The organism is Pelagicoccus sp. SDUM812005 (genome assembly GCF_031127875.1).
Lineage (GTDB): Bacteria > Verrucomicrobiota > Verrucomicrobiia > Opitutales > Opitutaceae > Pelagicoccus.
Map to the genome: position 1 here is coordinate 112,805 of NZ_JARXIA010000011.1, position 57,341 is coordinate 170,145.

The 57,341-nt window shown below is 58.3% G+C and carries 51 protein-coding genes (1 of these 51 cut by a window edge); 37 read left to right on the plus strand and 14 right to left on the minus strand.

The window, feature by feature from the left end:
- Positions 1–251 precede the first annotated feature (251 nt).
- The 24 genes from gspG (at position 252) to QEH57_RS14235 (ending at position 26,711) form a co-directional block, all read left to right on the plus strand.
- The gene (gspG, locus tag QEH57_RS14120; protein ID WP_309007395.1) at positions 252–686 is read left to right on the plus strand and encodes a type II secretion system major pseudopilin GspG; all 435 of its coding nucleotides are present in this window, start codon (positions 252–254) and stop codon (positions 684–686) included.
- Between the two features lie 39 nt (positions 687–725).
- The gene (locus tag QEH57_RS14125) at positions 726–1,256 is read left to right on the plus strand and encodes a prepilin-type N-terminal cleavage/methylation domain-containing protein (RefSeq protein WP_309007396.1); all 531 of its coding nucleotides are present in this window, start codon (positions 726–728) and stop codon (positions 1,254–1,256) included.
- Positions 1,240–1,734: a prepilin-type N-terminal cleavage/methylation domain-containing protein gene (locus QEH57_RS14130; RefSeq protein WP_309007397.1), complete on the plus strand. Its 495-nt coding sequence runs from the start codon at positions 1,240–1,242 to the stop codon at positions 1,732–1,734. Before QEH57_RS14125 ends, QEH57_RS14130 begins: the two co-directional genes overlap by 17 nt.
- A complete protein-coding gene (locus tag QEH57_RS14135) occupies positions 1,731–2,393 on the plus strand; it encodes a prepilin-type N-terminal cleavage/methylation domain-containing protein (RefSeq protein WP_309007398.1) in 663 nt (220 codons plus the stop codon). The genes QEH57_RS14130 and QEH57_RS14135 overlap by 4 nt, the downstream gene beginning before the upstream one ends.
- Positions 2,390–3,421, plus strand: a complete 1,032-nt coding sequence (locus QEH57_RS14140; protein WP_309007399.1) for a type II secretion system protein GspK — start codon at positions 2,390–2,392, stop codon at positions 3,419–3,421. Before QEH57_RS14135 ends, QEH57_RS14140 begins: the two co-directional genes overlap by 4 nt.
- An 83-nt stretch (positions 3,422–3,504) precedes the next feature.
- The gene (locus QEH57_RS14145; RefSeq protein WP_309007400.1) at positions 3,505–4,632 is read left to right on the plus strand and encodes a hypothetical protein; all 1,128 of its coding nucleotides are present in this window, start codon (positions 3,505–3,507) and stop codon (positions 4,630–4,632) included.
- Positions 4,632–5,210 (plus strand): hypothetical protein, encoded by a 579-nt coding sequence (locus tag QEH57_RS14150; RefSeq protein ID WP_309007401.1) that lies wholly within the window; start codon positions 4,632–4,634, stop codon positions 5,208–5,210. The genes QEH57_RS14145 and QEH57_RS14150 overlap by 1 nt, the downstream gene beginning before the upstream one ends.
- 8 nt (positions 5,211–5,218) lie before the next feature.
- The gene (locus QEH57_RS14155) at positions 5,219–7,426 is read left to right on the plus strand and encodes a secretin N-terminal domain-containing protein (protein WP_309007402.1); all 2,208 of its coding nucleotides are present in this window, start codon (positions 5,219–5,221) and stop codon (positions 7,424–7,426) included.
- A 17-nt stretch (positions 7,427–7,443) separates the two neighbouring features.
- Positions 7,444–8,022: a hypothetical protein gene (locus QEH57_RS14160; protein ID WP_309007403.1), complete on the plus strand. Its 579-nt coding sequence runs from the start codon at positions 7,444–7,446 to the stop codon at positions 8,020–8,022.
- Between the two features lie 8 nt (positions 8,023–8,030).
- Positions 8,031–9,722: a GspE/PulE family protein gene (locus QEH57_RS14165; RefSeq protein WP_309007404.1), complete on the plus strand. Its 1,692-nt coding sequence runs from the start codon at positions 8,031–8,033 to the stop codon at positions 9,720–9,722.
- A gap of 114 nt (positions 9,723–9,836) precedes the next feature.
- Positions 9,837–11,084 carry a type II secretion system F family protein gene (locus tag QEH57_RS14170; RefSeq protein WP_309007405.1) on the plus strand — a complete coding sequence of 416 codons (1,248 nt, stop codon included), beginning with the start codon at positions 9,837–9,839 and terminating at the stop codon, positions 11,082–11,084.
- Positions 11,085–11,179: 95 nt separating this feature from the next.
- Positions 11,180–12,433: an FtsX-like permease family protein gene (locus tag QEH57_RS14175; RefSeq protein WP_309007406.1), complete on the plus strand. Its 1,254-nt coding sequence runs from the start codon at positions 11,180–11,182 to the stop codon at positions 12,431–12,433.
- The gene (locus QEH57_RS14180) at positions 12,430–13,128 is read left to right on the plus strand and encodes an ABC transporter ATP-binding protein (protein WP_309007407.1); all 699 of its coding nucleotides are present in this window, start codon (positions 12,430–12,432) and stop codon (positions 13,126–13,128) included. Before QEH57_RS14175 ends, QEH57_RS14180 begins: the two co-directional genes overlap by 4 nt.
- Before the next feature lie 382 nt (positions 13,129–13,510).
- Positions 13,511–14,167: a cytochrome c3 family protein gene (locus QEH57_RS14185; protein WP_309007408.1), complete on the plus strand. Its 657-nt coding sequence runs from the start codon at positions 13,511–13,513 to the stop codon at positions 14,165–14,167.
- Complete coding sequence (locus QEH57_RS14190) at positions 14,164–17,487, plus strand: TAT-variant-translocated molybdopterin oxidoreductase (protein ID WP_309007409.1); 3,324 nt, start codon at positions 14,164–14,166, stop codon at positions 17,485–17,487. Before QEH57_RS14185 ends, QEH57_RS14190 begins: the two co-directional genes overlap by 4 nt.
- Positions 17,487–18,947, plus strand: a complete 1,461-nt coding sequence (nrfD, locus tag QEH57_RS14195; RefSeq protein WP_343224780.1) for an NrfD/PsrC family molybdoenzyme membrane anchor subunit — start codon at positions 17,487–17,489, stop codon at positions 18,945–18,947. The genes QEH57_RS14190 and nrfD overlap by 1 nt, the downstream gene beginning before the upstream one ends.
- A 1-nt stretch (position 18,948) precedes the next feature.
- The gene (locus tag QEH57_RS14200; RefSeq protein ID WP_309007411.1) at positions 18,949–19,479 is read left to right on the plus strand and encodes a DUF3341 domain-containing protein; all 531 of its coding nucleotides are present in this window, start codon (positions 18,949–18,951) and stop codon (positions 19,477–19,479) included.
- A gap of 4 nt (positions 19,480–19,483) precedes the next feature.
- Complete coding sequence (locus QEH57_RS14205) at positions 19,484–20,098, plus strand: cytochrome c (RefSeq protein ID WP_309007412.1); 615 nt, start codon at positions 19,484–19,486, stop codon at positions 20,096–20,098.
- Complete coding sequence (locus QEH57_RS14210; RefSeq protein WP_309007413.1) at positions 20,095–21,321, plus strand: hypothetical protein; 1,227 nt, start codon at positions 20,095–20,097, stop codon at positions 21,319–21,321. Before QEH57_RS14205 ends, QEH57_RS14210 begins: the two co-directional genes overlap by 4 nt.
- Positions 21,322–21,329: 8 nt before the next feature.
- On the plus strand, positions 21,330–21,611 hold the full coding sequence (locus tag QEH57_RS14215; RefSeq protein WP_309007414.1) for a hypothetical protein: 282 nt from the start codon (positions 21,330–21,332) through the stop codon (positions 21,609–21,611).
- Positions 21,612–21,653: 42 nt separating this feature from the next.
- On the plus strand, positions 21,654–23,135 hold the full coding sequence (locus tag QEH57_RS14220) for a cbb3-type cytochrome c oxidase subunit I (protein ID WP_309007415.1): 1,482 nt from the start codon (positions 21,654–21,656) through the stop codon (positions 23,133–23,135).
- Positions 23,132–23,758, plus strand: coding sequence for a cbb3-type cytochrome c oxidase subunit II (locus tag QEH57_RS14225; RefSeq protein WP_309007416.1), 627 nt, complete (start codon positions 23,132–23,134; stop codon positions 23,756–23,758). The genes QEH57_RS14220 and QEH57_RS14225 overlap by 4 nt, the downstream gene beginning before the upstream one ends.
- Positions 23,758–24,414 (plus strand): cytochrome c, encoded by a 657-nt coding sequence (locus QEH57_RS14230; RefSeq protein WP_309007417.1) that lies wholly within the window; start codon positions 23,758–23,760, stop codon positions 24,412–24,414. The genes QEH57_RS14225 and QEH57_RS14230 overlap by 1 nt, the downstream gene beginning before the upstream one ends.
- 356 nt (positions 24,415–24,770) lie before the next feature.
- Entirely contained in the window at positions 24,771–26,711 is a 1,941-nt protein-coding gene (locus QEH57_RS14235; protein ID WP_309007418.1) for a TonB-dependent receptor, read from the plus strand.
- An 8-nt stretch (positions 26,712–26,719) separates the two neighbouring features.
- Here QEH57_RS14235 and proC read toward each other — a convergent pair whose 3' ends face one another.
- The 5 genes from proC to QEH57_RS14260 are packed head-to-tail and all read right to left on the minus strand — an operon-like array spanning position 26,720 to position 31,181.
- Complete coding sequence (proC, locus tag QEH57_RS14240; protein ID WP_309007419.1) at positions 26,720–27,520, minus strand: pyrroline-5-carboxylate reductase; 801 nt, start codon at positions 27,518–27,520, stop codon at positions 26,720–26,722.
- A gap of 53 nt (positions 27,521–27,573) precedes the next feature.
- Positions 27,574–28,710 (minus strand): hybrid sensor histidine kinase/response regulator, encoded by a 1,137-nt coding sequence (locus QEH57_RS14245; protein ID WP_309007420.1) that lies wholly within the window; start codon positions 28,708–28,710, stop codon positions 27,574–27,576.
- Between the two features lie 35 nt (positions 28,711–28,745).
- Complete coding sequence (gene folD, locus QEH57_RS14250; protein WP_309007421.1) at positions 28,746–29,621, minus strand: bifunctional methylenetetrahydrofolate dehydrogenase/methenyltetrahydrofolate cyclohydrolase FolD; 876 nt, start codon at positions 29,619–29,621, stop codon at positions 28,746–28,748.
- Between the two features lie 50 nt (positions 29,622–29,671).
- The gene (locus tag QEH57_RS14255) at positions 29,672–30,406 is read right to left on the minus strand and encodes a hypothetical protein (protein WP_309007422.1); all 735 of its coding nucleotides are present in this window, start codon (positions 30,404–30,406) and stop codon (positions 29,672–29,674) included.
- Positions 30,407–30,428: 22 nt separating this feature from the next.
- The gene (locus QEH57_RS14260) at positions 30,429–31,181 is read right to left on the minus strand and encodes a pseudouridine synthase (RefSeq protein WP_309007423.1); all 753 of its coding nucleotides are present in this window, start codon (positions 31,179–31,181) and stop codon (positions 30,429–30,431) included.
- A gap of 174 nt (positions 31,182–31,355) precedes the next feature.
- Here QEH57_RS14260 and fabG point away from each other — a divergent pair, with 174 nt between their 5' ends.
- From fabG to ndk, 4 genes are all read left to right on the plus strand, one after another.
- Positions 31,356–32,102: a 3-oxoacyl-[acyl-carrier-protein] reductase gene (gene fabG, locus QEH57_RS14265; protein ID WP_309007424.1), complete on the plus strand. Its 747-nt coding sequence runs from the start codon at positions 31,356–31,358 to the stop codon at positions 32,100–32,102.
- A 37-nt stretch (positions 32,103–32,139) separates the two neighbouring features.
- Positions 32,140–32,400, plus strand: coding sequence for an acyl carrier protein (gene acpP / locus QEH57_RS14270; protein ID WP_185658393.1), 261 nt, complete (start codon positions 32,140–32,142; stop codon positions 32,398–32,400).
- 90 nt (positions 32,401–32,490) lie between these two features.
- Positions 32,491–33,741, plus strand: a complete 1,251-nt coding sequence (gene fabF, locus QEH57_RS14275) for a beta-ketoacyl-ACP synthase II (RefSeq protein ID WP_309007425.1) — start codon at positions 32,491–32,493, stop codon at positions 33,739–33,741.
- 43 nt (positions 33,742–33,784) lie between these two features.
- Positions 33,785–34,201, plus strand: coding sequence for a nucleoside-diphosphate kinase (gene ndk / locus QEH57_RS14280; RefSeq protein ID WP_309007426.1), 417 nt, complete (start codon positions 33,785–33,787; stop codon positions 34,199–34,201).
- 88 nt (positions 34,202–34,289) lie between these two features.
- Here ndk and QEH57_RS14285 read toward each other — a convergent pair whose 3' ends face one another.
- Positions 34,290–35,210 carry a hypothetical protein gene (locus QEH57_RS14285; protein ID WP_309007427.1) on the minus strand — a complete coding sequence of 307 codons (921 nt, stop codon included), beginning with the start codon at positions 35,208–35,210 and terminating at the stop codon, positions 34,290–34,292.
- Positions 35,211–35,368: 158 nt separating this feature from the next.
- On the opposite strand from QEH57_RS14285, the gene QEH57_RS14290 reads away from it, so the two are divergent.
- The 4 genes from QEH57_RS14290 (at position 35,369) to QEH57_RS14305 (ending at position 38,870) form a co-directional block, all read left to right on the plus strand.
- A complete protein-coding gene (locus tag QEH57_RS14290; protein WP_309007428.1) occupies positions 35,369–36,802 on the plus strand; it encodes a hypothetical protein in 1,434 nt (477 codons plus the stop codon).
- A complete protein-coding gene (locus tag QEH57_RS14295) occupies positions 36,799–37,263 on the plus strand; it encodes an NfeD family protein (protein ID WP_309007429.1) in 465 nt (154 codons plus the stop codon). Before QEH57_RS14290 ends, QEH57_RS14295 begins: the two co-directional genes overlap by 4 nt.
- A gap of 17 nt (positions 37,264–37,280) precedes the next feature.
- Positions 37,281–38,288 (plus strand): flotillin-like protein FloA, encoded by a 1,008-nt coding sequence (floA, locus tag QEH57_RS14300; RefSeq protein ID WP_309007430.1) that lies wholly within the window; start codon positions 37,281–37,283, stop codon positions 38,286–38,288.
- Positions 38,289–38,354: 66 nt separating this feature from the next.
- Positions 38,355–38,870: a hypothetical protein gene (locus QEH57_RS14305; protein WP_309007431.1), complete on the plus strand. Its 516-nt coding sequence runs from the start codon at positions 38,355–38,357 to the stop codon at positions 38,868–38,870.
- A 171-nt stretch (positions 38,871–39,041) separates the two neighbouring features.
- Here QEH57_RS14305 and QEH57_RS14310 read toward each other — a convergent pair whose 3' ends face one another.
- Positions 39,042–39,932, minus strand: coding sequence for a mechanosensitive ion channel domain-containing protein (locus QEH57_RS14310; RefSeq protein WP_309007432.1), 891 nt, complete (start codon positions 39,930–39,932; stop codon positions 39,042–39,044).
- A gap of 192 nt (positions 39,933–40,124) precedes the next feature.
- Positions 40,125–40,970, minus strand: coding sequence for a UDP-2,3-diacylglucosamine diphosphatase (locus tag QEH57_RS14315; protein WP_309007433.1), 846 nt, complete (start codon positions 40,968–40,970; stop codon positions 40,125–40,127).
- A 138-nt stretch (positions 40,971–41,108) separates the two neighbouring features.
- On the opposite strand from QEH57_RS14315, the gene miaA reads away from it, so the two are divergent.
- The 3 genes from miaA to QEH57_RS14330 all read left to right on the plus strand — a co-directional run bounded on the left by miaA (position 41,109) and on the right by QEH57_RS14330 (position 43,561).
- Positions 41,109–42,071 carry a tRNA (adenosine(37)-N6)-dimethylallyltransferase MiaA gene (miaA, locus tag QEH57_RS14320; protein WP_309007434.1) on the plus strand — a complete coding sequence of 321 codons (963 nt, stop codon included), beginning with the start codon at positions 41,109–41,111 and terminating at the stop codon, positions 42,069–42,071.
- 84 nt (positions 42,072–42,155) lie between these two features.
- Positions 42,156–42,677, plus strand: coding sequence for a hypothetical protein (locus QEH57_RS14325; RefSeq protein ID WP_309007435.1), 522 nt, complete (start codon positions 42,156–42,158; stop codon positions 42,675–42,677).
- Positions 42,678–42,694: 17 nt separating this feature from the next.
- Entirely contained in the window at positions 42,695–43,561 is an 867-nt protein-coding gene (locus tag QEH57_RS14330; RefSeq protein WP_309007436.1) for a 50S ribosomal protein L11 methyltransferase, read from the plus strand.
- A gap of 76 nt (positions 43,562–43,637) precedes the next feature.
- Here QEH57_RS14330 and QEH57_RS14335 read toward each other — a convergent pair whose 3' ends face one another.
- From QEH57_RS14335 to QEH57_RS14345, 3 genes are all read right to left on the minus strand, one after another.
- Positions 43,638–45,428 (minus strand): sulfatase, encoded by a 1,791-nt coding sequence (locus QEH57_RS14335; RefSeq protein WP_309007437.1) that lies wholly within the window; start codon positions 45,426–45,428, stop codon positions 43,638–43,640.
- Between the two features lie 133 nt (positions 45,429–45,561).
- Positions 45,562–46,437, minus strand: a complete 876-nt coding sequence (locus tag QEH57_RS14340) for a transglutaminase domain-containing protein (protein ID WP_309007438.1) — start codon at positions 46,435–46,437, stop codon at positions 45,562–45,564.
- Positions 46,437–46,667: a hypothetical protein gene (locus QEH57_RS14345; RefSeq protein ID WP_309007439.1), complete on the minus strand. Its 231-nt coding sequence runs from the start codon at positions 46,665–46,667 to the stop codon at positions 46,437–46,439. Before QEH57_RS14345 ends, QEH57_RS14340 begins: the two co-directional genes overlap by 1 nt.
- Positions 46,668–46,764: 97 nt before the next feature.
- Here QEH57_RS14345 and QEH57_RS14350 point away from each other — a divergent pair, with 97 nt between their 5' ends.
- Entirely contained in the window at positions 46,765–48,174 is a 1,410-nt protein-coding gene (locus QEH57_RS14350; protein ID WP_309007440.1) for a sigma-54 dependent transcriptional regulator, read from the plus strand.
- 10 nt (positions 48,175–48,184) lie between these two features.
- Here the strand turns inward: QEH57_RS14350 and QEH57_RS14355 are convergent, their stop codons facing one another.
- The 3 genes from QEH57_RS14355 to QEH57_RS14365 all read right to left on the minus strand — a co-directional run bounded on the left by QEH57_RS14355 (position 48,185) and on the right by QEH57_RS14365 (position 56,631).
- A complete protein-coding gene (locus QEH57_RS14355) occupies positions 48,185–48,766 on the minus strand; it encodes a hypothetical protein (RefSeq protein ID WP_309007441.1) in 582 nt (193 codons plus the stop codon).
- 39 nt (positions 48,767–48,805) lie between these two features.
- On the minus strand, positions 48,806–50,200 hold the full coding sequence (locus tag QEH57_RS14360) for a DUF1501 domain-containing protein (RefSeq protein WP_309007442.1): 1,395 nt from the start codon (positions 50,198–50,200) through the stop codon (positions 48,806–48,808).
- Between the two features lie 62 nt (positions 50,201–50,262).
- Positions 50,263–56,631, minus strand: a complete 6,369-nt coding sequence (locus QEH57_RS14365; protein WP_309007443.1) for a DUF1800 family protein — start codon at positions 56,629–56,631, stop codon at positions 50,263–50,265.
- Positions 56,632–57,150: 519 nt separating this feature from the next.
- Between QEH57_RS14365 and QEH57_RS14370 the strand changes: the two genes are divergently transcribed.
- On the plus strand, positions 57,151–57,341 hold the start of the coding sequence (locus QEH57_RS14370) for a hypothetical protein (protein WP_309007444.1). 697 nt of this gene lie beyond the right edge of the window; only the first 191 of its 888 coding nucleotides appear in the window; its start codon is at positions 57,151–57,153; its stop codon lies off the right edge, out of view.

The following is a 57,341-nucleotide window of genomic DNA, read 5'->3' on the forward strand; positions in this document are numbered from 1 at the left end:
TCGTTGAGAAGAATTTTACTTAAATGATAAAACTGTAATGTTGCCGCAACCGAAGCGTAATCTTGGGCTGCTAGCTTCGGCAGGCTTATGGAAAGGGAATGGGTCGTGTGGGAGCGTTTATCTTTGGAAGGATCCGGCTCGAGGCGCAACAATGTTGCAAAGCCGTTAGTCTCTTAGCACTTTACACCGATTGAAGCTTCCGTTTGGAACTCTCGAGACAATCCCAAACCCCTAGAATCTGTATTATTTGTATGAAGAGGAAAAATAGTTTTCGCGGTAAGAAGTCCGGTTTCACCTTGATGGAAATCTTGTTGGTCCTGGGCTTGATCGGGCTTTTGGTTTCGGTGGTGGTCGTTAACGCGGGCGGAATCTTCGGCGACCAGAAGGTCAAGATGACCCAGATGAAGATCAAGGATTCGTTGAGCGTACCGCTTTTCAAGTACATGACGGATACGGGGAGCTACCCGACTACGGAGCAAGGCTTGCAGGCGCTTTGGACGAAGCCGGCGAACGACCGCGGACGTTGGCGCGGGCCGTACGTGAAGGATCAAGAGGCCTTGGTCGACGCGTGGCAGCGGGATTTCAAGTACCAGTATCCGGGCGTGAAGAACCAAGGCAGCTACGATTTGTATTCACTGGGTGAAGACGGGATCGAATCGGGCGACGACATTGGTAACTGGAAGTAAGCTGGGCTTCCGGGAGGAGGGCTTGCTGCAGAGGCTTGCATGAGGCATTTTTCAGGAGTCAGCCGAAGAGGCTTCACGCTGTTCGAGCTGCTGCTGGTGCTGGCCTTGATCGGACTTTTTTCGACGGTCTTCGTGCTCAATATCAACTCTCTCATGAAAGACGGGGAGATGGATACGCTGGAGCGCGAGTATTGGAGAGCGGTGGAGGCGGCCCGCACGAACGCTGTATTCAAGCAACAAGCGCACTACTTGGAGTGGGATCCGAAGGGGAACCGCTTTCTGGTGGTCTCGGGCGGGGCGGCGTTGGCCTTTCCCGTGGAAATCGAGTCGCCGGTGGAGCTGGACATCGAGGTACGTTTCGAGGAAGTCGCTCCGGAGAACAGCTACGTCTTGATCGCGGGGCAGCTCGTGCAGACGCGGGAGATCGCGAAGGCCGGCTTTTTCCCGGACGGTACGTGTTCGCCTTTCGAGGTTTCGATGAAGATCGGAGACTTCGAGACGCGTTTCCAGATGGATCCTTGGACGGGCGTGCAGCTCGTGAACCCGAACGAGAATGAGGCGGGGATCTAAGCGCGAGAGAAGGGAGTCCCGCTTCGGTCGGAGCGGCTTTACCTTGTTGGAGGTCTTGGTGGCTTTGGCACTGTTCTTCATGGCGGTTACTTATTTCTCCATGACCTACCTGAACACCTTGATGGCGATCGAGGGGACTCGTTTGAACCAAGGCTTGGAGCAGGACATGGCGGCGATTCGCCGGCAGGCTCTCTTGATCGCGGACGTGGAGGAGCTGGAGGAGGGCGGCGACGTGGTGACGGGCGAGCATGGATTGGCCCGTTGGACGGTGGAGTACGAGCCGACGCAGGTAGCGGATCTCTTTTTGGTAACGCTTTCGGTGGAGCTTGATCCGGTGGACGAGGAGAAGGGGGTACGGGAAGCTACGGAGCAGTTTTACCTGACGCGGCCCAGTTGGTCGGAGCCGACGGAGCGTGACGAACTGCGGGCGGCAACCAAGGAGCGGCTGTTGGAAAGGCAGCTGAACATCAAGCAATGAGGCGGCGCGGAAATCAGGCTGGCTTCACCTTGCTGGAGGTGCTTTTGGCGGTGGCCTTGGGGGCGATGATCATCGTTTCCATGACGAGCTTCCTGTTCAGCATGGCGGAGCTCTGGGGAGTGGGCTCGAACGAGCGTCTCTTCCAGAAGCATGCCCGCGGGGTTTCCCGTTTCATCGAGAACAGCTTCCAGAAGGCCAGCCACCGCTACAACGAAGCGGAGAACGGGAACGAGTCGCTGTTCTGGTTTAACTGGGAGGGCGACGATACGACGCGCGAATCGTTTTTGAGCTTCGAGCTGAAGGAGAGCCCGGGAGCTTTGATCTGGCCGGAGAATCCGTTGCCGCACGTCGTGTGCTCGCTGCAGTTCGACCCAGACGAAGGCTTGTTCTTGCTTTGGCGTTCCCGCTTGGAGGAGGTCTTTGCGGACGATCCGCCGCGCCGCACCTTGATTTCGCCCTTCGTGAAGGAGGTCGAGTATCATTATATCAACTACGAAGAAGAGAATCCAGAGTGGGAGATCGAGACGACTCCCCTGCAGGAGGCGGACGATTCCTACCTGATGCCGGAGCGGATCGTCTTGAAGTTTCGTTTCAAGGGTGAAGAGGTGACGCGCCAGCTGATCTTGCCTAAGATAATGGAAGGGACGCCGATCTTATGAAGGGGGCATTTCCAAGAAAGAGGCAGGGGTCGATCCTGCTGCTGGTACTGGTGCTGATCGTGGTGGTTTCCTTTGCCCTGACCATGTTTATCGAAAAGGCCCAAGTGGAGATCAAGGGCGAGGGCTACTACGTGAAGCGGGCCGAGCTGCGCAAGGAGGCCTGGTCGATGATGGAAGTAGCGGTCGCGGTGTTGGCGGACGTGAAGGCGATCGACACTGCGCTCTACTCTCCTTCGCAAGGGTGGGGAGATCCGCTAGAGTACGCGAACGTTTCGCCGCGCGAGGGCTTGGATGTTCGCTTCGAATTCATAGACGAGAGCGGTAAGGTAAATATCAATACATTGGATCGCGATTCCTTGATCCTGCTGTTCGACGAGCTTGGTTTCGATCTGGAGATTTCGTCGCGCTTGAGCGATGTCTTGCTGGACTGGATCGATGGCGATGACGAGACGCGGATCGAGGGAGCGGAGTCGCGGGAGTACAGTTCGCTGGAACTGGACGTGCGTCCTGCGAACCAGGAGCTGAAGTCCTTGGACGAGCTGCGCTACCTTTTTGGCTTTCAGGAATTGTTCTTCGACGAGAGCGGAGCGCCTTTGCCGGTGTTTCGGCAGCTTGAGCAAGCGGTGAGCATCTACGAGGTGACTTCCTTGAACGTGAACGCGGCGTCCTCGCTGGCCTTGCGGGCGATCGCGGACTTGGACGAGTTCGACAAGCAGGCGATCGACGAGTTCTTGAAGGGCTTCGACGGACAGCTCGGAACGAGCGACGACAACTATTTCGCCACCGCTGACGACGTCGCGGCGGTGTTGGTCGACATTCCCGAGGGCGCTCCGCTGGGCTTCCAGATTTCGGTGCTGACGATCAAGGTGACCGTCAGCGAGGGTGGTTACCAGTTCACGCTGATTGGAACCTTGAGCGTGGATACGGAAGCGCCAGCTTTGGAACAAAGTGGTGGGAACCTTAGCTATCCTTTTCTTTTCCTCGATTTGAGGGAACAGCCGGGCTCTAATAATGCTCGACCCTTATAACATTTGCCTAGAGATTTTCGCCAGTCGTGTCTTTCCCCTCAAAATTTAAACCCAAAGCCCAAGCGTATGAGCTAGACGCCTTTATGGCGCCGGCTCATTGGTTTTTCTGCCGCCGCATCGAGATCCCGTCCGATTTGGAAAAGGGAGAAGAGGAGGGCTTCGCCCTTTTGGAGCTGGAAAACGTGTCGCCGTTTCCTTTGGACCACCTGCATTACGGTTTCCGTTTGGACAAGGCAGGGCGGTACGCTTTCGTGTTCGCGGCCTACAAGCGTCGCTTCGAGAAGGTCGACCAAGCGGCTTGGAAGCGCGGGGACGCGGTGCTGCCGGATTTCTTGTTGGGCTTGCATGCGAACGCGAAGGGCGAAGACGGTTTGGCGCTGGTGACGGAGAAGTCGTTCGCGGCGTTTTCCTACGACGAAAAGTCGGAGCTGCCGGCCGCGTTTTACGCGGAAGCGAGGGAGTTCGACGGGCCGGACGGTGAAGAAGCGCCGTCGGTGAAGAGCCAGCTCAACCGTTTCGAGTCGATTGCGAAGAGCCGGCTAGGCGTTTCCCGTTTCCGTATTTGGTACGCCAATACGGAGGCGAAATGGGTGGGGCCAACTGCTTGGTTCGGAGCGGTGGATTCCAGCGAGTCGCCGGTGGCGAAGGTGGATTTCAGCCGCTCGCAGCTTTGGAAGGCGGACCTGCGCGATCCGGAGCAAATCGAGCAAGCCCAGAAGACGGAGCGGCAGAACGCTCTCCTGTGGAAGGGTGTGGGAGGCTTGGCGGCGTTGATAGCGATCATCGTGCTGGGCGAGGTGTACTGGGGCCTGAGTTCGGCTTACCTTTCCTACCGCAATTCCGAGATCGCGGAGCGAGCGCCGCTGGTGGAGGAAATCCAGGGCTTGCAAGTGACCAGCAATACCTTGCGCGACTTTTTGGAGTCGGACCTGAAGCCCTTTGACATGATCGAGGCCTTGCTGCCGTTGCAGCAGCACCCGAACATCATTTATCGCAAGTTCGAAACGGAGGGGCCCGACGTCTTGGTTATCGATGCGAAGGCAGCGAACCAAACGCAAGTGACGGAGTTCAAGAAGCGTCTCGATCGCTTCGACAAGATCGAATCGGTCGAGCTGTCTAAGCAGGTGAACAAGCCGACTGGTTCCACTTTTACGGCTACGATTCGCTTCAAGTTTGGAGCGTTCTATCAACTGGCAGGAGGAACTCAGTAATGGCTAGAAGCGATACAAGTTTCGCGGCGCGGCTGTCCGTTTTTTTGGTTAAGGCTCGCCGAGCTTTCTTCAAGATGACCATGCGCGAGAAGGTGCTGGCTCTGTTGTTCGCGTTCGCCCTGGCCTTGGTGTGGGGCTCGTGGCAGCTCGACCGCCAATCCCTGCTAAAGGACAAGCATTGGGATGCGAGCGTGGTCGAAACGAGCCAGCAGAATTGGTTGGACGAAGAAATGCGGCATCGAGGAACGTACGAGTCGCAGAAGGCTGAGATCGATCTCGGTAGCCTGCCGACGCGAGACGAAGTGAGCGGGCAGATCGACTCTTTGGTGCGCCGCGCTGGCTTTTCCACCTTCGATTTTCCGCCGCCGCGCACGGAGGTCGGAGCGGAGATGAACTTTCACACCTTTCAACTCGTCGTCCAGAAGGCGACGTATTCAAAAATCAAGAACTTCACGAAAACGATAAAGGCCGAATTGCCGTACCTGAGTCTGGAGCGTGTGGTGATACAGGCTCAGGAGAGGGATGACGACTTCCTCAATGTCCGCTACGTTTTTAAGTCTATCGAATATACGAAATGAGTATTTGGGTGAACAAGACAATCACCGCGGTCCTGTCGATCGCCTGCGCCTTGGGGGCAGCCTTTCAATTGAACGCTCAGGACCAGGACCTGTTGCGGGTCATCCCGAATCCGGACGAGAAGGTCGCCAACTACAAGGTGGTGGACCAGGAGTTGGAAGGGACGCTCGAGATCTTGTCGGAGATGACGGGGCGGGCGATTTTGCGTCCACAAGCTTTGCCGACTCCTAAGATCACCTTCGACAGCGGCGGCCAAATCACGGTGGGCGAATTGACCTTGGCTTTGGAGAGTTTGCTGAGCCTTAACGGCATCGGCATTTCTCCGTTGGGCGAGCGATTCCTGAAGGTCGTGCCCTTGAGCGAAATCCGCACCCAGGCCCCTGAGCTCGTGGTGGAAAGTCTCGCCGAGCGGCCAGCCAGCGGCAAGGTCGTGAGCAAGCTCTTCCGTCTCCAACATTTGGATTCGCAAACCTTTCAGCAGCAGATCCAGCAGTTCCTGAGCCCGGGGTTTAGTTCGATCATCCCGTTCCAGAATTCCAATGCGGTGATCGTGACGGATACGATCAGCAACCTACAGCGCCTCGAGTACGTGGTGAGCGAGGTCGACAAGCCGTCGCGCCTGAACATCGAACCTGCGTTTTATACCTTGCAGTTCGCGCAGGCGAGCGAGGTCGCCCAGCAGGTCCAGCAGATGATCGAGGACGCTCGCAGCCGTTTCGGAGATCAGACGAATGCCAACACCGGCCGTCCCAACGGCGGCAGGCGCAACAACCCTGAAGGCGAGGGACCCGGTCCGGTCGCGGCAGAGGGGAATTCGATCAGCCAGATCCTCTTCGGATCGAACACTGCGATTTCGGCCGATGATCGCACCAACCAGATCATCATCATGACGGCCCCGAGCAACTTGAAGTTCTTCGAGGACATCATCCAGAAGCTCGACATCAAGGCGGACCCGTCCACCCGTATGGAAGTGATCGCGCTCAAGCATGCGGACGCGACCGAGGTCGCGTCGTTGCTGAGCCAATTCGTTTCCGGCAAGTCCAATAGCGATAGCAACGACCGGACAAACAGTAATGCTGACGCGAATACGCGAAACAATCGCCGAACGGGCGCGGGAAATCCTACCTTCTCCAACAACAACGACGCTACCCCGGCCAACAACGTTGCCCGGAACAATAATCAGGCAAATTCAACCGCTACCTCCGGCGAAGAGCGCGATAGCCAGTTCAGCACCTTCATGACGATCCTTGCGGACGAGCGCAGCAACGCGTTGGTGATTTCCGGAACGCGCAACGATTTGGAGCTGATGAGCGCTTTGGTAGGCAAGATAGACGTATTGCTCCCGCAAGTACGCATCGAGGTAATCATTGCAGAGGTTAACCTCAACGAGTCGCGCGGTCTGAATCGAGGCATGGATGCCTTTAGCTTGAACTACGAGGAGCAGGCGGATGGATCAGGCAATGTTGAGGTTCCGGGGATCAATATTCTCGGACTCGGCGTTGGAGGTACCTTCAACTACGACGACGGGGTCATTTCAAACCTCTCCCTCAGCGCGATCTTGGATCAAGCCCGTACGGATTCCGACGTGCAGCTGCTATCGGTTCCGACTTTGGTTACGACCCACAACAAGGAAGCTAAGATCATCGAGGCCGTTTCCTATCCGATCATCACGAGTTCCCAGAACTCTTCGATCTCCGATACGTTTAGGCAGTCCGTGCAGTACCAAAATATCGGTATTGAAATGGTGGTGACGCCTCTGATCGGTCCGAACGACGTTATCCAGCTAGAGATCGACCAAACGATCGACGATATTTCGGGAAGCGTGACGATTGGTGGAAACGAGCAGCCAATCATCAGCAAGCGCCAAGCGACTTCTTACGTGAGCGTTTCCAATGGCGAGATGGTGGTCCTTGGCGGGCTGCAAAAGAACAAGCTCGATACGGATCGCACCCGCGCGAATTTGCTGGGCGAGATCCCGCTGCTCGGGAAGCTTTTCCGTACTAAGACGAAGGAGAGCACCAAGAGCGAGTTGATGGTATTCCTTCGCCCGCAGGTTATTCGCACCACGGACGACGTGAATGCGGATGCGATGAAGAAGCTGCGCGAACTCGAGGGCGCGCGTGCCATTCAGGAGTTTTTGGAAACAGGCAATATCGATGTGACCCAGCCTCGCGCTGAACCGGGCGAGGCTCGTTCCGCGAAGTCTAAGGGTAACTAAAAACGGGAGGGATTGGCATGATCGGGAAAATGATAATCGGCTGGGCCCTGTTGGCTGCAACGGTAGCTACCGCCCAGGTAGCGGACGGCGAGGCTACCGACATTAACCCGTTCGGAACGCCAGCGCCTCAGGTGAATACGGGACCGGTTGTCGAGAACGTGGCACCTTCCTCGCTCGACCAATTTCAGTTCAATGGGCTGATGGTCATGAACGGAAAGGTTCGTATCAGTTTGTTCGATGCGAAGGAGAACAAGAGTTTTTGGATACGCCAAGGTCAGCTTGGAGAATACGGTATAAGCTTTCAGCGTTTCGACGAAGAGAACGAGACGGTGGTCATTTCCCAAGGCGGAGTGACTAAGAAGCTTTCGCTCAACAAGGTTAAAATCGAACCGTTGAAGATTTCGGCCCCGCGCAATACGATTGCCATGCCGTCGCCGCCCACGCCGGGAAGCGTGACGCGGGCGACTCCGGGGAACCGGGTCGAAACGGATGAAGAAGCGCGTGAGCGCATCCAGCGAGTGGCGGAGGAGATTCGCCGCCGTCGAGCGGAGCGCCGCCAGCAGCTAGAGAATCGCAACAATGGAGGCTCGAACTGAGAGCAGGTATGCAGATTGTCGATACAGCATTTGAAGATCGCTTCGAGTTGACGGAAGAGCAGCGGGCGGAGATCGCGGAAGCGAGGCGCGGCGAACGGCTGGAGCGGATCGCTCGCTATGCGGGCCGTAGCTTGAACGAGTTAGTAGGGGAGCTGGCGGAGTTTTGCGGCTTCGAGCAAGTGGAGCCCAGTCGCTTCGATTTGAAGGCCTTGCAACGGGTTCCGCTGCGCATCTTGCACGAGTTTCACTGCGTACCGATCGGGCCGGTCGACGAGGAGGACGAAGCTCCGCCGTTTACGTTGGCTACAAGTTGGCCGATCAGCGACGAGATGGACGACTGGGTGTACGCTGCTTGCGGCGAACGTCCAGTTTGGGTCGTTGCCCACCCGGAGCGTATTTCAAATTTCATTACGCAAAATTTAGGCGTCGGCGCGGAGAGCTTGGACGATTCCTTCGATTTGGAAGCGGAGCTTGCCATCGAGCAGGTCGAAGAGGAGGAGGACGAGGACGCGGCGATTATCCGTTTCGTGAACGAGGTCTTCAACCAGGCGATCTCTGGGGGCGCTACAGATATTCACTTCGAACCGATGGAAGACCACTTGCGAATCCGCTATCGGATCGATGGCTTGCTGGTCCCTGTTCCTGTACCCGAAAACCTGAGACGCTTCCAAGACGCGATCGTGTCGCGCCTGAAAATCATGGCGAAGCTGAACATTTCGGAGCGGCGCTTGCCTCAGGACGGTCGCATCAACCATCGGGTCGGTTCTACGACTTTGGACATTCGCCTTTCCACGATGCCGGTCATGTACGGCGAGAGCATCAGTTTGCGTCTGCTCAACAAGAAGGACAAGCCGCTTAGCTTGGCCCAGCTCGGCATGTCGGAGCGGGATTCAGAGGTCGTGAACCGAGTGTTGAATTTGCCGCACGGGATTATCCTGGTCACTGGCCCGACGGGCTCGGGTAAGTCGACATCCTTGAACGCCTTTATTCGCTCCATCAATTCGGACGATCGTCGCATCATCACGGTTGAGGATCCGATCGAGTACGAGGTTGCGGGAGTGAACCAGATCCAAGTGAAGCCCGACATCGGCTTTGGCTTCGCGGAGGCCTTGCGGCACGTGCTGCGTCAGGATCCGAACGTGATCATGGTCGGGGAAATCCGAGACCGGGAAACGGCGGACATCGCGGTGCAAGCGTCGCTCACCGGTCACCTGGTTTTTTCCACCTTGCATACGAACGACTCGGCGGGGGCGATCACTCGATTGATCGATATGGGAGTGGAGCCGTTCCTGATTGCTTCCAGTGTGGAGATGGTCATCGCCCAGCGCTTGCTGCGTCGCGCTTGCCCGAGCTGCATGGGCATGCGGGCGGCGGAACCGCAGGAAGTCGAGGATGCCTTGCGAGTGCTGGACCTGAACCCGGATTTGGCGGAGGGAGTTTTGCAGTTGCCTGAAAGTTGCGGTTGCGAGACGTGTCGAGGGATTGGATACAAGGGGCGTATCGGCATTTATGAAATTTTGCGGGTAACGGAAAAGATGCACGATCCGATCGTGCGTCGCGAGGCTGCCCCGGTGATTCGTCAGCTCGGTTTGCAGGCGGGGATGGTTTCGCTTGGCAAGTCCGGCTGGAATTTGGTGAACCGCAAGCTCACGACTTTGGAAGAGGTGGTGCGTACGATCTCCGTGAAGGAAGGCGAGTGACGAGAGCTAGGCGGAGCCCGAAAAGCGATATGAGGATTTTGAATACAAACAGGGGTAGGGGCGTGTCGAAGGCAGCTACGCTTTTCGCCGTTCACTCTTCACTCTTTTAGCACGGTGCCGGTTTTCAAGTACAGTGCAAGGGATGCCTCGGGGGCGTCGACGCGAGGCGAGGTGGAAGCGGTTTCGCGCAAGCTCGCGGTGCGCAAGTTGAGCGCTCAGGGGCTGAAGCCCATTTCTGTAGCGGAGAGCGGATCGAAGCTGGCGGGAGCGAAGAAGTCGGAAGGCTTGAGTCTCTCGTTTCTCACCAAGTCTGGGAAGTCCGGCAAGCTCGACGGGAATGTGACGCTGCCGTTTCTCTCGGCCCTGAAGGAGTTGCTGGCCTGCGGCGTGCAAGCGGGGGATGCCTTGCAGTTGATGAGCGCCCGCTTGAACGATCCCTCGCAAAAGCGCTTGGCGAACGTGCTGTGGGATGATGTGCGGCAGGGGCGTTCCTTGTCGGAAGCGTGTCGCAAGCAAACGCAGGTTTTCGACGACAGCATGGTGAGTTTGATCGAAGCTGGCGAAGCGACGGGTAACTTGAACAACGTGCTGGGTCGCTTGGTGGCGAACCTGGAAGAGGCGAAGGCGATCAAGGGTAAGCTGAGCGCGGCGATGGCGTATCCATCTTTCTTGATAGTGGTGGCCTTTGGCTTGGTGCTGCTGTTCTTGTTTTTCCTGCTGCCGCAGATCGAAGGTTTGCTGGCTTCTTTGGGCGGCGATTTGCCGCTGTCGACGAAGGTGCTGATTGGCTTGGCGGACTTTGCTTTGAGCTATGGTTGGTTGATCGTGATCGCGGGCTTGTTCGGGGTGACGGCTCTCTTGTCTTGGAGGCGAACGAAGGCAGGTCGTCTGCGCTTCGACGATATTATCTTAGGATTGCCCTTGCTGGGGCACTTTTTGCGCGATGTGCAGGTGCTGCGCATGGTGCAGGTGCTGTCGCTGCTTTTGGAAAACGGGATTACCATGGTGCAGTCCTTGCAGATGTCGGAACGCTCCTTGACGAACCATGCGATGCGGAAGCGTTTCGTGGAAGCTCGCGGGAAGGTGACGGAAGGGTCTTCGCTATCGAGCGCCTTCAAGGGCACGGGCTACTTGGACGGGATGGCCTTGGACATTTTCACCGTGGGAGAAAACACCGGTAACGTGGTGCCGGGCTTGAAGCAACTTTCGCGTCAGTATTCAGAACGTGTAGACAAGGCGATCAAGTCGTTCATCGGCGTGGTGTCGATCGGGGTGTTGATCTTCGTCTTCTTGTTCGTGGGGCTGGTGGCGCTGGGAATCATTTCGGCGGTCTTCCAGTTGAGCGGCAGTTTGTCGGGTTAGCGGGTCAGGGCTGAGCGTGGCGGGGATTCCGGCGGCTTCGTTAAAGTTGTAGTTGAAGCGTTGGGTCAAAGTCGCCTATCTGGGACTTTTCCTTGATGAGCCCCAACATTCAAATCGCGACCCGGTTCCTGTTAGCCAAGAAGCGCTCCATGCTGATGAGCTTGTGCGGCATCGCTTTCGGGGTGGGCTTCTTCATCGTAACGCAGGCGCAGCTCAGTGGCTTCGAGGAGTTTTTCATCCGGACGATTTTGGGCACGGACGGGGCGATCCGCATCGAAGACAAGTTCCAGGCGACCTTGGCTCAGATGGAGGCGGCTTCCAGCACGCGTACGGATTCCAAGTTTTTCGTAGCGGACCGCGGCAACCGCCGGTACGTGGAGGGCGTCGAGTATCCGGAAAAGATTATCGACGCCTTGCAGAGCATTCCGAATGTGGCGGCGACTTCCTCGGTCTTGAAAGGGCGAGTGGAGGTGCAAAGTCCTTTGCGCATGGAGTCGGCCCAGGTTTACGGCATCGTGCTGAACGACCACCTCGCGGTTTCGGACCTGGAGGACCAGCTGGTGTTCGGGAGCATCGAGGAGTTTCGGCGGGCTCCCACTGGGATTTTGATTGGGCGAAAGCTCTCGGATCGCCTGCAAGCTCGAGTGGGCGACTCTATTATAATAGAAAGCCGCGGGGAGCAGAGCCGCTATCGGGTGAGCGGGGTCTATGAAACGGGAGTTTCCGATATCGATCGGGTTCGCGTTTTCATGCACTTGGACCAGGCCCGCTCCTTGCTGCGGCGTCCGCACGGCGTGACCTTCATCCAAGTCAGCGTCTTCGACCGGGATCGGGCGGAGTACGATGCCTTGGTGATCGAAAACTTGGTGCAGCACGCGGCGGCTCCCTGGCAGGATCGGGAAAAGGTTTGGCTAGACGTCTTCAAGGCGCTGCAGGTTTCGGCGGTGATTACGGTTTCGACGATTATCCTGATCTCCGGCTTGGGCATGTTTAACACGCTGGTGATGATCGTGATGGAAAAGACGCGGGAGATCGCGATCTTGCGCTCCATGGGCTACAGCCGATCGGACATTTCGGCCATTTTCCTGTGGCAGGGCGGCATTGTCTTGGTGTTCGGCGTATTTCTTGGTTTTGCGCTCGGAGCGGGCGTGACCTATGGCGTCTCTCACTTGCCGCTGCGGGTGCGGGGGATCTTCTCGACCGATAGCTATGTGGTGGAGTGGTCCGCGATGCATTATTTTTGGGCGGCGGTGACGGCGATCGTTATCGTTTTGTTCGCCAGTCTGGCTCCGGCGCGGCGGGCAGCTCGCTTGGTGCCGGGGGATGTCATTCGGGGGACTGCCTCATGAGCGCTCGTTCCGATCAGGCGAAGGTCGCCATGTCGTGTCGCGGCCTGCACAAGCATTTGGGGGAGGGGGAGGCCCGCGTGCATGTTTTGAAAGGGGTCGATCTCGAGTTGAACCGCGGCGAGATCTCCGCGGTGGTCGGACCCTCCGGCTGCGGCAAGAGTACGCTCCTATACTTGCTCGGATTGCTGGACCGCCAGGACGAGGGCGAGATTTTGGTCGGCGGGGAAGCGGTTCCGCTCGATCGGGACGGTGCCCATACCCGGCTTCGCTGCGAGCACATCGGTTTCGTTTTCCAGTTTCACTTCCTCTTGCCGGAGTTCTCCGCCCTCGAAAACGTCATCCTGCCGATGCGCAAGCTTGGGAAATTAAGCGAAGACGAGATGGGGGAGCGGGCGAAGGAGCTGCTGGAGCAGGTCGGCTTGGGCGACAAAACCCACCGCCGTCCCTCCCAACTTTCGGGCGGCGAGCAGCAGCGGGTGGCGATCGCGCGCTCGCTCGCGAACCGGCCGAGCGTCCTTTTGGCGGACGAGCCGACGGGAAATCTCGACCTGAAAAACTCGATGATGGTGTTCGATCTACTGACCCGCCTTGCCAAGGAGTACCAGCAAGCGGTGCTCATCGTGACCCACAATCCCGAGCTGGCGGGGCGTTGCGACCGAATCCTGCGCATGGAGGACGGGCTTTTCGTCCAGTGATTTGCATGTACGCCGCTCATGGCTATTAGAAGTGGGATTAATAAACTGTACCTCTGCTAATAACCCCTTGCAGGCGCTCTAAAGTGTCCAACATTTTATTTGCCTTTCGATTGGCGGCTCTTTCACTGCCGTTTCCTCTAAAGCCTAACCTTCTGCTCAGTGAGTTCCGAAAATTCCCGCAAATCATTTCTACTTGCGATCGCTGCCGTCGTGGCTGGCGTCGTCGCATTGCCTAAGCTGCTAGCTCGTAGCAAGGCGAAGGGTAATCCTTCGAATGCTTCTACTATAAAGCTGCGCCAAGACCCTCGGTCGGTAAACCGAGAGGATTCGCGCTTCGCCTAACTGCTACTTCCCTGACAGGAACGGCTAACCTTTTACCGCTATGTCTAAAGTGTTTCCAAAGTGGTCGAACGCGTTGCCACTGAAGATCGTTGTTTTCATCTTCGTCTTCGTGACTACGCTCCTTGCCGGCATCACCTACTACGTGACGCCGAATTACGTCAGAGTTGGCTATGAGCCAACCCAGCCGGTCCCATACGACCACAGTTTCCACGTGGGCGAGCTCGGGCTCGACTGCCGTTACTGTCACGATTCGGTCGACCAGTCTGACGTTGCGAACATCCCTGCTGCGGACACTTGCATGAAGTGTCACAGCATGATCAAGACGGACAGCGACCTGCTCGCTCCGATACGCGAGAGCTACGCCACCGGCGATCCGGTTGCTTGGAAGCGCGTCCACGAAGTGCCGGACTACGTCTACTTCAGCCACCAGGCTCACGTGACCCGCGGCGTTTCCTGCGTGGAATGTCACGGCCAGGTCAACGAGATGGAAGTCGTCTCCCACGCCGAGCCTATGAGCATGAGCTGGTGTCTCGACTGTCACCGCCATCCGGAAGAAGTCCTTCGTCCGGTCGACCAAGTCTTCAATCTCGACTGGGTACACCCAGGCGGAAAGCAGGGCCAGATCAAGGACGGCCTCAAGTTCGTTGAAGAACGCAACATCACTCCTCCTCAAAGCTGCACAGGCTGCCACCGATGAAACGCGCACCTTACAATCACCCTGAAACAGCGGAACTGTCAGGCCCGCGCTACTGGCGCAGCCTCGACGACTTGTCGCAATCTCCCGAATTCCTCGCTCAGGTAGAGCGCGAGTTCGGACCGGAAGCCTCCGAGATGAACGAAGTGGATCGTCGCCACTTCTTCAAGATCATGGCGGCATCCTTCGCGATCGGCGGACTCGGCTTTGCCGGCTGCCGCCGTCCGGAGTCCCATATCCTTCCGCATTCCAAGATGCCCGAGCACCAGATCCCTGGTCAGGCTCTTTATTATGCGACCGGTTTCCCGCTGCGCGGCGAAACGCTTCCGCTCCTTATCGAGACGCACACGGGCCGTCCCACCAAGGTGGAAGGCAACGCCGACCATCCCGGTTACAAGGGCGGCACCACCCGCAAGGCGCAGGCCGCCATCCTCGATCTTTACGATCCGGATCGCGCCACTGCCCATACCAAGGGCGGGTCCAAGATTAGCAACGCGGACGTCAACGATCTGCTTGCTTCTCTCAACAAGAAGTACGCCGCTTCCAACGGCAAGGGCGTCGCGGTTCTCGCCGAAAGCTCTTCCTCGCCAACGCGCCTTCGCCTCAAGAAAGCCTTCCTCAAGGCCTTCCCGCAAGCGACTTGGGCCGAGTACGACGCGATCGACGCGAGCAACGCTGGCATCGCAGCCGCCAAGGTTACGGGCAACGACAAGCTTCAGCCGAAGTACGACCTTTCCAAGGCCTCCCGCATCCTTGCGGTAGACGCTGACTTCCTCGACGAAGAGCAGGGCTCGGTACAGTTCTCCAAGCAGTTTGCAGAAGGCCGCCGCGTTCGTTCCAGCAAGGACGCGATGAATCGCCTCTATTCGGTAGAGAGCAATTTCTCGATCACTGGCGCCATGGCGGACCACCGCAAGCGTCTCGCTTCCAGCCAGATGGTTTCCTTCTTGGCGGCCGTCGCACTCGAGCTCGACCTCGGCGTAGAAGGCAATGCCCTGAACTCCGTTCTCAGCCCGCTCGCGAGCAAGCTCGACGCGGAGACTCAGGAATGGGCGGCCAAGTGCGCCGACGACCTCGCTCAGCACAAGGGCGAGAGCCTTGTCTTCGTAGGCCAGCACCTCTCGCCGGAAGCCCACGCTCTCGGCCTCTTGGTCAACGAGAAGCTCGGCAACCTGAAGAAGACTGTTTCCCTCGTTTCCATAGACAACGGCAAGACCGCTTCCATCCAGGACCTCGCATCCAGCATCGAGGCAGGATCGGTAAGCTCGCTCGTCATCCTGGGCGGCAATCCCGTGTACAACGCTCCGGCGGGAATCGACTTCTCGGCGCTTCTCGAGCAGGTAGGGGAGGTCGTTCGCCTCGGCTACTACGCCGACGAGACTTCCGAAAAGTCGACTTACCACATCACGCAAGCCCACTTCCTGGAAGCGTGGGGCGATGGCCGCACCTACGGTGGCGACGTGGTGGCGCAGCAGCCGATGATTCTTCCTCTCTTCGACGGCGTATCCGAAATCGAAGTACTCGCTCGCCTCGTTGGCGAAGCGAATCCGGACGGTTACAGCCTCGTGTACGCAACCTTCCAGGCTGCCAAGGGTACGCCCGGCAAGCGCGCCTTTGAAGCGTTCCTCAACGAAGGCTTCACCGCTGACGGCTACCGGGTTTCCAACAGCAACGTTTCCGGGCTCGAGCTCGCTAACCTGCTGAAGGGCTTCAAGGCTCCCGCGGCTCCGAGCAAGGACAGCCTCGAAGTTCGTTTCCTCAACGACGCATCCGTCGATGATGGCCGCTTCGCCAACAACGGTTGGTTGCAGGAGTGTCCGGACCCGATGACTAAGTTGACTTGGGATAACGCTATCATCGTTAGCCCCAAGTTTGCGAAGGATCTCGGCATCGTCGCTCCTGACTCCGCGATCCAAGTTGCCCGCAAGAACCCGAACAAGGTTCGCGACGGTCGCCAGTTCGCTTCGGTTGCTACCATCAAGGTGGACGGCCGCGAAGTTACCGGCGCGATCCACATCCAGCCCGGTCTCGACAACTACACGGTTGTATTGCCGCTTGGATACGGTCGCACCAAGACGGGCCGTGTTGGTACAGGCTCGGGCTTCAGCGCTTACGCGATCCGTTCGGCTGCCGCTTTCGTCACGAACGCGACCTTGGCCCTGACCGGCGCGGAATACCAGCTCGCGAGCACTCAAGAGCATTGGTCTATGGAAGGCCGCGCCATCGTTCGCGAAGGCAATCTCGAAGACTACGAGGCAGACAAGGATTTCGTATCCAAGATGGGCATGGAGTCGCACTCCCCAGCTATTTATGCTGGAGCCGAAGACATGCCGTTGCAGGAGAAGGTGAGCGAAACGCCTCGTGGCGGCTCTATCTACGAGCATCCGGATCTCACTGGCATCCACCAGTGGGGCATGAGCATCGACCTCAACGTTTGTACGGGTTGTAACTCTTGCGTTATCGCCTGTCAGAGCGAAAACAACATTCCGATCGTGGGACGCGACCAAGTTCGCCGTGGCCGCGAAATGCACTGGATTCGCCTCGACCGTTACTTCTCCTCTGGCGCGAAGGACAACACGGAGATCCCAGAGAATCCGCAGGCTTCGCTCCAGCCGATCGCGTGTATGCATTGCGAAACGGCGCCGTGTGAAACGGTTTGCCCTGTAAACGCGACGGTTCACGACGAAGAAGGCCTCAACGCCATGGCGTACAACCGTTGTATCGGTACCCGCTACTGCGCGAACAACTGTCCTTATAAGGTGCGCCGTTTCAACTTCTTCGATTACCAGCAACGCGAGCTCGATAAGCTCTACATGGGGCCGCTCGCTCCGAAGGGCATGCCGGAGCTCGTGCAGATGGCTCAGAATCCGGACGTATCCGTGCGCATGCGCGGCGTGATGGAGAAGTGTACTTTCTGCGTGCAGCGCATCAACCAGGCGAAGATCGCCCAGCAGGCCAAGGCCGGCGACGGCGGTGACGTACGAGTCCGCGACGGAGCGATCAAGGTCGCTTGCGAGCAGGCTTGTCCGACGGATGCTATCGTATTCGGTGACCTGAAGGACGCGAACAGCCGCGTTTCGCAACTTCGCGAAAACGAGCGTTCGTACTCGCTTCTTGGATACTTGAACACGCGTCCTCGCACCACGTTCATGGCTCGTATCCGCAATCCAAATCCGGAGATGCCAGATTACTACGAGATGCCTCTCTCCAAGAAGGAGTACAAGGCAAAGGCCCCGAAAGGAGCTTCCCACGATTCCCATGGCTCGCATGACGAAGACCACCACGACTCACACTCAGATACAGCTGAAGGAGGACACCACTAATGGCCGGCGCTAGCTCCCATTCTCAAGAAGTGAGACCCGCGATTCTCGATGAAGTGAATCCGGTCGATATCCCGCGCCAAGCGTGCGTGGATAACAACCGTTCCTTCAATTGGATCACTGAGAAAATCTGCGGTATCATCGAAGAGAAGACTCCTACCTGGTGGTGGGTGTGCTTCATCATCGCTTGCGCCACCGCAAGCTTCACCTTCATCGGTCTCGGATACCTCGTAGTCACGGGTGTCGGCGTTTGGGGTCTGGCCAATCCAGTTAACTGGGGTTGGGCGATCGTAAACTTCGTATTCTGGATCGGTATCGGCCACGCGGGTACGCTGATTTCGGCGATTCTCTGTCTGCTCCGGCAGAAGTGGCGTACTTCGATCAACCGCGCGGCGGAAGCGATGACGATCTTTGCGGTGGTCTGTGCGGGCTTGTTCCCGGTCTTCCACGTCGGTCGTGTCTGGTTCGCTCTCTATCCGGGCTATCTCTTCCCGTTCCCGAATGCGAACGGCATCTGGCCGAACTTCCGTTCGGCGCTGCTGTGGGACGTGTTCGCGGTATCGACTTACGGTACGGTTTCCGTGCTCTTCTGGTACATCGGCCTGATTCCTGACTTCGCGACCGTTCGCGACCGCGCCAAGACGAAGTTCCGCAAGATCGCCTACGGCATCGTGGCCATGGGCTGGCGCGGATCGAACCGCCACTGGAGCAACTACGAGATGCTTTACCTCATCTTGGCTGGTCTCTCCACGCCGCTGGTACTTTCGGTACACACTATCGTATCCTTCGACTTCGCGATCTCCTTGGTCCCTGGTTGGCACACCACCATTTTCCCGCCGTACTTCGTTGCTGGCGCGATCTTCTCCGGCTTCGGCATGGTTATCACCTTGATGCTGCCCCTGCGCGCCATCTACGGCCTGCAGGACCTCATCACCCAGTACCATATCGACTGTATGACCAAGATCATCTTGGCGACCGGTACCATGGTTGGTTACGCCTACGGCATGGAGTTCTTCATCGCTGCCTACGGCGCGAACGACTTCGAAATCTTCGCTTTCGTGAACCGCGCTTTCGGCAACTACGCCTGGGCGTACTGGATCATGATTTCCTGTAACGTTATCTCTCCTCAGTTCTTCTGGTTCAAAAGCATCCGCGAGAACACGACGCTGGTTTGGGTTATCTCCCTCTTCGTCAACGTCGGCATGTGGTTCGAGCGTTTCGTTATCACCGTGACCTCCCTGTCCCGTGACTTCCTTCCTTCGAGCTGGGGTTACTACTCTCCAACAGTGGTGGACATCTTCACTTACCTTGGAACTTTCGGTCTCTTCTCGGTGCTGTTCCTGCTCTTCCTTCGCTTCGTGCCTCTCATGGCCATGGCGGAAATCAAGGCAGTAACCCCGCAGGCTGATCCTCACCACGCGCACACTCACAAAGCCGGCAGCGGCGACTACGTTAATAACTAAAATGGCGGACAAATTTGGAATTCTCGCAAAGTTCGACACCCCGGCTGACATCATGCATGCGGCCGAGAAGGTGAGGGACGCTGGCTTCAAGCGCTGGGACGTGATCACGCCTTTTCCGATCCACGGCATGGACGGGGCCATGGGCCTCAAGCGCTCTTGGGTACCGCGTTTCACGATCGTGGGCGGCACGACCGGATTCATCACCGGTATGAGCATGATCTTCTTCACCAACGCGTTTGACTACAAGATCCTGATCGGCGGCAAGCCGCTCTTCAGCCCGTACTTCGCCTTCCCGGTGTCCTACGAGCTCACCATCCTCTTCTCTGCCTTTGCTTCGATCATCGGCATGTTCATCCTCAACAAGCTGCCAATGCATTACCATTCGGCGCTTAAGACCGAGAAGGTGGCGGAAATGTCCGACGACAAGTTCTTCCTCTACATCGAGTCTGAAGATCCACAGTACGACGACGTTAAGACGCGCTCCTTCATCGAGGGGCTGCATCCGGTCGAAGTTTCCGACATGGAGAAATAACGAGATGCGCTACGTATACCTGATATTTGCATTCGTCGTGATCGCGGCGGTAAGCGTGCTCGGCTTCCGAGGCACAAAGACGACAAAGCGTCCTCTCGAAATCTTCGACGACATGGACCACATGCCAAAGTACCATCCGCAGGCGGAGAGCGCCTTCTTCGCGGATGGACGCACCGACCGCTTGCCCGTTCCCGGCACGGTCGCTCGCGGCACGTTCGAGCCGGATGCCTACAAGGCGACCGGCAAGAACGGCGAGGCTTACGGCAACGGTTTCCCGATCGAGGTGACTCAAGCCGCCATGGAGCGCGGCGAGGAACGCTACAACATCTATTGTACGCCCTGCCACGGCGCTGCGGGTGACGGCCAAGGCCGCACGGCTGCCTTCGGCATGACGGCGATCGCCAACCTGACAGCTGCTCCTTACACGGACATGGCGGATGGCGAACTCTACCACTACATCGCAAACGGTAGCCGCAGCGGACGTATGTTCGGCTACAAGGAAAAGCTTTCGGTCGAAGACCGTTGGAAGGTCGTTCTCTACGTCCGCGCTCTCCAGCGCGCAGCGAACGGCTCCGTCAAAGATTTAACTCCTGCTAGCAAGGAGGAACTAGGACTATGAGTGCAGAACGCGACGCTTCGCTTCCGAACCCAACTAAGTGGCTATTGATCGGTGCCGTTGGCCTGATCATCTCGTTTATCGGCATGTTCGTCGATCCACGGATGGCCTCCTTCTGCTATCTGATCGGCATGATCTTCACCACGTCGATCACCATCGGAATGCTGTTCTTGGTGATGATTCACCATATCTTCGACGCCTACTGGTCGACCGTTATCCGTCGTCAGGCGGAGAACTTCCTCGCTGCCCTCCCATGGATGGCGGTGCTCTTCATCCCGCTCTTCCTCATCACGTACCTCTACAAGCAGGATACGCTTTGGATCTGGATGGATCTCGACCATGAGCTCCATGGACACGGCACCGTCGGAACGGATCCCCTCTACCTCAAGAAGACTTGGTGGTTGAGCGAGACCTTCTTCTGGATTCGCGCGGTGGTCTGCTTCCTCGCATGGATCTACTTCGCTCGCACCTTCCGTCGCAACTCCTTCTCCCAGGACGAAGACGGATCCGCAGAGCACACCTATTCGAGCCGCAAGCACGCCGCGGGTGGATTGATCGTGGTGGCCCTCACGTGGTCCATGGCCGGCTTCGACTGGATTATGTCCCTCGAGTACCACTGGTTCTCCACCATGTTCGGGGTTTGGTTCTTCGCCAATTCCATGCGCGCCGCGCTCGCGGTCTTGGTATTGGTCGCGGCCTTCCTGGTGGCGAAGGGGCCTCTCAAGGGCATCTTCAACACGAAGCACCTGCACGACCTCAGCACGTTGTGCTTCGCCTTCACGGTTTTCTGGGCCTACATCAGCTTCTCCCAGTACTTCCTGATCTGGAACGGAAACATTCCTGAAGAAACCTTCTGGTACAACTTCCGCGAGGAGGGCATGTGGTACGGCGTATCCATGTTCCTGATCTTCGGTCACTTCCTCTTCCCGTTCCTGTTCATGCTACAGTTTCCGCTGAAGACCAAGTACCCAGCCATGGTGTTCATGGCTTGCTGGATCCTCTTCATGCAGTTGTTCGATCTGATCTTCAACATCCTCCCGTCCTTGAAGGTGCATGGGCATACCGCTCAGCTTTTCCACCAGCCTCTCGGCTTCCTTTGGCTCGCAGCTTCCGTGCTGGGTGGCATCGGAGTCCTGCTCTGGGCGTATTGGACCAGCTACTACAAGGTTAAGATCATCCCAATTCGCGACCCTCGCATAGGGGAGTGCTTGAACCACAACCACTAGTTTCTCAAATGACACAAGCGCACACACCATCGCGTAGTTCATTCCCGGTCGTCGTCGCAATCATTGGATTGTTCCTGCTTTTCTGGTTCCTCACCAGCAAGGTATACGTCGACTCGACCGAGACTGAAGAAGTATCGAACTTCACAGTGCCAGACAAGACGCTTGCGGAACACCGCGGCGAGGCTGAGTCACTCCTCTCAACGACCAAGGTTACCGATGCCGCTAACGGCAAGGTTCGCCTTTCTATCGAGCGAGCTAAGGAGCTCGTGATCGCCGAAAACGCCAAGTAAGAGGTTTCTCGACGCCGCGTACTCGCACTCTCGAACTAAGCTATGAATTTGATCTGCAACCTCTTTTCGTCGGTCTTCCCCAGTCTGGGAGGCGACGGATCGCAGCGTGAAAGGGAACAGACGATCGACTCGTCCATGCGCTTCGCGGTGCTTGGGCTGATCAAGGGCTCAGTTTTCTGGCTGCTTGTCGCTTCCTTGCTCGGATTGATCGTTTCGATCAAGCTGCACTCTCCGTCCTACCTTTCCGAATACGGCTGGCTGAGCTATGGCAAGGCCTACCCCGCGTTCTGGAACGCATTGGTTTACGGATGGCTTTTCAACGCGGGCCTCGCTTGCGTGGCTTGGATCATCGCTCGTTTGGGCGGACGTCCGAGCGGGAACAGCGGTCTTCTCGCCATTTCCGGCGGCGCTTGGAACATCGCGGTGATCATCGGCCTGTTTGGCATCTTCAAGGGAGACCAGAATCCGTACCGCATGCTCGAATTCCCGAGCTACGCAGCTCCTTTCCTCTTCGCTGCGTTCATCGGAATCGGAATTTGGATACTGCTGGCCTTCAAGGCTCGCGCTTACCGTTCCTCCTACGCGTCCCAATGGTACGCCTTGGCGGGGGTGTTCAGCTTCGTTTGGATTTTCTCCATCGCTCAAGCCATGATCTTCTGCATGCCGGCCCAAGGCATTTTCCAGAGCGTCGTGGCTGCTTGGTTTGGAGGGAACCTGCTCGGCTTGGTCGTGGCGCCTTTCGCTTTTGCCACGATCTACTACTTGATTCCCAAGGCCCTCGGCCAGCACATCGTGGGCTACCGCCAGTCCGGCATCGCCTTCTGGAGCTGGATCTTTTTCTCCAGCGCGGCTGGCTTGGCTTCCTTGGTGAACGGTCCGTTCCCGGCATGGGTGGCCTCGGTAGGCGTGGTCGCTAGCTTCGGCCTCTTTTTGCCGCTTTCCGTATTTACGATGCAGTTCCTCTCTAGCTTGTTCGCAAGCTTTTCGAAGATCTGGGACACGCTTTCTGTGCGTTACGTCTTCTACGCGGTTTTCGCGTTCATCGTAGCCACCGCTTTGACGATCCTCGGTTCGCTGCGCGGAATTCAGGAAGTTACGCAGTTCAGCCAGTTCAACGACGGCGTGCGTTACCTTTTCCTCGTCGGCTTCGCGGGCATGGCTTTCACTGGGATGGTCTACTACATCTTGCCGCGCTTGCTCAACAAGGAGCTTCCCAACCCTTCGCTCGCGGATCTGCAGTTTTGGGTTCAGGGCCTCGGCATATTCCTCGTAACGGTAAGCTTGGTATACGGTGGCTGGGCCCATGGAGCCCTGCTTAACGGCAGCGACGCCGATACGATAGCGATCCTGCAGAACACAAAAACTTACCTCTTCCTGACGACCATCGGTTCGGTTCTGTTCGCGATCGGAAACTTCGCTTACGCCGTATCGTTCGTTTGGATACTCCTCTCTCCTCGCACTGAGAAAGAGCAATCCGCTGACTTGATCGAGCCAGCTCCTGAACTCGAGTACACGCACTCATGAACAGAGGACCTTTCATTTTTATCGGTGTGCTGATCATTGTCTCGCTCTCTTGGGCGGTGACTCTCGTCAAGCCAATCCAAGAAGCGGGCAACCTGGCTCCGATCGGCAAGGGCGAATCTCGCGTTCCGACCCTGCTGGCTGGCCTAGCGCTGCAAGGCCGCGAGGTCTACCAGGAGCAGGGGTGCGTGAATTGCCATACCCAGCAGACGCTGGCCACGGTTGGATCCGACATCGCTCGCGGATGGGGCGACCGTCAATCGATGCCGCTCGACTACGTGGACCAGAGCCCAGTTTTCACGGGCTACAACCGAGTCGGTCCGGATCTCGCGAACGTCGGCACCCGCCGCACGGATGCCGACTGGCACTACCTGCACTTCTACAATCCGCAGATCACTTCGCCTGGCAGCAACATGCCTCCTTACGCTTTCCTTTTCGAAACGCGCAAGATCATTGGCCCCGCCTCGAATCGAGCGCTCGACTTGCCGGAAGGCTACCGTCCGGAAGAGGGCTACGAAGTGGTTCCCACTCCCGAAGCGAACGCCTTGGTTGCCTACATGCTGGGACTCAGCCAAGCCTACGACATTGAAGAGGCTCCCACGCCTGAAAAGCTCGCCTACAAGTGATGCAAGACGATCAAGAACAACCACATTTGCCAGGAGTCGACGCTAGCAAGGCGAGCGACGAGAGCGTTTTGCGCGTGCACGCCCAGATTCGCCGCAAGCGTATCGAGGGATCGCCGGTCGCGTTTTTCACCGCCGCCGCTTTGATCATCGTCTTCGTTTTCGCTTGGTTCTACCAACGTCGCTATTTCGCGGAATACGATTCCAAGGGCGTACTCGCCGAAAGGCAGCACATCGCTGCCATGGAAGCCTACAAGAACCGTCCGCAGGAGCCCGAAGGTCCAGTCGTCATCGATGGCGGCAAGCTTTACGCCCAGCAGTGCGTTGCCTGTCACCAGGCATCTGGCCAAGGCCTTGCGGGAGCGTTTCCTCCGCTGGCTGGCTCGGAATGGGTTACAGGGGCGCCGGAGATCCCGATCAAGGTTCTGCTCTCCGGTCTCGGCGGAGAAATCCAAGTCAAGGGCAGCACCTACAATGGCGCGATGCCAGCGTTCGGTGCGGTGTTCGACGATGCTGAAATCGCTGCGGTCGTAACTTACATCCGGGGCGAGTGGGATAACGGAGCCAGCGAGGTGACAGCCGAGCAGGTTGCGGCCATCCGATCGGAGATCGGCTCCCGTGGCGCTTGGACCGCCGCTGAGTTGGCGGAACACTTCTAGGATTTTTCCCTAACGAAACTTTTTCAGGCCATCCCTCGGCGGGATGGCCTTTTTTTGGCTTCTTACCATTTCGAGCGCAGGGGAGGGGTCGGGGAAGGCAGGCCCGATTCGTTGTTTCCGTATCTGCGGGGCATGTTTTTTTCGCTTGGGATTGTCTCGGCGAGGATCTCGCCTAGGTATTTTTGAGATTGTTCTGCGAAATGTTGCCCTGGAGTAAACGATACATGGAAGTTCGGTACCCGAGCCGAATGCGCGCAAGCGCTTGGATGGACGCGTGGCGGGGGGCGCTCCGGGTAGCAGCCTTGCTCGGTATCAGTTTTTGCGGCACTGTTTCTGTCGCGGACACGGGCGATCTGATGTCCTTGAGTCTGGATGAGCTGCTGGATGTGAGGATCACCGGAGCTTCGCTGATCGAAGAGAAGCAACGATGGGCCCCGGTCTCGACCACTGTGTTCACGGGGGAAGAGATAAAACGCATGGGGGTGGAAAGCATCGAGGCTTTGATGGATTACGTTCCCGGTTTCCAATCCTACCAGATGGGCGAGTCGGGCCATTCCCTGCCGTTTTCTTCGCGGGGGCGGAAGGTGGGTACCACCAGTCGAGAGGTGCTCGTCTTGCTGGATGGAGAGCGAGTGGATACAACGCTTTATGGCGGCGGCGCCTTTGCGGTTCCATTGATCTCGACCCGTAGCGTCGAGCGAGTCGAATACCTGAGGGGCCCCGGCTCGGCCTTGTACGGAACCGGAGCCTTTCTCGGCACGGTGAATATTGTTACTCGCAGGAACGCTCGAAGCTATGGAGCTCAAGTGGGCGCGAACGGCAGCCGCGAAGCCTACTTGTCCGCCAGCGGGGATACGGGGCCGCTTTCTTATAGCGTAAGTTTGCGGGCCTATGAGGACGATGGCGAGCGCCTGGCTGCCTACGATCCCTTTTCCGGATTTACCGAAACGACCGACCCTTTTACCGGTGAAGACCTCTCCTTGGGTCTTGAGCTCGAAGGGTGGCGGCTTACGTATCGGCGGAACCGTCGTCTGGCCGAGGACTTCTACGTGGTCGGGACTTTGAAGGATGGTTTCAACAAGTACGAAACGGTGTACGAAAGCGTCCACCTCCGTAAGTCGAAGGATTGGTCCAGGGAGCACCGGACCGAGTTTTCCCTAGGCTGGAAGGATTGGGAAGAGCAGGTCCGTTTCGTCTTTTTGCCGGAGGGGTACCTATCGGATGTGAGCGAGCCGGCGAGCGACGCTGAATTTCAGGCGAATACGCTTTTGAGGGAAAAGGAGTGGGGCGCGCGAGCGGTTCACGAATGGTGGTTCGGCAGCGAGGGGAGCTTGGTGTTCGGCGGGGAGTGGAGGTCTCCCCGGCTTAAGCAGGGTGAGGCCTACAGCAACTATGACCTCGGCGCGCTGGCGCGCGGGGATTTTCCGCTGCGCTACTATGGCGATTTGGACCAATCGACTCCCTTGTACGCGAAGAACGATCGCGAAGTCTTAGGCGCCTTCGGTCAGTTGAAGACGCATTTGGGTCATGACTGGCGTTTGACCTTAGGGCTTCGGTACGACCGGGACAGCTTGGTGTCCTCTCGCATTTCTCCGCGCTTCGGCTTGGTAAAGGATTTCGGGGAACGCGGACTGGTGCTCAAGTTCTTGTACAGCGAGGCGTTTCGCAGCCCTTCGTCGGTAGAAATGTTCACCATGAACAATCCCTTGATCATCGGGAATCCGGGATTGAAGCCGGAGGTGGTAGAGACTTGGGAAGTCGTCGCTCTCAAGGAGTTTGAGAATCAAGCTCTGAGCGCATCCCTCTTTGAGAATCGCTTTCGTGATTCCATCGTGAACGGGTTCATCGACGGGACTCGAACGTTCGTGAATAGCGAAGAGGAGCGGAACCGCGGGCTCGAGCTCGAGTATCGGATCCAGGCGAGCGAATCCTTGCTGCTGCGTTCTTCCTACACCCGTTTCTTTTCCCAGCCGGAATCGACCTTTCGGGAGGCGAGTTCCTTGGCGTCGTGGGCAGCCAACTACGAGCTCGATCGCTGGAACGTTTCGCTCGGTAGCTCCTACCATGGCGAGCGCTCGATGCTGACCCCGGTCGAAGGCGAGCACTTGGAGCTCGATTCTTATTGGAGTACCAGGGGTAGCATTCGCTACGAGGTGAACGAGGCGGTCGACCTTTACGTTCATGTGCTAAACGCTCTGGACGAACGGTTCCAAACGCCGCCCCAAGTCGAAACCTTGATCAGCGGTCTCGAGAACCGTGGCCGGCAATTCCGCATCGGATTCGATGCGGAATTCTAGGGAGTCTTCTAGCTCTGGGAGAGCTCGATGGAGCGGTCTGCCGCGTCTTGGGTGGACTGGTCGATGATGGCAGGCAGTCCTTGGCGGTCCAAGCTGGTGAGCAGGGCATGGGTGACGCCATTGGGCGAAACCACCTCGTCGATGAGGTCCTGGGGATCGCGCTTGCTGGCCATGAGCAGCTCGAGGGAGCCGATTCCGGTTTCGGCTGCTAGCTGGAGGGCAAGGTTCTTGTCGAGTCCGCGCTTGTCGGCTGCTTCGCTGATGAGCTGGGCGATGCGGAAGTAGAAGGCCGGGCCGCATCCGTTGATAACGGTGGCGACGTGTAGTTGGTCTTCCACTACCTCGTAGGAGGTGCCGAGCGAGGCGAGCACTTCGTCGACGGTCTTCTTCTGAGCTTCGCTCGGGGCTTGCTCGAAGCAGTAGGTGGATACTCCCTTGCCGATTTGGGAAGGGGTGTTCGGCATGACGCGGACCAGGTTGGCAGCGTCGGGAAAGACGGCTTTCATGGAGGCGAGGGTGCGTCCTGCTAGAACGGATACGACGAGCTTGCCAGTGGCAGCTTTCGCTTCTTCTTCCGTTATGGTCTCCAAATGCTGCGGCTTGAAGGCGAGGACGATAATGTCCGATTGCTCGATAAGCTCTCGTTTGCTGGAAGCGACTTTCGCTCCTGTTTGCTCCGCCATTTTGGCGGAACCTTTTCCTGAGGCGCTGATGCACTGGAGGGCGTCTGCTGAGCAAACTCCCTTAGCGACCAATCCGTTTGCGATGGCGCGGCCCATGTTGCCGGCACCGATGAATCCGATTTTCATAGTTCTATCCTCCTTGGGAGGTCAGGGAAGGCGCGAGTCCGTCTGGCGAGGGACTAGCGTTCTTCTCGGTTGATAGGGTGGGTGAATTTCGCGGTGACGCCTTGTCCGTCGTCGTTCGGCGAGATGCTGATCTCGCCGCCAAGGGTGCGTATCGCGTGGCGGGCAACAGTAAGCCCCATGCCAACACCAACAGTGTTCTTCGTGCTGATGAAAGGTTCGAACATGTTCTCCTCGACTTCCGGATCGATGCCGCGTCCTTGGTCGATGATGCAGAACTCGATGTCTTGCTCGTTCTGCGAGACGACCAAGTTGATCGGGCGCTCGCCCGCAAAGTCCGGGCCATAGCTTTCCCAGGCGTTGATCACGAGCTTGGAGAGGGCGTCTTCGAAGGCCTCGATGTTCGTCTTGATGAAAATTTCGCCGACTTGGTTTTGCACTTCTACGTCGTAGTCGCGGTTGCTGTCTTCTTGAGCGCGACGCAGGCTGCCGGAGATGAGGCGCTCCAGTCCCATCTCGTGGAGAGGGAGGCGGGTGGTGAAGGCGACGGTACTGAGCTGCTTGATGATGCCGACGATGCGATTGGAGGCGGACTCCACGCGGGCGATGTTCTTGAGGACCTTGTCCGGGTCCTTGTAGTTGACCTTGGCCAGCTCGAGGTAGCCCATGACGACGCCGAGCAGGTTGTTCAGGTTGTGGGCGATGCCTTGAGTGAGGGCGCCGATGGCGGCGGAGCGGCGGGATTCGCCGAGGCGGCGGGTCAGCTCCACGTTTGCCTTGTTGATGGCGAGGTAGCTGAGCTGGGTGCGCACGCGGGCGATGGTTTCGTCGAGGTCGATCGGTTTGGTGATGTAGTCGACGGCGCCGGCTTCGAGTCCCTCCAGCTTGCCTTTCTTGGAATTATGGGCGGTGACGAAGATGACGGGGATGGCGTTGGTTCGCTTGTCCTCGCGCAGCTTGGCGCAAACGGCGAAGCCATCCATGCCCGGCATCATGACGTCGAGCAGGATCAGGTCCGGTCGTTCCTCCTTGGCGACTTCCAAGCACGCTTCGCCGTTGGTCGCGGTCAGCACTGTGATCCCATCCCATTCCAGTTTGCGTTGCAGCAGTTGGATATTGATCGGCTCGTCGTCGACGACGAGCACTGTGCTTTGGGTTTTAGGCAGGTCTTGGGTTGAAGGAAGTTCGCTCATTCAGGAAGCGTTAGTGCTGTTGCAGGAGGGATTGTTTAGGAACCTGACTGAAGTTGGTGAGCTTTGAAAGTGTTTTTCATCAACATCGCCACCGTCATGGGGCCGACGCCGCCGGGGACTGGCGTAATGCGGGAGGCTTTCGGTTCGACGGCGGCGAAATCGACGTCGCCCACGAGCCTGTATCCAGACTTCTTGGAAGCATCTTCGACGCGGTTGATGCCGACGTCGATGACGACGGCGCCCTCCTTGACCATGTCTGCGGTGACGAAATTCGGGCTACCGATGGCGGCGACCACGACGTCGCCGGCGCGGACCACTTCCGGCAGGTTTTTGGTGCGGGAGTGGCAAACGGTGACGGTCGCGTTGGCATGGGCGCCCTTTTGCATGGCGAGCAGGGCGAAGGTCTTGCCGACGATGAGGCTACGGCCGATGACGACGACGTGCTTGCCTTCGAGGGAGATGCCTTCCCGCTGGCAGATCTCGATGATGCCCGCGGGGGTGCAGGAGGCGAAGCCGTTCGGGTCTTCCTGCACGACGCGGCCCGCGTTTTGCACGTGGAAGCCGTCGACGTCCTTGTTGGGATCGATCCGGTTGAAGGCGGCTTGCTCGTCGAGTCCGTTGGGAAGGGGGGATTGGATGAGGATGCCGTGCACGGAGCTGTCGGCGTTGAGCTCGTCGACCTTGGCGAAGAGTTCCTCTTGCGTGATGGTCTCGGGGAGCTCGAAGAGCAGGGGCTTGATGCCGATCTTCTCTGCGGTGCGGTTCTTTTGGCGAACGTAGGAAACGGAGGCTGGGTCTTCGCCGACGCGGATAAAGGCGATGCAAGGCTTCTGCCCTTCGATTTTAGAGACCGACTCGGTTAGTTCGGATACGATATCTTGAGAGATTTTTTTTCCGTCGATGAGTTTCATGGAGAGGAGGTTTTGAAGTGGGACGATCGGGAAGCGGCGTGGAAGGCAGCTTAAAATGCTTTCTTGATGGATTGCGCGGTGAGGATGACGTCGTCGCTGTCTTCCTTTTGCTTCAGGATTCCGGATACGCGCACTTCCTTGTTGATAAAGTCTTCGACGTGTATCCGCTCGGGCACTTCGGAGGTATCGATGAAGGCGAGGGCTTTCCCGTCTAGGCCGGCCAGCTTGTAGGACATGCCGGTACGGTTCTTGCCGAGCATGCCGGTCTTTTCGAAGCGGCCGACCAGTTCGGTGATGGCGGCGGCAGGGGCTTGGGACGATGTCGATGCCTGGGGAATCGGATCGGTCGCCAAGCTGGTCACGATGCTGCTGGCTTCGATGGAAGAGCTTTGGATGTAGCCGACGATGATGGTCTCGAGCTGGACTTTGCAGTACCAGGTATCGACGCTGAGGATGTCCATCTTGTCCTTGTCGGTGGCGACCGCGAGGGTGGGCGCTTCGTTGGTCGGGGCGGTCAAGTAGGGGCGGCCCGGCTTGGCGGAGAGGTCCTTGGCGATGTCGTTGTTGTCGAGGTAGACCTCGAAGGTGTCGCGGTAGTAGATGGGCTGCCAGCCCTCGACCGGCTCTACGCCGCGCGGCCAATGGGCGGGAACGGCGAGGGAAATCGCTTCGAGCTCGCCTACTTGGAGGGAGTCCTCGGCGGCGTCTAGGTAGACGGGGATGCCGTCTGCGGCGGAAGCGATGGAGGCTAGGACGAAAGCAAGGGATGCGATGATTAGCTTCATGGTCGTTTGGTTTTAAGGGAGTTTACAGGTCGGTGTCGGCCTTGAAGAGCAGGCTGATTTCGCGGGAGGTGAGGGCGATTCCGGCACCTTTGGGCATGCCCTTGATGCTGTATCGACCGATCTGATACCGCTTTAGCTTTTTTACGTCGAAGTGGAGAGCTTGGAAGAGGCGGCGGATCTCGCGCTTCTTGCCGTGGTGCATGGCTAGGTCGAGCTCCGTGGACTCCTCCTTGTTCTTGTCTCCTGCGAAGACCGCCTTTTCCACTTTTAGTTTCTCGCCTTCCACGGTGACGCCGCGCATGAGGCGGAAGAGCTTGGATCGCGGGTAGGGTTGCTTGAGCGAGACTTGGTAGCGCTTGGTGATGAGGTTGGACGGGTGCATGAGGCGGTTGGCCAGGTCTCCGTCGTTGGTGAGGATGAGCAGACCCTCCGAGTCCTTGTCCAGGCGGCCGGCGCAGAAGAGGCGTTCGCCGGTGAAATCTTTCGGCAGGAGGTCGAAAACGGTGCGTTCGTTGTGCGGGTCGTCGTTGCTGCAGATGAAGCCCTTCGGCTTGTTGAGGGCGATGACGAGCTGCTTCTTGCTCTTGACCGACTTGACGCGGCGTCCGTTGAGGCGCACGTCGTCGACTCCGGGTTGGACTTTGGAGCCCAGTTCAGCGGTTTTGCCGTTGATGGTGACTTCCCCGTTCTTGATGTATTCCTCCGCGACGCGTCGCGAGCAAAGGCCGGCGTCGGCGAGGAGTTTTTGAGTTCTTATCAGTTGTGGCGAGTCCATCGGAAAAAACGGCAGATCGTGCAGGGGAAACGGGCCGTGGCAATGTTTCTTATGCCTGAGAATTGCTTTCCCTAAAACTATCGTTGCCAAGCGGCAGGCGAGGCGTAGTCCTTTTTGTCTTTTGGTAGCCAGACCGTGGCGGTCGAGCTCGAAAACCGCAACCTTTCCCAATCTATGAACCTCACTTTCGACAACAAAGTTGCCCTCGTAACCGGAGCGGGCCGCGGTATCGGCCGCGCGATCGCCGAATCCCTCGCCAAGGAAGGCGTCACCGTGATCTGCGTTTCGCAGTCCGAGTCCTCTTGCGGAGCGGCCGCGGAAGCCATCAACGCTTCCGGCGGCAAGGCAGTTGCTAGGGCGGTCGACGTGGGCGACAAGGTCGCAGTGGCCAAGGTCTGCGAAGAGCTGCTCGCGGAGTTCGGCAATATCGACATCCTGGTAAACAACGCCGGCATCACCCGCGACAACCTCCTTTTCCGCATGAGCGAAGAGGATTGGGAAGATGTGGTTTCCACTAACTTGAACAGCGTTTTCTACTGGGTGAAGGGCTTGGCTCGCCCTATGACCCGCAAGCGCTTCGGTCGGGTGATCAATATCACGTCCGTTTCGGGCATCATGGGCAACGCTGGCCAGACCAACTACTCTGCGGCCAAGGCAGGCATGATCGGTTTCACCAAGAGCCTCGCTCGCGAGCTGGCTTCCCGCAGCATCACGGTCAACGCGGTGGCTCCGGGATTCATCAAGACGGATATGACCTCCAAGCTGGCCGATTCCGCGCTGGATATGATCCTGCCGCAAATCCCGCTCAAGCGCATGGGCGAGGCGGCGGATATCGCCAACATGGTCACGTACTTAGCGTCCGAGGAAGCTAATTATATCACGGGCCAAGTTTTTACCGTTGACGGCGGCATGGCGATGTGATCCCTCGTGAATTTTATAACTTATTTTTTGACCGAAAATGGCTGACGAAAAAACAATCGAACAACGGGTCTCTGAGATCATCGTAAACCAGCTCAACGTCAACGAAGAGCAGATCACTCCAGGTGCATCTTTCCTCGACGATTTGGGCGCTGACTCTCTCGATACAGTCGAGCTTATCATGGCCTTCGAAGAAGAGTTCAAGGATGAGATCAACGGTGAGATTCCTGAGTCCGACGCTGAAAAGCTGCAGACTGTTGGCGATGTAATCAGCTACATCAACGGCAAGGCTGGCGCGTAAGCGACCGAGCTTTATAAATCAATTTTCGACGAGAGTCGCTTGGAAGTCTTTGCTTCAAGCGACTTTTTCGTACAAAAACCACAGCATTCTATGAGCGAATTGCCGGATAATCAAAGAGTGGTAGTGACAGGCCTGGGCGCCGTCACCCCTATCGGCTTGGATGTCGATAGCTTCTTCAATGGCCTGATCTCAGGCAAAAACGGAATCAGCCGCGTCGACGCTTTCGATACGGAAAAGTTTACCTGCAAGATCGGTGGACAGATCCGCGATTTCGATCCCGCCGCCGCGATGGACCCCAAGGAAGCGCGTCGCAACGACCGTTTCGTGCAGTTCGCCTTCGCGGCAGCCAAGGAAGCCGTCGAGCAGTCCGGACTCGAGTTCGACAAGGAGGACCCCGAGCGTATCGGCGTTTTTGTCGGCTCTGGTATTGGCGGCATGGATACCATGGAAAAGAACGCCCAGAAGCTGATCGAAGGCGGTCCGCGCAAGGTGTCTCCTTTCCTGATCCCAGCTCTCATTTCCAACATGGCTTCCGGCGTGCTCGCCATCGAGTACGGAGCGATGGGGCCGAACTTCTCCATCGTCAGTGCCTGCGCGACGGGAGCTCACGCGATCGGCGAGGCGCTCAAGACGATCCGACTTGGCGAAGCCGACGTGATGATCTGCGGCGGCAGCGAAGCGACCATTACGCCTCTCGCGTACGCGGGCTTCTGCTCGATGAAGGCGATGACTACCAACAACGACGACCCCGAGCACGCCAGCCGTCCCTTCGACGCAGGTCGCGACGGTTTCGTGATGGGTGAGGGCGCCGGCATCATCGTGATCGAGTCGCTCGAGCACGCCAAGAAGCGTGGAGCCAACATCATTTGCGAAGTGGCGGGATACGGCGCTTCTTGCGATGCGAACCACATCACTGCTCCGCACCCGGAAGGCAAGGGACTGATCTCGGCCATGAAGCGGGCCTTGCATTCCGCGAACCTAAACGCTGAGCAGATCGAGTACATCAACGCTCACGGCACTTCGACGCCTTATAACGACAAGTTCGAAACGGCTGCGGTTCGCGGTCTGTTCGGAGCTCATGCGGATAAGCTTATGATCAGCTCGACGAAGTCCATGACGGGCCACCTTCTCGGGGCTGCTGGCGGTATCGAGTCGGTTGCCTGCGCCAAGATGCTGCAAGAAGGCAAGATCGCTCCGACCATGAACTTGCAGACTCCGGATCCGGATTGCGATCTCGACTACGTGCCGAACGAAGCCCGCGACGCGAAGCTCAGCGTAACCATGAGCAACAGCCTCGGATTTGGCGGCCAAAACGCCTCTTTGATTTTCCGCTCCGTGTAGTTGGACCATCGATACTTATCTCTCCCCTTTAACTGATATAAAAATGGAAAAGACATTCATCATCCTGAAGCCAGACTGCATGGAAAAGGGCCTCGCTGGCCAAGTGCTCGCTCGCTTCGAAAAAGAAGGTTTCGAAATCGTGGCCAGCAAGATGTCCAAGCTTGGCTCCGACATCCTGCGCGAGCACTACGCTCACGTGGCGGACAAGCCGTTCTTCCCGGAGATCGAGGCTTTCATGAGCTCGCGTCCCGTGATCTTCGTCGCTCTGCAGGGCGAGAACGTGATTGCTCGCGTGCGCGATCTGCTCGGCCCGACGGATTCCACCAAGGCTCCTGCCGGAACGATCCGCGGCGACTTCGGTACGGACATGATGCGCAACGTCGTCCACGCTTCCGACGGTCCTGACACGGCGGCGGCGGAGCTCAAGCGCTTCTTCTCCGACGACGAGATCTACGCGTAAGCGAACTGGATACCGATCGAATTTAAGAAACGCCCTGCGGAAGTGGGGCGTTTTTTTGTGCGTCACGCAGGGCAGCCGCGCTGGGAGGCTATTCTACGGAAACGGTGACGGAGAAGGCTTGGGTTTCTCCGGGGCCGACGTGGTGGAGGCCGATCTCGTTTTCGGGAGCGTTGGGCGGTCCCATCCAGGGCTCGATGCAGAAGAAGGGGGACTTGTCCGATTCGGTCCACGTGACGAGGGCGTATCCGGGATTTGGAGTCGCTTGGGTTCCGACCTCGATTTTCAGCCGCGAGTCGTCTTGTTTGCAAACGCACTCGACGAGGGGCTGTGTAAGTTGGTAGTGGATACGGTCGACGATGGCTGGGTTGGCGATCGATTCGACTTTCTTGTGTCCCTTCACGGGGTCCAGGCTCCCGTCGGGCGCGTGGCGAACTGCTTTTTTGGCGGGGATGCGCAGGTCGTAGTCGGCCCGCGTGGTGCCGTCGAGCCAGGGAATGGTGAAGTAGAAATGATGTCCGGCTGACCAAGGGATGCTTTCCTTGCCGTGGTTGGCTAGGCGAAGCTCGACGCTGAACTCCTTTTCCTGGAAGCGGTAGATGACTTCGAAGTCGTAGTCGAAGGGGTAGGCTTCCTGGTCCGCTTCGGTTTGGGTTAGCTTGGCGGCGAAGCCGGTTTTGTCCACGCGAGTGATTTCGAAGGCGTTTTGGCGGGCGATGCCGTGCATGGGCATGGGCCGCGTCTTGCCGTCGGGAGCGACCCACTTTTGGATTTCGCCCTTGGAGTAGGTGCGGGCCGAAAAGGGGAAGAGGATGGGGTTGCCGCCGCGGGCTTTGACGAGCTTGTCGATGGAGTCGATGTCGGGCCAGTGGATGATGTCGCGGAAGGTGCCGTCAGCGTAGCTGAGGTTCCAGTTCATCAAGCGGGCTCCGCGAGTGGGCGAGGCTAGGTAGGTCGAGGCGCCGACTTCCCAGCGGTAAATGGTTTCTCCAAGGTACTCTATTTCCTCCATGTTAGTCGTGGGGACTAAAGTGCGTTTTGTGGGATTTTGGAAATCAAAAGTTCAGGAAAGAGAACTGCAACGGGTCGGTCTTGCATTTCGTCTTTCGAGACGACACTGTTCTTCAACCCATGATAATTCGTTGTTGTACCCTGATTTGCTTCGTTGTGATGGCATCGTTCGCGAATTCGACCGCCTCGGCCCAAGTTGCTGCTGGGGACGCTGAAAACGCGGAATCGAGCAAGGCTCTCGAAGGGAAGCCCCAGGATGCCTCCTCGAAGTTTTACGTGATTCCGGTGCAGGGGCCGATCGGCCAGCCTACCTTGTACGCGATTCGCGGCGGGGTGAAGACGGCCATTAGCGAGGGTTATGACACGGTAGTGCTGGACATGAAGACGCCGGGAGGGCGGCTTGATTCGACCTTGGAGATCATGGAGATCCTCGACCGTTTTCCGGGAAAGACGATCACTTACGTGAACGACGAGGCCATTTCGGCGGGCGCCATTATCGCTTCGGTGACGCATGAGATCTATTTCACGTCCAAGGCGGTGATCGGCAGCGCGGAGCCGGTGACGGGGCAGGGGCAGGACATCAACGAGTCGATGAAGCGCAAGCTCATGTCCTACCTGAATGCCAAGATGGAAGCCTACACGGACCAGTACCCGTTTCGCAGCGACGTGATTCGGGCCATGATGGATCCGGAGTTCGAGTTTAAGGTGGGGGACGAGATCATCTCGCCGAAAGGGGAGCTGCTGAACCTGACGGCCAAACGCGCCCACGAAGTGTACGGGGACCCGCCCATGCCCTTGCTCGGTTCCGGCATCGTGGATGACTTGGATAAGTTGATCGGTAGTTTGGCGATGGATACGGATCCTGTGGTCACTCGCTTCGAGGCTTCTTGGTCGCTCAATCTCGCCGAGTTCATCGTCGGCTTGGCTCCATTCCTGTTGGCGGTCGCGGTGATCAGCGTGTACGTGGAGTTCCAGTCTCCGGGGTTCGGGGTGTTCGGGATTGTAGGCGTGGTCTTTTTCTTGATCGCTATTTTCGGCCACAACGTGGCGGGACTTTCGGGGCATGAACCCTTGCTCCTGTTTATCATCGGGGTGGCGCTTTTGGCGCTGGAGGTTTTCGTGGCGCCGGGCACCCTGTTTTTCGCCATTCCGGGATTTGTCTTGATGCTGGCGAGCTTGGTTTGGGCCATGGCGGATATCTGGCCTGCGGAAACCCCGGACTTCGTCTGGAGTTGGGAGATGTTCGAAAAGCCGGTCCAAAACCTCATCGGGGGCGTCTTGATGGGGGTGGTCGGAGTGCTGGTGTTGGCTCGGTTCCTGCCGAAGACCTTTCTCTGGGACCGCTTGGTGCTTAAGGAGTCGATCGCGGGTGTGGGCAGGGAGGTCGAGCTTCCGAGCGAGGCTCCCGTTGAATCCAGCTTGGTGGGGGCGATCGCGGTGGCCGCTACGGATTTGATGCCCGGGGGACAGATCGAGATCGAGGGGCGGCGCTTCGAAGCGAAGCTCAATTTTGGATCGGCAGATCGCGGAGCTCAGGTGCGGGTGCTTGCGAAGTCGGATTTTGGATACGTCGTGGAGCTGGTGGAATCATGAGCGTAATAATCGGTTTAATGGTGCTGGGGCTCGCCCTCATCATGTTGGAAATTTTCATCCCGGGCGGAATCGTTGGGATCTTCGGCGGGATCAGCCTGCTTGCGGCGGTGGCGTTCGCGTACGAGACCTATGCGATCGAGGGAGCGATTATCGTCTTTGGCGTGGGGCTCGTTGGAGTCATTGCCTGCCTTTGGTTCGAATTCAAGGTGCTGCCCAAGACGGCGGCAGGTAAGAGGTTCTTTTTGCAGGACCAAGTCGACGGCAAGAGCCAGCCGGACGTTTGCAAGAGCGAGCTGGTCGGCAAGGAAGGGGTCACCGCGACCGTGCTTTCCCCCTCCGGCTACGTGGTGGTCGACGGTCAGAAGTTCGAGGCGTTCTCGCGTAGTGGATTTCTGGAGAAGGGCGAACTGGTGAAAGTCGACTCCTTCGATGAATTTAGAGTAACTGTATCCAAATTATAAATATAATGAGTAGCACAATGATCACAATAGCCCTCGTTGTCGCGGGCATCATCGGACTGGTAATCTTCCTCTACCTGCTGTCCTTCTTCCAAACTTGGCTTAAGGCGATCCTTTCCGGAGCGGGCGTGAGCTTCACGACTTTGGTCGCGATGCGCTTGCGTAGCGTTCCTTACGGTACGGTGGTCGATGCGAAGATTACGGCGATCAAGGCTGGAATCGACCTGCAGGAAGGGCCGCTGGAAGCGCACTACTTGGCGGGCGGCAACTTGATCCCAACGGTGCAAGCGATCATCGCGGCCAAGAAGGCCGGCATCAAGTTGGAGTGGGTGCAGGCCTGTGCCATCGACTTGGCGACCAAGGGCTCGGGCAAGTCGGTCGTGGAAGCGGTACGCACTTCGGTCGACCCGAAGGTTATCGATTGCCCAAGCCAAGACGGCCCGAAGAAGTCGATCGACGGGGTTGCCAAGGACGGCATTCAGGTGAAGGCCAAGGCCCGCGTCACGGTTCGCACGAACTTGGATCGTTTCGTAGGGGGCGCGAAGGAGGAGACGATTATCGCTCGCGTGGGCGAAGGTATCGTAACCACCATCGGTTCGGCGGACAGCTACAAGAAGGTTTTGGAAAGTCCGGACAGCATATCCAAGGTGGTGCTGCAGCGCGGCTTGGACGTGGGCACGGCTTTCGAGATCCTTTCGATCGACATCGCCGATGTGGACGTCGGGCAGAACGTGGGCGCCATGCTCCAGGAAGCCCAGGCGGAAGCGAACAAGAACATGGCTCAGGCCCAAGCGGAAATCCGTCGCGCCGCGGCGGTTGCCCTTGAGCAGGAGATGCAGGCCCGCGTGCAGGAAATGCGCGCCAAGGTGGTAGAAGCGGAAGCTCAGGTGCCGCTGGCCATGGCGGAAGCGTTCCGTAGCGGAAACTTGGGCATCATGGACTATTACAAGATGAAGAACGTCGAGTCGGATACGCGGATGCGCGACTCGATATCGGGCACGGGCGAGAGCGAAAAGGAAGCCCGCTAATCGGCCATGGATTGGCTTTTTGACAATCTCGGGAAGTTTGCCCCAGTCGTAATCTTTCTGCTCTATATGATCTCTTCCCTCAAGGGGAAGCGGCCAGAGGAGGAAGAGGAGTACGACGCGGACGCGGCGGAACGAGCTCGCAAGATCCAAGAGGAGATTCGCCGGAAGATCCTGGAGCGCCAGCGCGAAAGCGCCGGACCGACGGCGGAGCCGCCGAGAAGCTTGGTATTCGACGAGCCGGAGGAAGTGGAAGCGATTCCAGAGCGTCCGGTTGCGGTCCCTCGCCGACAGGAACCGGCCGTGGAGGCCGTGGAAGAGGTTCCCTACGGGCAGGCCGATCCGTTCGAGAAGCGCCGCTTGGAGATCGAGCAGAAGCTCGAAGAGGCGAAGAAGGCTCACCAGTTGGCCAAGGAAAAGGCCGGCTCGATCGCGAAGGCCAGGTGGCAGGTGCCGATCAGCGAAAGCTCTGTATCCGGCGGCCAAATACGTCACCGCGTTAAGCGGAGTTTGGGAGATCGAGGTTCGCTGAAGACCGCCATCGTGTTGCGCGAAGTTCTGGATACGCCGGTGGGCATGCGCTGAGATCCGTTGGTATCTTATATTTCGAGGCCGCTTTCCTTTGGGGAGAGCGGCCTTTTTGTGGTCGGATGGGCAGGGGTGGGGCGTTGGTCTGTCGCGGCGGTCCAATGGGAAGGCACGAAAAAGCCGCAGCGATTAGGCTGCGGCTTGTCTTGGGAAATTGCTGATGGCGGTTTAGTCGACCTTGTGCAGGTGAACGTCGCGCTGTGGGAAGGGGATGGATACGCCTTCCTTGTCGAGGCGTTGCTTGATGGTCTTCTGGAAGTCGAAGAAGACGCCCCAGTAGTCTTCCTTCTTGGTCCAAGGGCGAACGTGGAAGTTGACGCTGCTGTCGGCGAGGGCCGATACCACGACTTGCGGGGCTGGCTCTGGGAGTACGCGCTCGTCGGCCTTGAGGACGTCCTTGATGATGTCGGTCACCTTGTCCAGGTCGTCGGAATAGCTGACGCCTACGGACATGTCGACGCGTCGAGTGTCGTTGGCAGTGATGTTGGTGATGCTGCCGGACATGATGGCGGAGTTCGGGACGATGATCTTCTTGTTGTCCGGGCTGTGCATGATGGTGACGAGCACGCCGATTTCCTTGACGGATCCGACGTGGCCGCCGGCGTCGATGACGTCGCCGATGCGGAAGGGGCGGAACATGATGATGAGCACGCCGGCCGCGAAGTTGGAGAGGGAGCCTTGCAGGGCGAGACCGACGGCGAGGCCGGCGGCACCGATGATGGCCACGAGGGAGGTGGTCTGGAAGCCGATTTGCTGGATGGCTGCCAGGATGACGGCGATCATCAGCATGTAGTAGAGGATGCTGCTGCCGAAGGAAACGAGGGCCGGGTCGACCTGCTTCTTTTCCATGGCTTTCTTGACGCCGTTGCGGATTTTGCCGACGACCCACTTTCCGATTACGAAAATGAGGATTGCGGCGATGAGCTTGAGGCCGTTGGCGGCTGCCCATTCGATGATGCTGTTGATTCGATCTTCGGTGAAGAAGGCCGTGATGCCGTCATTTGAGGATTCCGCTGACTTGGCGGCGCTAGTTGCTGTGTCGATGTTTTCTTGTGCCATATAGGATGGTTTTTGTTGGTGGTGGAAGGAACTGTAAGAAAAATGGTAAAGCGGGTTGCTATCCAGTTTTTTCTCTTGGTAGTGAGCGATTTACGAAGAGAGCTTACGCCCCGTATTCGCCAGATTAGACTAGGGCGAAAGTCGTAAAGTCACAAGTTTTCCGCTAAATTTACGCGGAAGGCCTTGGAAGCCTCAGAACCCTTCGGCGACGAGCTTGGGGGAGAGCTCCGTTTCGAGCTCGTCCTCCTCGGCTTCGACCAGGACGCTGTCGCCTTTCATCGGGTACTCTAGGACGAAGTCCTTGAAGTGCAGCAGTTCGAAGCGGCCGTCCTCGTGCTCTACGATCGCGGAGAGGGATTCGACCCAGTCGCCCGAGTTGAGGTAGTGCAGCTTGTCGAACTGCTTGTCCGCCGGGGTGTGGATGTGGCCGCAGATCACGCCGGTGCAGCCGCGCGATTCGGCGAGCTTGGCCAGCTTTTCCTCGAAGTCGGAGATGAAGCTTACGGCCTTCTTGACCTTGGCCTTGATGGCCTTGGAGAGGGAGTAGTATTCCTTGCCGCGCCAGGAGCGGTACTTGTTGTACCAGCGGTTGAGGCCCATGAGCATCTTGTAGCCCCAGTCGCCGAGGTGTGCGAGGAAGGTGAAGTTCTTGGTGATGGTGTCGAAAACGTCGCCGTGCAGGACCAGGTAGCGGCCATTCGGGTTTTCGTGGATGTAGTCCTCTACGATCTTCACGGTGGCGAACTCCATGGGGAGGAAGCGGCTGAGGATGTCGTCGTGGTTGCCGCGCAGGTAGATGACTTCCTGCTGCTGCTTCTCGACTCGCTTGAGGATGTAGCGCACGAATTTCGTGTCCATCTTGCTCCACTTGCTGCCGCGGCCCAGCTGCCAGCCGTCGATGATGTCGCCGTTGAGCACGAGGCGGTCGCAACGAGTGTTTTTGAGGAAGTGCAAGCACTCCTTCGCCTTGCAGTTCAAGGTGCCGAGATGGACGTCCGAGATGAAGATCGTCTTGAATCTGAGCGGAGGCTTCTTCATGAGTTGCGAGCTGACCGAGGAGGTTTGGTGCGGTGACGCTCTTTTTAATGACGCTCGAAATGGGTGGCGCGAGTCAATTGTTTTCGCTGGAAGGAGTTGTTGCCGACACGTAACGGCCTAGTTGCGCAATAGTCACAAATGCGAGGGAACAGACAGGAAAAGGAGGCGGAGGATCGTCCGCTGGAGCGGATTTATTGCCTGAGCGGATGCACCGCGGTCGGCAAGACCGAGCTGGCCCTGCAGTGGGCGGAGCGCGAGGGGGCGGAGATCGTGAACTGCGATTCGCTGCTCTTCTACCGCGGCATGGACATCGGTACGGCAAAGCCGACTGCGGCAGAGCGTGCTCGGGTGCCGCACCATTTGATCGATTTTTTGGAGCCTTCGGAACCGATGGACATCGGTCGATTCGTGGAGGCGGCGATCGCGAGCATCCGCGAGATCCAGGGGTGCGGCCGCAAGGCGCTGGTGACGGGAGGAAGCGGGTTTTACTTGAAGGCTTTTTTTGCTCCCGTGATCGATGCGGTGAGCGTTTCGGAGGCGACGGTGGAGCGGGTGCGTGCGTTGATGGAGACGGGCTTGGAGCCTGCGGTCTCGGAGCTGCGACGGCTCAATCCCGAGGGCTTGGACGGTTTGGACGCCGCGAATCCGCGTCGGGTGGCCAAGGCCTTGGAGCGCTGTCTGGAGTCGGGGCAAACCTTGCTCGAGCTGAAGGCGGCCTTTGCTGCCCAGACGAACGCTCTGGTGGAGGCTCCCAAGTCGCTGTGCATTCTCGAGCGCGAGAAGGAGGAGCTGAACGAGCGGATCGGCCAGCGGGTGTCGATCATGTTGGACGCGGGCTTGGTGGCGGAGGTGCAGTCTTTGTTGGAGCGGGGGATCGAGCGGAACCCGAGCGCCTGCAACGCTATCGGCTATCGGGAAACGATCGCGTATCTGAGGGACGAATACGATTTGGAGGCATTGGCGGAAAAGATCGCCACCAATACGCGTCGCTTGGCCAAGAAGCAGCGGACTTGGTTTCGCGGGCAGTTGCCGGAAACGGGCCAGCGCCTGGATCTGACGGGCGGACGCGAGGTGGAGCTGGACGAGTTGTTCGATCGTTGAAAGCTCGGGTTGATCGCCGGAAGCGATGCTGAACCGAATTTTGCCTCGCCACCAAGGAAACGAGACTGCAATGCTGCCCGAATCATGAGTGAGATGAACGAACGCGAAGAGGAACAAATCGTCGACCTGGATACCTGTCCCAAGAAGAAGTCGATATTGATCGCCGCGGCGATTACGGCCGTGCTCGGATTTGTCGGCTATAGCTACCTGTTTCTTTGTATCCACTATATTATCGGCGGATTTGCGGCAGCTGGCGGTTTCGCGAAGCGTCACAGCATTTCGATCTCGGCTGGAACGGGAGCGAAGCTGGGGGCGGTTTCTTCGTTCCTGGGCATGCTGGTGGCATTCACTGTTTTCGCTATCGTGTTCTACAACGGTTTTGCCGAGGCGGATTTCGAAACGGCGCGCGAAGAGATCTTGCGTAAGTTCTACGAGGACGGTCAGCCTGAAGCCGCCGAATTCGCGGAGAATTTGACCTTGGAGCAAGTGCGTCCGCTGGTGGTGGGAGTGATGCTCGCTGCCGGTTCTGCTCTTTCCCTTATCCTCGGCGCGTTGGGTGGCGTGATCGGCGCCAGCGTCTTCAAGCGAGGCCCGCAAGCGCGATAATCTGAACCTAAGCTATCATGTTCGAAATCACTGTATTCGTTTCCCAAGAGGAATTCGCAATTTTGGAAGAAGCGGTCTTCGAGGTTGAAGACGCGACTCGCTGGAACCTCTTCGAGGACTTCGAAGCCAAGGGGTACCGCGTGCAAGGTATCTACGATACGGCGGCGGAAGCCAAAGCAGCTTGGGCGGAACTATCCGGCATCGCCCAGGTGACGGGCGATGCGAAGCTGCGCGAAATCCAGGATTCCGATTGGAAGGACAGCTACAAGGAGCACTTCAAGCCTTGGGCGATCGGTCCGCTGCATTGGGTGCCGGTGTGGTTGAAAGGTGAATACGAACTGCCAGCAGGGCACGAAGCGGTTTGGCTGGATCCGGGCATGGCGTTCGGTACGGGCAACCACGGTACGACGCGCCTGTGCGTGGAGCGCTTGATCGAGGCTCGCGAGCGGATCGGAACCGATAAGATCGGAAGCCTCAAAGTGGTGGATGCAGGTTGCGGCTCGGGCATCTTGGCGATTTCGGCGAAGCGACTCGGTTTTGGCGAAGTGACTGGTTTCGACAACGATCCGGACGCGGTGCGCATCGCCGTGGAGAACGGGGAGCTCAACGAAACCCCGGAAGTGCCTTTCACGGTAGACGACTTGGAGAGCGGTTTTTCGGGACAGCCCTACGATCTCGTTTTGGCGAATATCCTCGCGGTGGTCTTGATCGAATTCTGCGAAACCATCGCTCCCGTAGTTGCGGAAGGGGGCACCTTGATCTTGAGCGGTATCCTAACGCACGAAGCGGAGAAGGTGAAAGCTGCCTTTGCTCCGCTGCGCGAGTGGAAGGACATGCAGATCCACGAGCTGGGCGAGTGGTCGAGCGTGACGCTCCTGGCGTAGCGCGAAACGTTAGCCCGCGGCGGCGCTGTAGGATCGCTTCAGCGGGCCGTCCTCCGAAGCTCGCCGCTGGCGAGCTTTATTTTTGGAAGCGCTCCAGCAGGCGAGGGCGGTAGGCCTTGGCCCAGCCCGGGATGCTTTCGTGCTCGTCGGTCAGTTGCTTGACTGAATCCGGGAGTTGGATACCGGCTGCGTGGATGTGGTCGAGGGCGACACTTGCTTGGAGGCTGAGGATGAGTTCGTTCTCAGGATAGCGGGCGTAGGAGACCAGAATCTCCATCGCTTGGTCGCGGGCCTGACGATCTTTGCTGTGCAAGGCTACGAGTTCGGCGGCTACCACGGCCAAGCAAGCTTCGTCGTGCTTCGTGGCAGCGACGGCTTGCGGCAAGGCGGCTTGGATTTCCGCAGCGGTCGCGGAGAGCAGCTCTATGAGTTTCCAGTATTCGGGAATTGGGTACGTTGGTAGCTCGCTCCGGTGAGAGTTCGGCTCGAAGTAGGAAGCGAAGGCTTCGGCTGGAGATTCGCCGGCGAGGGCGACCTTGCGCAGGATGGGCTCTGGAATGAAGGAGAGGTCGCGAGTGCGGCTTTGGTGGGCGCTGAGCTCGGCGCGGAACGTGGATAGGATTCCTTGGTAGTCGGGGCTTTCGGCTAGGTTGACGGTCTCGTGCGGATCGTTGACGAGGTCGAAGAGTTCCTCGGAGGGGTGAGGCTCCCAGAAGGCGGATTGTAAGGAGTCGAGCTTGCCGTCCTTGAAAAGCTGATACCACTGGCTCGTGGTTTGGGTCTGCTGTTGGTACCAAAGGAACTGGCCGTGCGGCAGGTGCGGATAGTAGTTGCGGATGTAGACGTAGCGTCCGTCCGTTACGGTGCGGCACTCGTCGGTGCGTTCGTCCATGCGGCCCTTGAATCCGTAGGAATAGCGAGGCGCGGCTGCCACGTTTTCACCAAGGAAGGCTTGGCCGTGGTAGTAGTCGGGAGCCTCGATCCCCGCGAGGGCGAGGGTAGTGGGGGCGAGGTCGACGAAGCTGACTAGACGATCGCTCTTGGCGCCGGGCAGGTAGTCGCTAGGGGCGAGGTGGCGGAACTTTTCAGGGATGTGGGCGATCATGGCGACGTGGAGGCCAGACCACCCGGGGAAGCGCTTGGAGCGTGGCATGCCCGACCCGTGGTCGGACCAGAAGAGCACGATGGTGTCGTCGGCGAGGCCGGCCGCCTCAAGTTCGTCGAGTCGGTCTTGGAAGTAGCGGTCGAGTTCGCTCAAGCGGTCGTAGTACTGGGCCCAGTCCTTGCGGACCTCGGGAGTGTCGGGATGGTAGGGAGGGACGGGGGCGAGGGCGGGGTCGTGGTGGGGATTTTTGTTTTCGTTGCGGATCTTGCTTTCATGGGTGCCGGTGAAGTTGAAGACGGCGAAGAAGGGCTGCTCGGGGTGGGGACGGTTTTTCCAGTGGGCGGTTTTGGAGGAGTCGTTCCAACCTTTGTCGCCGGTTTCCAGATTGTAGTCCTCCTTGTTTTGGTTGGTGGTGTAATAGCCGGCTTCGCGCAGGTAGACGGGGAAGAACTTGAGGTAGCTGGGCGACGGGACGCGACTGCGCATGTGGTGGGCGCCGAGGCTGGGTGGATACATGCCGGAAATTACAGTGGTGCGGGCGGGGGCGCAGACCGGGGCGTTGGAGCTGGCCTTGGTGAAGAGGAGGCTGCGGGCAGCGAAGGCGTCCAGGTTGGGGGTGGTGGCGTACTCGTCGCCGTAGCAGCCGAGGTGCGGTCCGTGGTCTTCGGCGGATATCCAGAGGATGTTGGGGCGATCGTCCGCGAAAAGGACGCTGGCGAACGCAAGCAGGCACAGGAGCAAGGGGGGGAGGGGGAATTTCATAAGGAGAAGGTTAGGGGGAGTTGGGGAGAGCGCAATTGTAGTTGGGCTCTATTTCATGTTGGAAAGCGTGACGCGTTCCTTGGGAAAGGGGGGGCAGGCCTTGTAGAGGGAGACTGGATACTTGCGGCGCGGTTTAGTAGGTGATGCGGCCGTTCTTGAACCAGTGACTTCCCGTGTAGTCGCTGGTTTCTTCCGGCTTGCTGTTGATCCAATAGAATTCGCGATTGAACATGGTTTCGGGAACGTAGTCTTTGGCGAGCTTGGCCAGTGGGTAGGAGCTGAAGAGTCGCCGCAGCTTCTTGTCGGTGGATTCTAGCAGGAAGGTCCCCTTTTCGCGGATGAGCACGACCCAGGCGTGCCCTCCGCCCTTGTGGGTTCCGGTTACGACTCGGGCGTCCTCTCCCATTTCGATGAGCCAGTCGGCGAGGGCGATGGCGTGGTCCTCGCAGTCGCCGCGTCCGCGCTGGAAGGCCTCGTAGGAGGTTAGCCAGACTTCTTGGAAGCCGGCGAAGTTGTCCTCGTCGAGCTGATACTTGAGTCGCATGGTGAGCACCTCGTGCGGCATCCAAATTTCGCTGACGTCGAATGGCTTGTAGCCGACGAGAAAGCAGTTCTGGAAGTGGTGCTTGAAATCGAGTCCGAGCTTGGAGGCGGCGAACTTTTGCTGGTTGGCGTCGATGAAGTAGTAGCCTTTGTCCTGCTTAATATCCGGCGAGTTCTTGGGTTTGTTCTTGATATCTCGCTCGCGAATGCGGGTGCGGGAGGAGAGGGAGCGAGCCAGGGCGTCGGCGGGAAGGACGTAGGGCCGCTCGTCCTCCGTCTGAGTGGCGAAGTCCAGCAGAGTCAGCTCTAGCTCGTCCACGAAGATCGTATCCGAGGCTTCACTACGATCGGGAAGTGTCGGGGGTTGGGGCGGGCGTTCCTCCAAGCCCTGTTGGATGAAGAGAGCAAGGGTCCAGCAGGCTAAAGGCAGGACGATCCAAAAAAGTTTGAGCGGCTTTTGCTTCACTAGGCGCGCAGGCCGAAGGATATGATGATGGCCACGAATAGGAGCAGGCTGGAGGCGAAGATGGCGACCGAGATGTTGTTCTTGCCGAGCTCTTCTTCGATATCGATTTTCTTGAGTAGGTAATGGTCGATCAGTTTGATCGCGTAAACCCCGCAGAAGAGCGAGATGATGGTGTAGGTAACGCTGAGTAGCAGGTTGGCGAAAGAGGCGAGGAGGAAGTGCAAATCCATGGCGATAGGGTGGAGGGAATTCGCGGGGGAGTGAAGCGCGAAATGCGGCGACGAGGTTGGGCTTGATTCTTTGGGCAAGTCGGGACTTGTTGGATACATGAGCGCATTGCTGAGTGGACGGGAAATCTTGATCGTTGAAGATGAACTTTTGCTGAGGAAGCGTTTGACGGCTTACTTGGAAAGCCAAGGGGCGGCCTGTACGGCGGTAGGAACCCTGCAGGAAGGGCGCAATGCTTTAGAGAACTTGCCGTTAGATTACGTCTTGGCGGATGTTAACTTGCCGGATGGACTGGGCCTGGATCTGATCGAGGTCGCTCAGGAGCAGGGTGAAATCCCGATCGTGATCATGACGGCGGATGGAGGCGTAGCGGTGGCGGTGGATGCGATCCGTCGCGGTGCCAGCGACTACCTGGCCAAGCCCTTCGATCCGCAGGAGCTGCCGTTGGTTTTGGGGCGAGCTCAAAGCGGGCGTCGCGAGTCGCGCTTGAAGCGTCACCGGAATCGCCCGAGCAATCAGGCGTCTTCGGACGAGGGTCTGTTTTTCGGGGAGTCGCTGGAGGCTTTCCGCGGTCAATTGGAAAAGGTGATCGAGGCGGACCGCCGCCTGACCGATAAGCTGCCGCCGGTATTGATCGAAGGGGAAACGGGAACGGGGAAGTCGAGTGTTGCCCGTTGGTTGCATGCGAACGGTTCGCGCAGCGACAAGGAGCTGGTGGTGGTGAATTGCGCGGCTTTGCCGGAGCAATTGGCGGAGTCGGAGCTTTTCGGGCACGAGAAGGGGGCGTTCACGGATGCCAAGCAGGCCCGCATCGGCTTGTTCGAGGCGGCGGACGGCGGGACTCTCTTTCTGGACGAGATCGCGAGCTTGAGTCCAGCCTTGCAGGCTAAGGTTTTGACGGCGATCGAGGACGGACGGATTCGCAAGGTGGGGAGCAGCAAGCAGATCGACGTGAACGTACGTCTGATCGCGGCTTCGAACCGCTCGCTCAAGGAACTGTCCGCTACGGGAGAGTTCCGCGAGGACTTGTACCATCGGCTCAACTTGTTGAGCTTTACGATTCCTCCCTTGCGCGATCGAGGCGATGACGCCTTGCGCTTGGCGGAGCATTTGCTGACCGGGCTTGCTCGAAAATATGGATACAAGAAGGCTTCCTTTTCCGAACGTTGCCGCAGGTGGATTTGCAATTACGAATGGCCGGGCAACGTGCGTGAGCTGCAGCACGAGATCGAACGGGCGTTGGTCTTGGGCGACCCGGAGTGCCTGGAGTTTATGGGGATGCCGGGAACCACAGGGAGCTCCGATGCGGCGACCTCGGATTCCAACAACGGGGACTGGCTGAACCCGGCTTGGTCGCTGCCGGAGGAAGGTTTTATGCTGGAAGCAGCGATCGATCGCTTGATCGATTTGGCGATCGACGAGTGTGGCGGGAATGTATCCAAAGCAGCACGACGTATTGGGGTGGCTCGCGACTACATTCGTTATCGCAAGACGAAGAAGGGGAAGTAGATTCCCGTCGCTAGGTGTTTGGCAATTCTGGGGTCTGCGTTTCGGATATCACGTCGTCTTCGCTCCAGTGGAGCCGATCGGGGCCTGCGGAGCGGACTTCGATGCGGTCGCGGCTGAGGGCGTGGAAGAAATAGGGTGTGCCCCAGCGGTCGACGACTTCGCCGTCGGCGTTTAGGTTGGGATCGTCGTCGGGGATGTATTGGATTTCTCTAGGATTCGCTCCTTGGAGGAAAGCGACGATTTCTTCGTTTTCTCCGATCGGGAGCTTGTGAAAAACGGTACGCGCCTGTACGAGCAGGTGCTCAATGATGCGGATGTCGGTTTGCGGATCGGAGGTCGGATTGTTGAGCGCGGCAAGGGCGTTGATCCGCGTGGCGGTTGTAGTTGGCTCGTCGGGAACCGTTATTTGCGGAGCTTTCGGTTTTGGGATGCTGCGAACGCGCTTGATCTCCTCAGGGCTTCGAAGGGGCGAGATTTGGCTGCTTTCAGCATCTAGGGGCGAAGGTCGAAAGACGGTGCCTAAGTAGATACCGCCGCCGAGGAGGGCGAGAGCGGCGATTGGTACGAACGTGTATTTGAATTTTGAGGACATGGGTGAGTTGCGAAGCGGAAGCAAGCTTCGCGGGCGAGCTTAGCTCATGAAGCCTAGGTTGGAGGTGGCGAAGTTTCCGATGTTGGGGAAGACGGTTGGGAGTTCGCTTTCGGGAATGCCGAACCAGCGGGCGAGGGTGGCTCCGTACTGGTCGACGGAGGTGGTCGGAAGCCAGCGGCCCCGTCCGGTGTCGTGGGCGCTGCCGAAGTTCAGGTCGGGGAAGTCTCCGTAGATTCGTTGTCCGTTTACGGCTCCGCCCATCACGATATGGTGACCGCCCCAGCCGTGGTCGGAACCGCGGCCGTTGGTGTCAAAGGTACGGCCGAAGTCGGAGGCAGTGAAGGAGGTGACGCAGTCTTGGGCTTCGATGGAGCCGAGCGCTTCGTGGAACCCTTTGATGGCGGAGTCGAGTCCGCCGAGAAGTCCGGCGTGGGAATCCAGCTGCGGACCGTGGGTGTCGAATCCGCCAGTAGCGACGAAGAAGACTTGGCGGCGTTGTCCGAGGGCCTTGCGCGATTGGATCATCTTGGCGACCATGCGAAGCTGGCGGCCGAGGCTGGAGTCGGGCAGCATTTCGAAATCGTTGGCGGTCGCGATGGCTTCGTTGAACGTATCCGCATTCTTGATCGCTGAGTTCGATATGTCGGCGAAGGCTTTTTCCATGAGGTTGGCGTAGTCCTTGTCGAGAAGTTGGCGGAAGCCTTCCGCTCGAGTGGTGGCGTGGCTGTCCCAGCCGTTTAGGATATCGTAGGTTGAGGATCCGTTGGAGTCGGTGCGGAAGGGGAGGAGAGTACGGCCGACCTGAAAGAAATTTGAGCCGGACAAGGAGACGAGCATGGAGATGCTGGAATCGTTGTGGGTGGAGTGAATCAGGTCCGCGATGCGTCCGCCCCAGCCGGTCGGGTCCACGGACGCGTTTTCGTTGATGGAGGTTTGCCAGAGAACCTGTTGGTCGCTGTGCGAGAAGAGGTGGTCGGGAATGGCTGCGGTTCGGTTGCGGTAGTCGGAAAGGGTTGCGGGAGCGAGCAGGGTGCCGACATTGGCGACCAAGGCGAGGTCGCCGGCGTTGAAAAGCTCATGGCAACCTGTCATGGAAGGATGGATACCGAAGCTTCGTCCGTCTGCATTGAGGGAGTTGAGGGCGAGCAGCTGGTTTTGGGGGATGGCGAGTTGCTCGCGTCCGGCTGCGTAGGTGGCGTAGGTGGCGGCGTCGCTGGGAATTAGCAGGTTGTTCGAATCGTTTCCGCCGTAGAGGAAGATGCAGACGATGGCCTTGTAGTCGTCATCGTCAGTGCCGCTTGCCGCAGCTGCAGCGTTGAGTTGGCGGAGGTTGAAGAGGGTGGAGAACAAGCTGGAGGTGCTTACTGCCGCGCAGGCCGAGAGGCGAAGGAAGCTGCGGCGGTTTACGTTTTTGAGATCGGTATCTGGATTCATGGTGGCCTGCGTTGATTTGCGTTTGAGAGTTGGCGAGTGGCGGTTAGGATTGCGGCGCCGCCCTACTTTTGAATGGAGAACTCGGGGCTGGTGATCAGCAGCTTGAGGGCGGTTTTTACCCGCTCTTCGGGTTCGTCGATGGTTTCGATTGTGGCTTTGACGATGGCTCTTGTTTCGGCGGTGAGGCTGCCGGACATGAGGAGAATATCGAGTTCGTCGAGTATGGCGTCCGTATCCGCAGCGATGGCGGTGAGGGCGGACAAGTTAGGCCGGATCGTGGTCGAGTAGCGCCACCAGAGAGGAACGTCCTCGCCAACCGTTTCGTGGAGGAAGTTCGCGGTGTCCACGGTTGTTATTTCCGTGGTGGTGGCGAATTCGGGCGCGACCAAGCCGCGATTCATCAGCTCTCCGGGCGGAGCGTAGTCCGGTTCGAAAAAGTTGAATACGCTGGGCGCTTGGAGAGGAGATTGGGCGAAGGCGCTTGTGGTGTTGGTGATCGGATAACGGCCGAAGACGGGGGGATTGCTGGAAGAGTCGGCCTCGAAACTGCGCAGGAGGTGCGTGAGCCGGAGGATGGGCTCGCGCAGCTTTCCGAAGCGGTTGCGGCCGTAGGTTTCCGGGGCTCGAGCTTCCGGATCGAGCAGGATGGCCTTCACGACTGCCGCCAGATTGCCGCGTACGCCGTTCCCATCGTTATCGTAGGTCTTTGCCACTCGATAGATGTATCCAGGACTTGGATTCGAAGTGGTTAGGCGTTGGATGAGACGGTATCCGATGAAGGGTCCGACGTTCGGATGGTCGGCGAAGTGCTTGACGGCTCGGCGAAGGTCTTCGGAGGGGGAAAGCCCTTGCGGCAAGGTGAACCCGCCGGTGAGAGTTTTCTTTCCGAAGTCGTGGTGCGCGTCGAAGGGAACCATGGGGGAGAAGTAGTCGGTACCGCCGTAGGGCGTGTAGTTGAAATTCTCGGAGCCGGCGTAGGTCCAACCGGTGAAGGCGCGGGCGAGCTCGATGATGAGCTCGTTGTCATAGGTCGGAATGTCGTGTCCGTTGGCATCGCAGAGGGGAGTGCCGTCGGGGTTGAGCATTATCAGACCGATAGAGAAGAGCTGCATGATTTCTCGGGCGTAGTTCTCGTCTGGAGACGACTTATCGCTGCGGATCAAGGTGAGGTACTCTCCCATGAGGGGGTTGAGGGTGACCTCCTGAAGGATTTGCTCGTAGCTGCCGAGACCGTTGCGGACAAGGATGTCGTAGTAGTTCGCGGTCGCGAGTCCGAGTCGACCAAAGGTGTTTTTGTCTGAGAGGACGACGATTTCACTAAGGGCGAAGGCGACGCGTTGGCGGAGTTGGTCGGGAGCGGTGATAGCGGTGGTCCACCACGTGACCAGACGTTCGTCGGAATAGGCCCGGAAATCGAGTTCGTCGAGGGCGGGGCGCAGGGCCAGCATTTGGTCCATGTGATACGACGGAGCGATGGCGATCTGTTCGTCGATCCATGCTTCGTATCCAATCTCCATGACACGTGCGATATCTTGCTTGGTGGGGCCGAAGGTTGCTTGGGCGAGGAAGCGCGACGCATCTGCTTCCGAAATTTGTCCCGGCGCTGGCTCCTCCCATTCTACCATCAGAGGCGGACGGCACGACGGGTCCGGATAGATGGCAGGATGGCTTTCGGCTGGCACGACCTTGACGGTGCGTACGACAGTTTCGGCGAAGCCAGTGCTCGGGTTGACCACTTGATAGCGAACGGAATAGGTGCCCGCGATCTCGGTGTTGACGTGGTTGGTTACTACAACTTGGTCGTTAATGTTTTGGCCGCTGCTGTTGACGGCGAAGAATCCGGGGTCGACGAAGGTGTCGCCGATGTTGAGGGTTGTAGTGGGATTACCCAGAACCACGATTTCTGGCGTGTCGATGACCGCATCCGCATCGAGGGGCGATAGGTAGGCGCCTTGGATGATTTTCATCTCTTCCTCGTCGGGACGGAGCCAAGCGACGGCGAAGTGGTCGTGCGAGCTATGTTCCTTGTGGCGGATTTCGAGGTAGTACTTTTGGTTCGCGTCCAGTTCGATCTCTGTAGATGTCTGGTATTCTGGATACTTGTCCCATTCGTATTGATTGGTTGCCGCTGGAGTGAAGCAAACGAGGGCTTTGCGTTCGGCAGAGTCGTCCGGGCTGAGCCAGAGTTCGACCCAATCGTCGCCGGTTACGCTGAAGCGATAGGTGCCGCTAACGGGCGGGTGAACATAACCGGTTACGAGGGTGCCGTATTTTTCTCCGCTGTTGTTGGTTTCCGTATCCAGCTGCGGGATCGGGCCTTGGGTGTCGGGAGCGTTGGGAAACTTGTCGCTGGATACGAGGTGTACCACGCGGTCGCCGGAAATATCGGTGTAGACCGAGCGGGTGGCGGCTCCGGTTCGGGTAGAGAGGGCTGCTTCGATGACGATGCTCATCTCATCAAAGATTTCCTCGCTTCCGTCGGAGGCGTAGAGGCGGACCGTGTATTGGCCGGGCGCGGACACGTGCACGTTGGTTTCCAGGTCGACGGTTGAACTGAAGCTAAGGGTTCCCGGACCGGAAGTTTGTTCCCAACGTGTCTTCAGGGAATCCGGTCCGTAGACTCGGTCTATGGCTCTGCCGCGAAGGTCGAAGGTGTTTTGGGGCCAGCGCTGGGTAATGTCCTTGGGCGCAATGACGATGAGGTTCTCGGATGCGGCGGGAGCCTTTGTCGCTGGTGAGAGGAAATTGCCAGCGATGACTTCGATTTGATCCGAGCCGGGGCGCTTCCATGCCAGTACGGCGTGGTCGCCGCCGCTCTTCTCGCGATGGAGGAGCTCGATCGGGTAGGCTTGTCCCGCGTTGAGGCGGATGGGGAGCGAGGCTTGGTCGGAGCGACGATCCCAGCGAAGATAGTCAGAGTAGCCTTCGCTGTTTATGATCTGTTGCAGTCCGTCGAACGATTGGCCGTTTGTATTTATGGATACGCGAGCGTAGTCGTCGGCGGATACGTAGAATTGGTAGTCGCCGCTTTCGGGAGCGATGAGGTAGCCCCGAACGCGGGTACCGTAGTAGTCGGCCCAGTGCCTAGGAAGATCGAACGAATCGATCGTATCCACGATATCAGGACTTTCGGGAAAGCGTTCGCTGTTGAGGAGATCGTCCATGCGATAGCCCGGCAGGTCTAGCCAGACTTCGCGGGTGATGGATCCGATGTTGTCCGCGTAAGCGGGCGCTACGGTTACGCGCAGGCTGTCTGTCGCGAAGTGACTGCCGTCTGACGCTGTGAGGCTGATCTGGTAGGTACCGGGTGCGGGGAAGGTGGCTTGGGTGGAGACGTCGAACCGAGTGGAAAACGCGACGTTCTCGTCCGAAGCGGACCATTGGTAGCTGAGCGTTTCAGGTCCCTCCTTTTGGTCGTAAACTCGCGCGAATAGGTCTACGGAGTCCAGTGGCCAGCGGATGGATTGGTCTTCGCCTGCGAGGACGAGGATTTCTTCGGCTGCTGCTGGGGCAGGGTAGACGGGGGAAAGGTAGCCTGCGGTGATGACTTCGCGCGGGTTGAGGCCGGGGCCGCTCCAGGCTACGGCCAGGTTGTCGGAGCGACTGCCCTCCTTGTGGAGAATTTCGACGAAGTATTTCTTGCCCGCTTCCAGAGCGATCGGTTGGGACTTTTGGTTTTCGTAGCGATCCCAGTAGCGCGGGCTAACGGCGTTTTCCATTTCCGCGATAAGGACGCTGTCTTCCGGTTTTTCGTTGGGAGAGAGATAGAGCTCTGCGGCATCGTTGCCTGCTAGCCAAAAATGGAAGGTTCCCGATGCGGGCGGGTGGATGTAGCCGATGATGTGAGTGCCGTAGTTGTCGGTCCAATTGCTCGGCGTCTCGAGGCTGGGAATGATGTCGTCGAAGCTCGGCGAGCTGAGTAGCGGGTCGGAAAGGAGAAGGCTTTCAATGGTAGATCCTTCGGCGTTGAGCCAAACGGAGCGATTGACGCCGCCCGTTCCAGCTGCGAGGGCGGGTAGTACGCGAATGGATACATCGTCGTAGTGGCTCATGCCGGAGGTGTTCAGCGCAAGTCGGAAGCTATAGGTGCCTTCGCCTGGTACTTTGACTGAGGTCGAAAGGCTGGCTGGATCTTCGATGCTGATACCTTCCGCATCGCCGAGATAGGTCCATTGTACTTGGTGGAAGTTATCCTCGCTACCGACTTCAAGGATCTTTCCGGTAAGGTCGAAGGACGTGGTAGGGGAGTAGTAGTGTCGGTCCGGCCCGGCGTAGGCGTACTCTGGCAAGGCGGTGTCTAGCGGGAGGGCGTTCGCGTTGCTTGGTTCCAAGTTTCCTCCACCGATGGGGGCGGGAGAATTTTCGTCGCCAAAGCTCCATGACACCTCGAAGTGGTCGTTGCCGTAGTACTGCTTGTGCAGGACCTCTACGAAGTATCGATTGCCGGCAGTGAGGTGGATGGGCTCGGAGATTTGGGACTCGTCCCTGAAGTCCCCTTTGGAGCGTCGGCCGGAGCGAGCAATTTCTTGCAGAGCAGCAGGGGAACTGTCGCTCGACAGGCTGAGCGCGGCGGAGTCGTCGGCTGTCAGGTAGAAGGTGTGCGGACCGGAGCGCGTGGGGATGAGGTAGCCGGTGGAACGTGAACCGTAGTTGTAGTTCCAATTTTCAGGTCCGGCGAGGGAAGGGAGCTGGTCGATGATGTGCGGGGTGTTGGGAAAGTCGCTGGACGCGGTCAGGTCGTCCACGGAACTTCCTTTGAGGCCGAGCCAGACTTCGCGGGTGAAGCCCCCCGTTTGGGCACTGAGGGGAGGGAGGACGGAGATGCTGACTGTATCCGATGCTTCGATACCGTTCGCCGTTACGGAGAGGTTGAACTGGTAGGTACCCTCGGTTGGAAGGGATACGGCGGTTTCCAGTTCAGTGGAAGCGGATAGGGAAGCGGCGGCGGGACCGGATAGTTGGGTCCAGGAAATGTTTTCTACGGTATAGGACTCTAGAAATTTGAGGGTCTTGCCGCGAAGGGTAAGGGAATGGTCGGGGCTGTGGATGCTGCGGTTAGGACCGGCTTCGACTACGAAGGCGCTCGCGGATTCGAAGTCTGGGGCGCTGGTTTCTGGCGATTGGGCGACGAAGAATTCTCCGCCAATCGTAGTGATGGGACCGCCTTCCTGGCTCCATGCGGCTCCGTGGAAATCGTTTCCGTAGCGAGCGACGAAGAGCATTTCGAGGTAGTAGTGTTTCCCTTTTTCCAGGAGGACGGGGTCGGAGATCTGCTCCGGGAACTTTGTCCAATCGCCGTCGCTCGTGTTTTCCGGTGTGAAGGCGATCAGGCTTTTGTTGGCCGCGGATTCGTCGGCGCTGAGGAAGAGGGCAGCATCGTCGTCGCCCATGACGTAGAAGGTGTAGTGGCCGGTATGCGGCGGTGTAATGAGTCCGCGGGTACGCATGCCGTAGCGATCGCCCCAATTTTTGGGGCCTTGGAGTTTATCGGTACTGCGGAGGAGGTGAGGGCGGGAAGGGAAGTCGTCCTGGTTGAGGAGGCCTTCGATCTGGTAGCTGTCGACCCCGAGCCAGATTTCTTGCGTAAAGGAGCCAGTGTTTTCAGCGAGCGGATCGAAAACGGAAACAGTGACGGTATCGCTGCGGGTTTCGTTCTGGTTGGATACGGTGACCTGAAAGCTGCGGTCGCCAGGAGTGGATGCGGTAATGGTGGGGGAGAGGGTGTCGGCTCCCGTTATTTGAGCGGTGGGTCCGGCCGTTTGAGTCCAGGAGATGGCGAGCTCGTCGAGCGAACCGCTTCGATACAAGGCGCTGGCTGCGAGTTGAAAGGTGTTGGCTGGCAGGAAGACATCCTTGTGGGCGCCGGCTTCGAGGTAGAGCTCGACGTTTGCATCGTAGGCGGGGGCGTCCTGGTAGGGAGTGAGCAGCGCGGTCGGGATGGCGCTGCGTTCGAAGCTACCGGGGAGTTCCCAGTGAACGTTTACGAAATCGCCGCCGCTGCCTTCCTTGTGCAGGGCTTCGAGGTAGTAGCTTTGTCCGGCGGTTAGGGCGATGGTGGGGGAGCGTTGCTCGGGATACTTTTCCCACTCGCTGGAGCTGGTGTATCCGGGAACGGAGGCGATGAGTTCCGCGGTCGATGCGGTTCCGTCGCTGCCGAAGTAGAGGACGCAATTGTCGTCGCCCTGTATCCAGAATGTGTATTCACCGCTTTGGGTGGGCTTTAGGTAGGCCCGCAATCGCGTTCCGTAATGGGAGGCGAAGTTGACGGGCGATCCGAAGTCGGAAAGCGCGTCGCGTAGGGTGGGGGCTTGAGGGTAGTTAGGGCTGCTTAGCAGGTTTTGGATCCCGCTGCCTTCGATGTTGGACCAGACTTCCCTGAGTACTCCGTTTTCCTGCGCGGTGGCAAGGTTGGCTGTGTATCCGATTGTCAATGACGCAAAAAGCGCGCGAAGGATGCGTCGGCGAAAAGGTTGGGTCACTCTCATGTAAGGCTCGCAGTTTAAGTTGGCGGTTTGGTTCGTTGAACGATTGCGCAAGGGAGCGGGGTGGGAGCTGACGACCAGGCGGAACCTTGCTCGGAGATCGGTGAAAAGACTAGCTCGCTCAATCATTAAGCCGTCCACTGAGTAATATAAATTTAAACACTGGAAGGGAGGTAGGCCTGATCGCCTACGGGTGTTTGGTCGAGTGGGGAGAGCTTGCAGGTAGGAGCCTCTAAACGCCCTTGTGTGGGGGATTGCGGCGGTGACTATTTCCCGTGGAAGGAATTTTTGGGGTTCGAAGCGGTGGGTCTTATTTCCCAAATGCTTGGGGTGCGGGAGCGCTTAGCACGGTCGGGCTTGTCGTAAGTTGCAGACAGGCAAGGGCAAATGTAGTGGCCAGGGGCTTGGCATATGCTATGCAAGGAGGTGTGGCGATCGCTGCGATCGAACCAGAGAAATTTGAGCACCATGAACAGGACACGAAAGATACTTGCGCTTGCCGTAGCCGCTTTGGCTTGCTGGTCGGCGCCCGCTTTCGCCCAAGACGGCGGGGCTGCCGAGGAGCAGGTTCTCCCGAAGAATCGTTTCCAGAAGGACGAGCATCTGATCTCGCAGCTTCTGAAAAAGCCGGATGAGGCTCCGGAGTCGATTCGCGAGGA

Coding starts and splice junctions, on each gene's coding strand:
- QEH57_RS14125 (WP_309007396.1), top strand. CDS start 726: ATGAGGCATTTTTCAGGAGTCAGCCGAAGAGGCTTCACGCTGTTCGAG.
- QEH57_RS14335 (WP_309007437.1), bottom strand. CDS start 45,428: ATGAAATTCCCCCTCCCCCCCTTGCTCCTGTGCCTGCTTGCGTTCGCC.
- QEH57_RS14360 (WP_309007442.1), bottom strand. CDS start 50,200: ATGAATCCAGATACCGATCTCAAAAACGTAAACCGCCGCAGCTTCCTT.
- QEH57_RS14185 (WP_309007408.1), top strand. CDS start 13,511: ATGTCTAAAGTGTTTCCAAAGTGGTCGAACGCGTTGCCACTGAAGATC.
- QEH57_RS14140 (WP_309007399.1), top strand. CDS start 2,390: ATGAAGGGGGCATTTCCAAGAAAGAGGCAGGGGTCGATCCTGCTGCTG.
- acpP (WP_185658393.1), top strand. CDS start 32,140: ATGGCTGACGAAAAAACAATCGAACAACGGGTCTCTGAGATCATCGTA.
- nrfD (WP_343224780.1), top strand. CDS start 17,487: ATGGCCGGCGCTAGCTCCCATTCTCAAGAAGTGAGACCCGCGATTCTC.
- QEH57_RS14165 (WP_309007404.1), top strand. CDS start 8,031: ATGCAGATTGTCGATACAGCATTTGAAGATCGCTTCGAGTTGACGGAA.
- proC (WP_309007419.1), bottom strand. CDS start 27,520: ATGAAAATCGGATTCATCGGTGCCGGCAACATGGGCCGCGCCATCGCA.
- floA (WP_309007430.1), top strand. CDS start 37,281: ATGATCACAATAGCCCTCGTTGTCGCGGGCATCATCGGACTGGTAATC.
- fabF (WP_309007425.1), top strand. CDS start 32,491: ATGAGCGAATTGCCGGATAATCAAAGAGTGGTAGTGACAGGCCTGGGC.
- QEH57_RS14295 (WP_309007429.1), top strand. CDS start 36,799: ATGAGCGTAATAATCGGTTTAATGGTGCTGGGGCTCGCCCTCATCATG.
- fabG (WP_309007424.1), top strand. CDS start 31,356: ATGAACCTCACTTTCGACAACAAAGTTGCCCTCGTAACCGGAGCGGGC.
- QEH57_RS14150 (WP_309007401.1), top strand. CDS start 4,632: ATGGCTAGAAGCGATACAAGTTTCGCGGCGCGGCTGTCCGTTTTTTTG.
- QEH57_RS14350 (WP_309007440.1), top strand. CDS start 46,765: ATGAGCGCATTGCTGAGTGGACGGGAAATCTTGATCGTTGAAGATGAA.
- miaA (WP_309007434.1), top strand. CDS start 41,109: ATGCGAGGGAACAGACAGGAAAAGGAGGCGGAGGATCGTCCGCTGGAG.
- ndk (WP_309007426.1), top strand. CDS start 33,785: ATGGAAAAGACATTCATCATCCTGAAGCCAGACTGCATGGAAAAGGGC.
- QEH57_RS14215 (WP_309007414.1), top strand. CDS start 21,330: ATGACACAAGCGCACACACCATCGCGTAGTTCATTCCCGGTCGTCGTC.
- QEH57_RS14130 (WP_309007397.1), top strand. CDS start 1,240: ATGAGGCGGGGATCTAAGCGCGAGAGAAGGGAGTCCCGCTTCGGTCGG.
- QEH57_RS14260 (WP_309007423.1), bottom strand. CDS start 31,181: ATGGACTCGCCACAACTGATAAGAACTCAAAAACTCCTCGCCGACGCC.
- QEH57_RS14290 (WP_309007428.1), top strand. CDS start 35,369: ATGGCATCGTTCGCGAATTCGACCGCCTCGGCCCAAGTTGCTGCTGGG.
- QEH57_RS14220 (WP_309007415.1), top strand. CDS start 21,654: ATGAATTTGATCTGCAACCTCTTTTCGTCGGTCTTCCCCAGTCTGGGA.
- QEH57_RS14255 (WP_309007422.1), bottom strand. CDS start 30,406: ATGAAGCTAATCATCGCATCCCTTGCTTTCGTCCTAGCCTCCATCGCT.
- QEH57_RS14135 (WP_309007398.1), top strand. CDS start 1,731: ATGAGGCGGCGCGGAAATCAGGCTGGCTTCACCTTGCTGGAGGTGCTT.
- QEH57_RS14175 (WP_309007406.1), top strand. CDS start 11,180: ATGAGCCCCAACATTCAAATCGCGACCCGGTTCCTGTTAGCCAAGAAG.
- QEH57_RS14355 (WP_309007441.1), bottom strand. CDS start 48,766: ATGTCCTCAAAATTCAAATACACGTTCGTACCAATCGCCGCTCTCGCC.
- QEH57_RS14210 (WP_309007413.1), top strand. CDS start 20,095: ATGAGTGCAGAACGCGACGCTTCGCTTCCGAACCCAACTAAGTGGCTA.
- QEH57_RS14190 (WP_309007409.1), top strand. CDS start 14,164: ATGAAACGCGCACCTTACAATCACCCTGAAACAGCGGAACTGTCAGGC.
- QEH57_RS14205 (WP_309007412.1), top strand. CDS start 19,484: ATGCGCTACGTATACCTGATATTTGCATTCGTCGTGATCGCGGCGGTA.
- QEH57_RS14305 (WP_309007431.1), top strand. CDS start 38,355: ATGATCTCTTCCCTCAAGGGGAAGCGGCCAGAGGAGGAAGAGGAGTAC.
- QEH57_RS14325 (WP_309007435.1), top strand. CDS start 42,156: ATGAGTGAGATGAACGAACGCGAAGAGGAACAAATCGTCGACCTGGAT.
- QEH57_RS14160 (WP_309007403.1), top strand. CDS start 7,444: ATGATCGGGAAAATGATAATCGGCTGGGCCCTGTTGGCTGCAACGGTA.
- QEH57_RS14330 (WP_309007436.1), top strand. CDS start 42,695: ATGTTCGAAATCACTGTATTCGTTTCCCAAGAGGAATTCGCAATTTTG.
- QEH57_RS14145 (WP_309007400.1), top strand. CDS start 3,505: ATGGCGCCGGCTCATTGGTTTTTCTGCCGCCGCATCGAGATCCCGTCC.
- QEH57_RS14200 (WP_309007411.1), top strand. CDS start 18,949: ATGGCGGACAAATTTGGAATTCTCGCAAAGTTCGACACCCCGGCTGAC.
- QEH57_RS14310 (WP_309007432.1), bottom strand. CDS start 39,932: ATGGCACAAGAAAACATCGACACAGCAACTAGCGCCGCCAAGTCAGCG.
- QEH57_RS14345 (WP_309007439.1), bottom strand. CDS start 46,667: ATGGATTTGCACTTCCTCCTCGCCTCTTTCGCCAACCTGCTACTCAGC.
- QEH57_RS14230 (WP_309007417.1), top strand. CDS start 23,758: ATGCAAGACGATCAAGAACAACCACATTTGCCAGGAGTCGACGCTAGC.
- QEH57_RS14285 (WP_309007427.1), bottom strand. CDS start 35,210: ATGGAGGAAATAGAGTACCTTGGAGAAACCATTTACCGCTGGGAAGTC.
- QEH57_RS14225 (WP_309007416.1), top strand. CDS start 23,132: ATGAACAGAGGACCTTTCATTTTTATCGGTGTGCTGATCATTGTCTCG.
- gspG (WP_309007395.1), top strand. CDS start 252: ATGAAGAGGAAAAATAGTTTTCGCGGTAAGAAGTCCGGTTTCACCTTG.
- folD (WP_309007421.1), bottom strand. CDS start 29,621: ATGAAACTCATCGACGGAAAAAAAATCTCTCAAGATATCGTATCCGAA.
- QEH57_RS14315 (WP_309007433.1), bottom strand. CDS start 40,970: ATGAAGAAGCCTCCGCTCAGATTCAAGACGATCTTCATCTCGGACGTC.
- QEH57_RS14180 (WP_309007407.1), top strand. CDS start 12,430: ATGAGCGCTCGTTCCGATCAGGCGAAGGTCGCCATGTCGTGTCGCGGC.
- QEH57_RS14245 (WP_309007420.1), bottom strand. CDS start 28,710: ATGAGCGAACTTCCTTCAACCCAAGACCTGCCTAAAACCCAAAGCACA.
- QEH57_RS14235 (WP_309007418.1), top strand. CDS start 24,771: ATGTCCTTGAGTCTGGATGAGCTGCTGGATGTGAGGATCACCGGAGCT.